Source organism: Nostoc sp. DedVER02 (assembly GCF_034530675.2).
Taxonomy (GTDB): domain Bacteria; phylum Cyanobacteriota; class Cyanobacteriia; order Cyanobacteriales; family Nostocaceae; genus Nostoc.
Genome location: NZ_JAVRCP020000047.1, coordinates 1 through 47,798 on the forward strand (window position 1 = coordinate 1; position 47,798 = coordinate 47,798).

A 47,798-nucleotide genomic window follows, 5' to 3' on the forward strand; every position below is an offset into this window, starting at 1 on the left:
TATCTTCCAAATCTGAAGGAAACTTGTAAGTCCAAGGAACCTCTGTTCCTTCAGTAGCTTGCTCTTTCAAGAAACGTACAAAGAGTGGTAACGCTACAACATCCACTGTTTTTACTGTCTTTGTAGACATAGAGTTTCCTTTAAAGTAAATTGCTTTTTCAAGTAAAAACATATCATTAATTCAATATATTTTCAAGGTCAGTTAAGATAGTTAAGAAGTAATTGTTCTAAGTTAGTTGGGAGTTAGTTAGGAAAGTTAAGAAAGTTAAGAAATTATTGTTTAATAATTATGAAGTTAAGTAATCAAGATCAAACTATAGTAATTTTATTTGATTATTGAACAAGTAGGGGTGGGTTCGCTGAGATCGTCATTAGTAATTAATAATATTTTTAACCCCGCTCCTACTCTTACCTGTTTTATTTGCTGTTAACTTCTTTCATACATAATTATGTTTAATAATAAACCAGATTTCTATTACACACCAGTCATATCATGTCCGCCAAATTACCCATAATAAAAGAACCCCACCCCGCCAAAGCTGTGCTTTGTCTCCCCTCCCGAAAAGTTGAGAGGGTTTGAGGGTGGGGTTCTTCGGGTTTAATAAGTAATCAAGCGGACATAATATCATAAGTCATTAGTGAACAACAAAAATCCAAATTTTTAAAAAATTTGGGGTTCTGAACAAGGACAATTTTTACAAATCAAAATAGAAAACTATTCTTTCATAGGCGAGAATTCAACAAACTAAACAAATTGTCTAACTGCTAAACTCTCAGCCATTTCAATACACTTGATCTCTTGTCATAGCGGTACGTCAAACCATCCCTAGTAGTAATAGAATCTCCTTTGCTTGCCTTACTTCTAATAGTGCTAATGGAATAGTTAGTTAATTCACTTATTTCCTTATGAGAAAGCTTTTCACTTGTAATTGTTTCTGTCAATATTTGAGATTGATTTTGTGACTCATTATTAGGCGTGCTTTGAATATTTATTGCTTTTTGATTTCTATAATCCTGCACAGTCACAAGTTGCCAACTGGAATCTTGTGCAAGTTCCAAAACCCATTGATGATAATCAAACAGGCTTTCCCGATGCCCAACACTGATAAATGTTGTTTTCGTTGATTGTAACTGTTGATATAACCTTCCTTCATTTTTTAAATCTAAAGCACTCGTTGCTTCATCTAATATAGTAAAGCTAGGATGAGTAACTAACAGTCGTGCAAAAGCCAAGCGTTGTTGTTCTCCTATCGATAATATATTCTCCCAAGGAACTTCTGTATCGAAGCCATCGACTCGATCTAGCAAGTTTTGTAGGTTGACTTGTTGCAAAACTTCTTTTAGTTCTGCGTCGGTCATTTGACGACTGGTATTAGGATAGAGCAATTGTTCGCGCAAAGTTCCCAAAATTATATATGGGCGTTGGGGTAAAAATAATACTTCTTTTAGAGGAGGACGCACTAGACGACCAGTTCCCGCATTCCACAAACCAGCGATCGCTCTCAATAAAGAACTTTTACCTCGACCACTAGGGCCGACAATCAATAAACCTTCTCCTGGTTGAACAGACAAAGATAAATCTTCAACGATTACCTGTTCATAGTTAGGCGTTTGTAAGGTGACATTTTCAAAAGCAAGATGATTTTCTTCTATTATTTTAATAGTACTGACATTTTCGGGTTGCTTAGTTACTTCTTTTAAAGCATCTGAAAACTCAGATAAACGCTCAACATAGCTAGAAAATCTTCCCGAAGTTCCAAATTCACTAATTAAATCTGCCATAGCGTTAGCAAACAAACCAGTAGCTAAACTGGCTTGACCAACTTGCCCAAAATCAATTTCACCATTAATATATAATGGCCCAAGTACTAGAAACGGAAATATTTGGATAATAGCCTGATATCCTCTGTTAAAAATTTCCTTACCTCTTTCCCAGTTAATCTTGCGTTCAATATTTTTTAGGAGATTATTGAATCGGCGCTGAATTATATTTGATTCTTGATTTTCTCCCTGAAAAAAAGCTATCGATTCAGCGTGATTACGAACATGAGTTAGGGAATAATTATATTCAGCTTTAAGTTCAAGTTCCTCTTGATTAATCTTATTCAATTCTTGAGTTAAATAAATAGCAATCAAATTTCCTATGATCGTATAAACAAGCATAACAATAGCGATCTGTTGGGAAATTGACCAAACAATTATTAAAAAAGCCGTCATTTCCAGCACTTTTTCTAAAAAAGTAGCTGAAAAAGAGAGAGCATTACTGGTAACGGGTTCAATTTCTTGAGCTATACGTTGATCTGGGTTATCAACATCAGATTTAAAATTTATTCGATAATAAGCACGCTTACTCAAATATTTTGATAATGTGCGATTATTTAGCCATTTGTACCAATCAAGAGCAATTTTTTTTCTGACAAATTTAGAAAATCCTACCAAGAAGGTTACAAAGATCAGACTAACGCCGTAAATTGACAATGTTTGAGTAAATTTAGTAATATCTTTCTCTTCAATAATGACATTGACTAAATAGTTACTAATGAAGGTATTGAAGGCAGCTACGCCCACGAGCGCGATTATTAATAAGATCAAGAGAATGAGCATCCCCCATGCGCGAATCACATCTGAAAATACTCTCTCTCCTGGCTCTGTTGGATACCAATAAGGCCCTGCGATCGCTCTAACATTCTCCCAAAATCGATTAAAAGCGGACAATGGAGAAGTAGTATCTTTTAAGGTTTGATTGCGAAGAACTTGAGCTTGCATATTTTATAATAAGTACGTCGGAAATTTTCTATGACTCTATAACTGAAGTAAAGGCAAATATAGGCGGAAAAATTGACTAAATAAGCTTTTTAGCTATTGCTTTTTTAGAAATCATTCTTACTTATCTAGTTTGCTTTTAGTTAACTAAAAAATAAGAGTTTGAGTAATACATCCTCTCAGAACTTAGAGGATATCTGCGGCGGGTCTAGCCAACGCAACTTCATCAATCACATCAGGTAGTTCATCTTCCACAAATCGTAGGCGAGGGTAGAAGTAGGTAATACAAGTTGCTGAAATAGTCAACATTCCCATGATGACGCACAGAAGTCCCATACCCCTACCTGTGCCGACACCAATAATTTGTCCGATACTACCTGCCAACAAACCATCAGTAGCCATTAAGGGTTCAAACACCTTTTCTACCAAAGGGCCTATCGTAATATAGCCTAGAGGCAAACCTACAGCTTCGATCGCTCCTTTAATAGAAAAAACTCTACCTTGCACTAATGGTTCAACTTTCGACTGAAAAATAGCTTGTGTTGAACTAGCAATTATTGGTCTGATCAAAAAGAATAAGAACATACCGACAATGAAAACATAAATAGAAGCTTGCAAACCGGCAACAAGAAGAAACACACCCGTGAGCAACATACAGCTATATATCGTATTCATATTACGCTCTAGACCTCCCCAGATACCAATCAGTAAACCTCCTGCTAAAATAGCAACGCCAAAGAGTGAAAGAATAGTCCCTAAAACTGTTACGGGAGCAAAAGATAACACCAGAGGTATAGTGATAACCTGAACACATCCTACAAGAAAAAGGCTATAAGCTGAAATGATTAATACTCCTAGTAGTCCTGGTCGAGCCAATAAATAGGTTAATCCATAAGTTGTTTCTTTGAGAAAAGAACTTTCCTCAATTGCAACAGCAGGAGTGCTGGATTTAGGAAACTGAACCAGCAACAAAAGAGTAATACTCAAAAATACGGTAGTTAAATGCAGCACGATAATTCCTTGCAGAGAAATCATCCCTAACAAAATACCTCCTAAAGGTGGTGCGACAAGCCGCGCCGTACCGTTCATGAAACTCAGCATTCCATTCGCACGACCAAGGTGCTGTTTTGGTACTAATAGGGTTATGGAAGCGATGAAAGCGGGTATCTGAAAAGCCATGAAGATAGCACTGAAGGTATTGGCTAAGTAAATGTGCCACACTTCCAATCGACCGATGATAAATAAAGCACCGATCGCCACTGTTGCTAAAGTTGCAAATAAATCGCTGAAAATCATTGTCCATCTACGATCCCACCGATCTACTAATAACCCAGCTAAAGGTGCAAGTAAGATCAAAGGTAAAGTATTAGAAAGGGTAATCAGAGCAAATTGGGTGACAGAACCTGTCTGTTTGTAAACCCAAACATCCAAAGCAAATGCAGTGATGCTGCTACCAATACATGCAATTAGCTGTCCCACCCAAACAATGATAAACAGTTTCATCTCACGGAAAATAGTCAGTGGGGTTTTTTCTATACTTGCTAACACGATGAACTCCTAAATGTATGCATATTCAAACTTTTCATATTGCTTGATATTGCTGCAATAGCTTTTGCGCTTGATGATCCCAATCAAACTTTTCAACTGCTTGTTGCTGTCCAAGTTCTCCCATTGCAATTCTGAGATTGTCATCTAAAAGCAGCCGCAGCATTGCGTCGGCTAAAGCATCCGAATTCCCGCGTTCGACCAATAACCCTGTTTTCCCATCTTCTATCAGTTCAGGGAAAGCACCCCCACGGGTAGCAATAACAGGTAATCTCATTGACATTGCTTCGATAATTGGCATTCCAAATGCCTCGTTCCAAACAGATGGAAAAATAAATATATCTGCTTGCTGATAATATTCAAATAGCTCGAAATGGGGAACTTTGCCTAGAAAAAAAACCGAACTAATTGCGTTAGAAGCAATTCGCTTTTGCAATTGCTCCCGATAGCTACCTTGGTAATAAGGATGAAGATTCTGAATTTGTGGGTCTTTTCTATCAAGTGTGTACCACGGTACTAATGCGGTTTCTGAACCGACAAGTTTTAACTGTACTTGTGGATAATGGGATACTACTTTATTAAAGGCATCAATTAAAACGTGTATACCCTTCTCTGGTGAAATTCTACCCACAAAAAGGATTTGTTGAATATCTTTTTTCTTAGCTTCTTTATTGTGATGATTAGGGACGGCGAAGTGACGAGTATCTGCACCGTTATATAAAGTTTGGCTGTTAACGTGAGGCAAGTATTTCCGAACCTGATTTTTTAGATAATCGCTGCATCCAATTACTAAATCGACTGATTTAAGGTGCTTTTTAACCATTATTGGATCGAACAATGGAAGAAAATCACTATGTATATGTAAAACAATTTTTGCTTGGGGGTTATAGGCACGCATGAGGGGAACAAATTGAAAAACAATGTTCATGTGAATTACATCACATTGCTGTGCTTGGATATCCTTGGCGACTTGTCGATAAAATTCGCAGAAAAATAATTTAGAGGCATAGAAAGGTCGTTGAGGATGAGATATGTTCCAGATATCAAGAAAGTTCAGTGGTTCTAATATTTTATCAACCCATGATTCGGGAATACGGCGATAGGTAATGCCATCTTCGTGATATTCTAATTCTTGATAGTGACCTTTTGAGCCATAGAATAAAACTTCATGTCCCGCACGAGCCAAACGCAGTGCTAATGCATAAGATACTAAGCGGATTCCTCCTGTTTTAGGGGGTTCGGCTAGGGTGACGGGATAATCGAAGAAGGCGATTTTCATAATTAATTAGATGTTTTTTTTGGGTAAAAGCTAAATAAAATAAGTTATTAGTTGGGTGTTTAAAATTAAGAGGATGTTTTAAAAGTCATCTGGTCGGTAGCAAAACGTTTTAGATCCCCCTAAATCCCCCTTAAAAAGGGGGACTTTGATCCCCCCTAACCCCCCTTTTCTAAGGGGGGTTAGGGGGGATCAACAAGTGCCTAAAATTACAGTCAACCACTTTTAAAACATCCTTTAAGATTGTTATCAATAAAAAGCGTAAATAAAATAGCAAAAGGTTTTTGTCTAGTTAATAAAAAAGTTAAATACTTATGTTTTACTGTGCAAAAATATTTGAAGATGAGTAAAGCTACTTTGTAAGTTTTAAATTAAGAAATTGCTGATGAAAACTATTTGTTTACCATCCGGTCGATTGATGCCAGTATTGGGAATGGGGACTGCGGGACTGGGTGAAGCGATCGCGCAGCGTGAAAGTGAGATTGCTGCTTTGCGTCGCGGAATCGATTTAGGGATGACGTTGATTGATACGGCAGAGATTTACGGTGAGGGTAGGGCGGAAACGTTAATTGGTGAAGCGATCGCTAATTGTCGTTCATCAGTCTTTCTGGTTAGTAAGGTTGCACCTCGCAATGCGATTGGGCAAGGGGCGATCGCAGCTTGCGAGAATAGTTTACGGCGCTTGCAGACCGATTTTATCGACCTTTATTTGTTGCATTGGCGGGGGCCTGTACAGTTATCAGAAACTTTGGCAGCATTTGAGACATTGAAACAATCCGGCAAAATTCGAGATTATGGGGTTGGCAATTTTGATATTGAGGATATGGAAGAAGTCAGTGCTTTACCTGGAGGTGAAGCCATTGCGACAAATCAAATCCCCTACAATTTGCAGCATCGCAATAGTGAATGGAAGTTGTTATCCTGGTGTCGGCAAAGAGAAATCCCGATTATGGCACATTCGCCTTTGCTACAAGGTGAACTACTCAAACATCCCAAATTGCAATCAATTGCCCAACAGCGCGGGGTAACAGTTGCACAAGTGGCGATCGCTTGGTTGTTGCATCAAGAGGCGATCGTCTTTCCCAAAGCCAGCAGTATCACCCACGTTGAACAGAATCGTGCTGCCCTCGATTTGCAGTTAACAAAAGAAGAATTGAGTGCTTTGGACGTTGCCTTTCCCCCACCATCTGCACCTATTGCCCTCCTTGAAAATTGGTAATTCCCATTCCCCATTCCCCATTCCCCATTCCCCATTCCCTTTCATTTAGAACCATTAAATCTTTTTGCCAAATCTTCAGTTTTCTGTTTGTAATATTCTTTTGTCAGAATTGGGGGGTATTTAGGAGATTCACCTGTATCTAAGCAATTTTCAATACAGGCAATTTCTGTATCATCGCCAGGGGAGAGAAAGAAAGCTAAGGAGTATCTTTCTGGAAGACTACGGGCATTGGCTGGCATTAGTACCCGATGTTTGGTAGCAGGAAGTTTATCGTTTGTCCATCGTTGCATGACATCTGCAATAAAGACTATCGGTGTGTTAGGAAGTGGGGGTGCAGCAATCCATTCTCCGGCATTGGTGCAAACCTCTAGTCCGCCATTTTCATCCTGAAAGAGTAAGGAAAGACTGCCCCAATCTGTATGTTCCTCGAAGCGGGCTTCTCCGGGTTGGGGAGGTTCGGATACTTCATAGTAGCGATGCAACAGCCCATAGTCGGCTTGTTGAGGATGGCGATCGCTAAAGTAAGATTCTGGTAAGTTTAGGGCAATGGCGATCGCTTTGAGAATACGATTACCAGCATCATGACAAGCTGTGAATAATTGCTGCACAGCATCACGAAAAGCGGGATGCTGTCCCAGATGTTGATGAACCTGTTGCGCCACAGGAGAATCTGTATCGATTTGTTCTGTTAAAACAGCTTCGCCGAACACAAAGGCTTCCCGAAAGTCACCGTTATATTTAGTGTAAAAGTATCCAAGCGCCGCGCCGTCTTTCCAAGCTAGTTGTCTTTTTTCTGCCTCTGGTAGTGCAAAGAAGCTATTAGCATTACCAAAGGCTTGGTCAATTGCATTTTGGGGAACGCAATTTTTCAGGTAAAAGCAGCCAACTTCTTGAATAGCTTGTAAGACTTGATCGGCAGTAAACTGATGGAAATCAAGGATGGGAATTTGTGTGGAAGTGGTAGTTTGTTGTTCGAGTTCTTTAATTAAATTCATACATTAAAAGTCGATAGAGTAAATTGATTAAGTTTGTAGTAAGGACTTTAGTCCTTATATTTAAGCGATAAATCGCTCACTACGAACCTCAAAAATTCAAAAAGAATCATTAGTGGTACGACCATATTTTTTTGCTCGATCGTTGGTTCTTTTGAGGAGATGATCGCCTACAAATGTTGGAGGATATTTAGGAGATTCATCGTTTTTTAAGAAACTTTCTAGACAAGTAACTTCTACTTCGTAATTAGGAATCACAAAAAAGCTAAATGAGTACCTTTCTTTTACTTTCTGGAAATCAGTTGGTACGGAAACGCGATGAGGTGTAGCACAAAATTTATCGTTTGTCCATCGTGACATCATATCTGCCGCCATCACCAAAACGGTATTAGGAACTGATGAGGTGGTAATCCACTCTCCTTTAGGTGTGTATACTTCTAATCCTCCTCCTTGATCCTGAAATAGTAAGGTGATGCTGCCCAAATCAGTATGTTCAAAAAAGCGAGTTTGTCCTACTTTTGGCGCTTGAGAGATGTTGGGATAGTAATTGAAAACTCCGGCGTGGTTTTGCTGAGAATGTAAATCGGTAAAGTAGGAATTTGGTAGTTGCAGGGCGATCGCCAATGCTTCTAGGATATTCAAAGCACATTCTTGGCTAGCTTGAAAGAATTGCTGCAAAACTTGACGAAATTCCGGCGGATTTTCTGGCCATTGATTAGGGACATCCAATGACTCTGTATAATCATCAGCCCCGGATTTGTTGGGGTCAAATTCATTAGCAAAACTAAAAGACTCATGTAATTGTCCTGGTTGATCGCCAATGAACATTTTCTCAAAAGGTATGTAACCCCGACTTCGCCCGGTTACTGCTGAGGCTACTTTCTCTTTTTCTGCTAATGGCAGTGTAAAAAATCTCTCGGCTTGGGTAAAGGCTTGATCGATTAAAGTTTGGGAAACTCCATTTTTTAAATAGAAGCAGCCCATTTCTTCAATAGCACAAGAAATTTGGTTAGCAACTGCTGCTTTGGTATTGCTGTCACCCACAATAAAAGGGTGAAAGTCAATAATGGGTATCTGTGATGCAACAGTTGTTTGCTTTGCTAGTTCATTGATTGAGGTCATAGTTAAAACATTCCTAAAAAACTGATTTTTTCTTGGTAATTGATAGTATTTATCTAAAAATAGAATTCTCTGCCTGATTCATAAATTATTCTTCACGCATTAAATCACAAGTGCTACATAGTGGGATCGAATTAAATTCATATTCATGTATTCTACCAAGATAATCTTTAACAGAACCCACAATACCTGTTCCATTTACATCTATACAACAGGTGTTGATACTTCCATTCCACAAAACCACAACTCGCTTTTTAGTTTCAAAAATGCACGGCTTTTGCTTTTCTATCGTACTAGTTAAACTTCGGCGTGATGTAGTTTTAGAAGTAACTTGTCCAGCCCAATCATGCTTTTCCTGCTGATGAGGATTATAGGTATAGACGATAGACAAAGGAATAGATTTTTCCTGAAACATTTGTTGAATGCGCTCTTTCTGCCCAATCAGATGTTCCGAGAGATAAATATCGTGTATTCCTAATTCAGACAAGCGCCATGCCATTGCCTCATCAAGGAGTATACCGTTGGTGATAAAATTGCACTCAATTCCTTTGGTTTTAGCATAGGTGATAAAGTCTAATAATTCTGGATGAAGTAGAGGTTCTCCAAAATTGTTAAGAAACAAATCTTTTTGTCCACATTGAATTGCTAATTCAACAACATCTACAAATGTAGAAAAAGACATATTTCCTTTCGTTCTACCTTGAGATGGGTGAGGACAGTAAGAACAGGTTAGATTACAAAAATTTGAGATTTCAACTTGATAGATATACATAGTTTTGAACCCATAAAATATTAACAACTATTCAATACAATCATTCACAGGACTTACGCAAAATTATGAAAAAACGAACCGCGAAGGACGCGAAGGGAAGAGGGTTTCAGAGAGTTCTTGCGTAAGTCCTAATTCATTTGTGCGTGGAGTGCATGAGTTTAGTAACATTTGTGGTATACGGCGCGATCGCCACCTGCAACAAAAGTGTCAATGCAGTCTTTCCCACGAGAAACCGCCGTCGGTGCAGAAGTACAGTAACCACCAAGATGCCGCCAATCACTCCAGACTGAACCATCCCAACTCTTGCGGTACATTGCACCATCACAGCCAACAGTAAAGATATCTAGCCGATTTTCCGCCACAGAAGTGGCAGCGACACCATACTGGCAATACCCTCCAAGGCTTTTCCAACCACTCCAGGTTGAGCCATTCCAGTGCTTATGATAAATCGCAGCATCTCCGCCTAAAACGAAGGTATCAATGCAATCCATCCCGTGAGAAACCGCAGCCGGTGCAGAAACACAGTACCCTCCAAGATTATTCCAATCATCCCAGGCTGAACCATTCCAACGTTTGTGGTACATTGCGCCATCAATCCCGATGGCAAAAATATCTAGCAAATTCTCACCACCAGAAGCGGCGGCGATTCCATAGTGGGAATATCCGCCAAGGTTTTCCCAACGACTCCATTTTGAACCATCCCACCATGTCCGGTAGGTGGCGCGATCGCTACCCAAAACAAAGGTGTCAATACGATTCAACCCCCAAGAAACCGCAGCTGGCGAAGAAATACAATATCCTCCAAGTCTTTCCCAATCGCTCCAAGTTGAGCCATCCCACCACTTATGCCATAAAGGGCCAATACTCGCTGTAAGTAAAACATCCAGCCGATTCTCTGACCAAGAAGTGGCTGTAACACCATACTGGCAATATCCATCTAAATATTCCCCATCAGTAGAAAATATTGGCATATCTTCTTTAGAGGCGGGACTCATCGCCGGAAATGGCATACCCCGATCCTGAGAAATCACTGCTGTAGTTGGAAAACTGGTTGTCATTGGCCTCTTCTCTTCCTTTGCGTTCTTTGCGTTCTTGGCGGTTCGTTAAAAAAACTGACTTTGACAAAGAGTTAAGCCTTAACTGACCCTTATTGCATAAAACTTGTGGTAGACTGCGCGATCGCTACCCAACACAAAAGTATCAACACGCTTTGGCGCAGAAGCAACCGCAGCCGGCGCAGCAATAGAGTAACCGCCCAGATTATTCCACCCAACCCAATTAGAACCATCCCAACACTTCTGGTACACAGCACCGTTACGAGCAATGATATAAATATCTAGGCGATTTTCCATTCCCGAAGCAGCCGCCACACCATACTGGGAATAGCCACCAAGTTTTTCCCAACCACTCCAGCTTGAGCCATCCCAATACTTTTGATAGATGGCGCGATCGCTACCCAAGGCAAAGGTGTCAATCCGGTTTAAGCCCCAAGAAACCGCAGCTGGTGTTGAAATACAGTAGCCCCCCAGCCTTTCCCAATCACCCCAGATTGAGCCATCCCAACACTTTTGGTATACGGCTCCATCCCAGTTGACGATAAACAGATCCAGCCGATCTCCCCAAGAAGCAGCCGCGACACCGTACTGAGAATATCCGCCAAGATTTAGCCAATCGCTCCAGGTTGAACCATCCCAGCTTTTATGATACACAGAGCGATCGCCTCCAATCACAAAGGTATCAATCCGATTCTCTCCTCTGGCGATCGCAGATGGTGCAGAAACACAGTAGCCTCCCAGCCTTTCCCAATCACTCCAGACTGAGCCATGCCACTTTTTGTAGTACATAGCGCTATCTTTGCCAATGCTAAAGACATCCAGCCGATTTTCTGCCCCAGAAGTAGCAGCGACACCGTACTGAGAATATCCGCCAAGATTTTCGCCATCCATCGCAAAGGATGGCATATCTCCTAACGAAGCAGCCCCCATCATCGGGTATGGGGTTGGTGGAGGATAGGGCATACGTACAAAAGCGTCTTGAATTTCCATTTCAAGCGGTGGCATCTCGTTAGATATTTCCTCTGTGGTTGTTTGGCTCATTGTCATTTAATTACGAATTACGAATTATCTAAAGTCTTTAAAATTACTTTTGCAGCTAGTTTATGTCCCGCAGGATTCCAATGACCATCGATATCAAAGTAAAGCTTTTCTTGCTGACTATTTTTCCTAAAATCATCAGTTAGATTGACACAAGTTACATTTTGTAATTTTGCAATATCACATAAACGCTGATAGCCAATCTCTTCATTTTTGAGCAAATCTACATTCTCAGGAAATAACTGGACGTAATCGTTGATATAAGCTGATTCTTTTGAAGGTACGAGAAAAACAAAAAGCTTAACTCGATTTGCTTGGGTCAAACGAATGATTCGTGATAATGCCGCTTCTACTTTGATAACTCCATCAGATGTCAAATAATCGCTATCTACACCTACTCCTGACTCAGGTGCTGCCAGCGATAAATTAAATAGAGTCAAACCATTTTTTGCTTCTTTAGAAATAGAATTTCCAGCTTTTACTGGCAAGTTTTTTTTGTTATTTTTCCAGACAAACTGATACAAAAACGTTTTTTCATACCAAGGCGAAAAACTTCTTTCTTTAAGCGTATTATATATCTTTTGACCAATATCCGATGAATAATTAGTTAAATCATTAGCAACTATAGATAAGATGACTGTTTGAGGTTTATATTTGGCGATCCATTCATTAAATAATGTTTCATATTGAGCAAAAGAATAACCGGGAACACCTAAATTAATTGCTGGCTGCTGCAACTCTGATTCTACAAGTCTGGGAAATATGTTTTCTTCACTAACCCATTGACCCCATGTAAATGAATCTCCAATAAAATACAAGTTAGATTTTGTGTAATCTCTCCCTATATTGCGAAATCCATAACTATCTGTATTAGCAACTTCTGTCACTTTTGCTTCTTGCCAAACAGTTTTGAAGTCTTTCAGGTTTGATTTAGGTTTGTAACCTAATTGAGCATCCGGTTGAATAAATTGATAAAAAATTTGCGCCTTGGACTTTTGTGGGGCAGCAACTCCAGTAGTAATGGCAAAAGTTTCGATGATTAACAGCCCAACTATAACTCCAGCCAGCATGAGCAATAAATTTTGTAGCCAAGGCTTTATTTTTCGCATCAATTCCTACTCTTACAATTACGAATTACGAATTACGAATTACGAATTGTTGACACAGTGTTTTAGCAACAATCTCCCCTGCTAACTGATGTCCCAAAGCATTCCAATGTCCTTCACAGCGAAAAGTATTATCAAACCCATGTAAGCAGACATTATTCTGCTCGGCATAAGCCTGAAAAGATTCTCCTAGATTAATAGTAGTAAAACCTTCACGTTCTCCTAATGCTGCAATCCGCTTTTCTGGATAAAACCAATCTGTTAACCCTGACACTTCCTGATGATGACGCACGACAGAATCGGGATTAACTTGCAAGGGAGTTGTTAGCGTTACTACAGCAAAGTTCGCTTTTTTAGTAATTGTTTCATTATGTATTAAACTAATTAGTTTTTCTGTTTGTTGCCATGCTTGTTGCCATTCAGGATCGGTTGCAGTGTTGTATACAAGCCATTCTGTTTGCTTTAAGAAATTCTGCCATTCAGGGTCAGTATAGGGAGAAAGTGTTGCAGGTTGTGTTGCTAACTGGGAGTCTTGTTTTTTCTGATCTTGGTGAGGAAGTGGTAAAGCGTATTTTGCTTGTTTTAAAAGCTGTAAAATCCGTAAATTATCTTGAACTTGGAGATAAGCCTGATGCCACCATGACTTTTGTGAACGATAAATATCCATATTTACAAACGAGTCATCAAGCACCCAATTATCATCTCGATCAAGAAAATAGGGTTTCATCAGGGCGCTATTATCCATAGCAGTCTGACTCACCATTTTTTCGGTGAGACTGCGGGAGTTGTTGATGACATCGTTACCTGGATAAAAATTCAGAAGTACGAGGTCTGGTGAATAGTTCCAGACCTTTTGTTGCAAGGCGATCAGTTCTTGATCGGTTCCATAACCATTTACTCCGAAGTTCATCACTTCTACGTCACGACCTGCTAGGGTGGGACAATTTTTCAGTTCGCGTTCAATGACTGCTGCGATTCCTTGTGGTTGTGGCAGTTGGCGTGCTTCTGTAAAAGAATCTCCCAGCAAGGCAATACGGATAGTATTCTCTGGCTTAACCTGGGAATGTTCTCGATCGCGAAAGCCCTCACTGTTGTATTGGATATAGGCTTCCCCTTCGTCATGCACCCACCCAGCCGCATAAGGTCGTCCTGCCCAACCTCTATGTTCATCGAAGGTATAAAATGTCTTGTATTCAACGCCAGCAATGCGTAAGCCAATTTCTACAACTGCCAGCCCTAAGACAATTCCACCTAGCAATAAAGCTAGAGTCAGCATCACCGCTACCCACCGCTTTAATGATAATGACGATGTTACCACCTCACATTCCTCAAAATAGTGTGTAAATAAATGGTGCAAGTACTGATGACTGGGCGAACACGATCAAGATACCTAAGAGTAATAGTGTGACGATGAGTGGTAGCAAGAAGAATTTGCGGCGTTCTTTCAGCAATCCCCATAAATCTTTCAGCAAGTCTTGTGTTGTTTCAAGCATTAGAATGGTTTCTCCATTTTGTTTATAGGTTTAACTTGATTGATAATGCGATAAGTTTTTACGTCAGCATCTAGCTTTCTGGCCATCGCATCATGATGAAACACGCCTCGCATTACTAGACCAATTGGCGTGATTAAGGTATAGAAAATAATACTGAGAATTATCCGCGTATTAATCCAACCTAAAACCAGTCCAATTCTCATCCAAATTTGGTAAAGACCGTTGAGTGTGGCGGGGGCAATCAGCGCCCAAACCCAAAGTACGGCTGCGATCGCCCAAGGTAAAACAGGTAAAGGTTCATGGTGTATCAAGGGCAACACACTACCGAATAATCCTGCGGCGATCGCACCGCCAAGCAGTCCAAAATCTCGTAGTCCTTTGCGATCGAGTTGTTGTATTTCGTTCATCGGCGTTAATCTAATTCAAATTCTGTTTTCCAAGACTCATCTTTTTGTATCTGGGGTTGGTTCGATTTGGTGAGGAGAAAGTTCTCCAATACCAAGTAATCCATCTCGGTTCTCATAAAACAGCGATAGGCATCTTCTGGGGTACACACAATTGGTTCACCCCGGACATTAAATGATGTGTTTACCAAAACTGCACAGCCCGTTTTTGCCTGAAAATGTCGCAGCAGTTCATAGTATCGAGGATTGGTTTGTTGATGAACCGTTTGAATCCTCGCGGAGTAATCTACATGAGTGATGGCGGGAATTTGCGATCGCTTCACGTTTAACTTATCAATGCCAAACAACTCCTCCTGTTCTGGTGTCATAGAAATCCGCAGTTCGCTGTTGATTGGTGCAACCAAAAGCATATAAGGGCTGGGACGGTCAAGCTCAAAGTAGTTAGAAACCTGTTCTGCTAAAACAGAAGGAGCAAAGGGACGGAAGGATTCACGGTATTTAATTTTCAGGTTCATCACCGATTGCATCTTAGAACTGCGAGGATCGCCGATAATCGAACGACCACCTAACGCCCGTGGCCCAAACTCCATCCTGCCAGAGAACCAACCCACAACATTCCCTTGCTCTAAAATTTCGGCAAGTTCAGGCATGAGTTTGTCATCTTCTAGGTATTGGTAAGGTGCATTCACAGACTGGAGATAGTCTCGAATCTCTGTTTCCCCAAAGCAAGGGCCTAGATAGCCGCCCCGCATGGCATCCCCATCGTGAGGAATGCGCGGCTTTTCATGATACTGATGCCAAATAGCTAATGCTGCCCCAACTGCTCCCCCTGCATCCCCGGCTGCTGGTTGAATCCAAATATCTCGAAAATCTGTTTCTCGCAAAATGCGTCCATTGGCGACGCAATTCAAGGCGACTCCACCGGCTAAACAAAGATAGTCTGTGTTCAGTTCCTTCTTAACCGTTCTTGCCAAACGCAAAACGACTTCCTCGGTAACGTGTTGGATAGAACAAGCTATATCCATTTCTCGCTGGGTGAGTTTTCCCTCGCTTTGGCGTGGCGAACCACCAAACAATTCATGAAATTTCGGGGTAGTCATGGTCAACCCCGTGGCGTAGTTGAAGTAGTCCATATTCAACCGAAATGTGCCATCTTCTTTAAGATCCAAAAGATGGTTGAGGATATGGTCTACATATTTGGGTTCACCGTAGGGCGCTAAACCCATGAGTTTGTATTCCCCAGAGTTGACCTTAAAACCCGTGTAATAGGTGAAGGCAGAATAAAGCAACCCCAAAGAGTGGGGAAAATCAATTTCCCATTGGGGAGTTAGTTGATGATCTTCTCCTAACCAAACCGAGGTAGTTGCCCATTCTCCAACTCCATCAAGGCACAGCACCGCCGCCCGCTCGAAAGGACTGGGGAAAAAAGCAGAAGCGGCGTGTGCTTGGTGATGTTCAGTAAATAAAAGTTGGGGCAATTGTGCTTTTTTGCAATTTCCGAGGGTCGCCAGTTCTTTTTTTAACAGCGTTTTGAGGTAAAGCTTTTCCTTTAACCAAACAGGCATTGCTGCAATAAAGGAACCTAATCCCTTGGGCGCGTAGGCGAGATAGGTTTCTAAGAGTCGCTCAAATTTGACCAATGGCTTATCGTAAAAAACGATTTGGTCTACTTCTGATAGTCTAATACCTGCTTGTTTAAGACAATAGGCGATCGCACCTTTGGGAAATCTCGCATCATGTTTTTTGCGGGAAAAACGCTCCTCTTGTGCGGCGGCAACAATATCACCATCCACAACTAAGGCGGCGGCACTATCGTGATAATAAGCTGAAATTCCCAGAATATACATTTTTTTATATAAAACTCCTATTTTTATTTATTCCCTATTCCCTAACTCTATATCACTCAATTTCCATAGACCCAAACTCTTTTGTGGATAGTCTTTTCTTTCCGTTGTTTCTTCATCAATAATTTCCAGAAAATCGGGAAAATTGTAAGGAGGTAATTGTAAATCGATTGCTCGCCAATCACCCGTCACAATATCTTTATTTTCCGGTATACCCGGATAAATTGTAGTTAAAAGATATGTAGAATTGCTTTTTTTGAAATTTTTAATTACAGCGATCGCATCTTTAAATGAGAGATGTACTAGACAATCTCTACAGAAAATTAAATCGACTTGTGGCAGTGGATCTGTTGCTAAATCGAGATTAATAAATTCTCGGACTTCGTTACCATAACTACCTTGATTTGTAGTAATTAAGTCGGCAACAATATCACATCCAATGTATTTTTGTATATTAAGTTTTGCTTCTTTTAGCCAATAAAAATCCCCACAAGGCGCATCAAGCATTGTTTTGATATTCAGCTTATCCAGAAAAATTGGTAGTTTTTTGATGATTACCGATGTTTGTTGAAGAGTAGAACCTCTTCCAGAAATAGATTCCTGACCATCCCAACGATTACGAAAATATATATCACTAAAAACTTCTTTTCTGCTTTTACCTCTATAAGATAAAAGCATCAATTCATATTGGAGATTAAACGAGAGATATTTGAAGAAAGATTTGATGGGATGTAAAATGGTATTCTTACTCATATTTTTAAGAAGAAAACTGCTAAAGTTAACTAAAACTGAAAGTAGACAAAGGGTTGAGGATTGATTGCTGCAAACCGAAGTATTATTGAAACTAACATTCCATAAAAAACTGCAAAACTCCATTTAGGAATTTTCTGCCACCAGTCCGCGAACCAATCTTTATAAGCTGCCCAGTGCATAATAACTAAAGGAATAAAAACCCATGCAACTTGAATATTTAGGTTTTCTGAACCAGGAGAATTAAAGAATAAAAAGCTTTTTTCAACTTGCACAGCACTGATAATATTGTTACTCCGAAAGAAGATTGCAGACGCACAAAACCAGTAAAACGTGAGGGGGATACCTAAGATATTTCTAAGTGTCTGGAATCGCTTATAAGGAGCAATCCAGGATGACCATTCTTTGTGAACAATTAAAGCAATGCCATTTAATCCCCCCCAAACGACAAAATGCCAAGCTGCACCATGCCAGAATCCAGAGGTAAGCATCAAAATCAGAAGATTTCTAGAACTAAAGATTTTTGTGCGTTCTTCTTTTGGCCGCATTTTCATCAAAGGGCTATAAATATAGTCTCGCAGCCAGGTGAAAAGCGTAATGTGCCAACGTTGCCACAACTGAGTGATATTGGTAGAAAAGTAAGGAAAATTAAAGTTTAGGGGTAGCTTATAGCCAAGTAAACCTGCACAGGCGATCGCCATATCAGAATAGCCAGAAAAGTCGCAGTATATTTGTATAGCGAAAGAAATCACAGCAATCCAGCAACTCAAGGCGGTATACACTTCTGGATTCGTGAAATACTGGTCTACTAAGGGAGAAAGATTATCCGAAATGCAAGCTTTCTTGAAATATCCCACCAGAAAAAGCGTTAAGCATCCCTGAAAATCAACCTTGTTTAAAGTTTTTGGAGTTAGTAGTTGAGGCAAAAAAGTAGATGCGCGGACAATGGGGCCTGCAACTAATTGAGGGAAAAAAGATACAAATAGAGAAAAATCCCAAAAACTTCTAATAGGTTTGACTTTACCTAGATACGCATCAATTGAATAGCTCAGAGTTTGAAATGTGTAAAAACTAATTCCTGCTGGCAGAATAATTTTAAGGGTGTTAATACTAACAGGCAACCCCAAAAAATTTAATAAGTTTGAGGCAGAGTCAGCAAAGAAGTTATAGTACTTAAAAAATCCTAATAAACCTAAATTTACAACTAAACTGAGTGCCAACCATCCTTGGCGCTGCTGCTGATTTATTGGTTTATTCAGCACTGCATCCCAAGAAAATCTGTGTGGTACTGCCTCGCTTGTTTGAATTTCTTGCCCTACTATTGAACTATCAGACTGTGGTCTAGACAGCATCAAACCGACAAAGTAATCAACAACTGTCGAAAGTAAAAGCAAAGAAAGAAAGCGCCAATCCCAAGCACCATAAAAAATATAACTACAGACTAGCAACCATGATTTACGATGATTGTGTTTCTGTAAAGTCCAGTAGACACAGAAAATAATAATAAAGAAAAATAGAAAACGAAATTCTGTAAAAACCATGTTTATTCTCAGGTGTGAATTAACTAAAACAGAGGCTAAAGATTAAAAAATATTCTATTTTCACGTTTGGTTGTGGTATTTTCCTGTGGTTAGCTGACTTCTAGATAGAAGGGATTGATTATATGGATCGTTTGGAGATGAATTCAGATATTTAGAAAACTCTGCTGCCAAAACGCGGGTGAATTCTTGAGCGCCTTCTTGATTTAAATGCCTCGCATCAGCCCGGCGATCGACTTCATATAACGTGGTGAAAGTATTAGGCTTATTAAAAGCAAATAAAGTTGGGATATATCCTACATTGTAAGCTGTTGTAATAGCAGAATTGTTAAAATCAGTATTGAGAACTGGAGGAATAAAGAAAATGGGTTTAACTTTAATTTGACCAGTTTTCTCTTGGCTTTCAACTCTAGAAGCTATATTTTGAATGATTTTAATTATATAGGAATTAAGTGGATATGTAGATATATTTCCTCTAACAAAAACTCCTGATTTTGATTGCTTTAATTGTTGTTCATAACTTTCCAAGTAATTTGATATAAAAATTTCTCTCCGTTTCTCACTATTTTCCAACCAGTCCATTGCATAATATCCAGCTTCTTGTATTAATTTTTCAGCAGATATTCCTTTTGGTAATACTTCAGATTGTTGCTGCCAAAGAGTAGAAAAATAACCAATACCTAGCCATCGATATAGAAAGCTTACTGAATTTGCGTAAAAACCGCTAATCTTCTCTTTTAAAGTAGACGTTGATTCAGAAATTAGTTGAAAATTTTCTATCGTTTTAACAGGAGTATGCCAGTAAACATTTTTAGCCGCAGTCGGTGCTTCCTCCATAAAAAAGTCAACTAAACAGTCTAAAAATATCCATTTTAAATTTGCTGGCTTTAAAGCTAAAATCTTTTGCAAATAAAAATCCATCTCAACTGCATTGGCTGCCATGATTCCAAAGTTGAAAGACTTAATACTCTTACCATTAGATGTCATTGTTTCATCAAAGACTTTGGGGATAACTCCTTGATATGTAGTACTAGGCCCTAAAAAAATCACATCATAATCATTTTTGTGTTCAGCAAAATATTGGAACTTAGTACTGATGTCACCAAGATTTTGAGGAGTAACAGAAGAGGGTAAAACGGTATTAATTAATCCAGAGGTCGAAATCAAACCAAGCAGAAAAATTATGCTATAAAAAAACATAATTACTGGTTTTGGTACTACTTTTTTCAGAATATCTATATTCATTGTCAGTTTTTGAAGAATAAATTATTTTAATTCACGTAAGGCGGAGAGAGAAGGAAGTTTACTTTTTAGAAGAAGTTAAAATTGATGTATTATTATTATTTCTTTGGATGTAAAATTCGCTTGTGAGAATGGGTGGATATTTTGCAGTTTCATTTGCACCTAAACAACTTTCAGGACAGGCGATTTCGGCATCGTTATTAGGAGACGCAAAAAATGCAAATGAGTATCTTGGTTGAATAGATTGGGATGCAAATGGTATTGCAACTTGGTGTTTTGTGGCATAAACTTTATCGTTCGTCCATCGTTGCAAAATTTCTCCTGCCATGACCACAACCGTAACAGGAATCAAAGGAACTGGAACTCGCTCTCCAGTTTTTGTGCAAATTTCTAAACCTTCTACTTCATGCTGAAACACATAAGTAATAGTATTTCCATCTGTATGTTCTCCCAGGCGAATATTTTGGGCTTTTGGAAGTTCAGATGCACTAGGATAGTGATGCAGTCCCATAGCATGATTTTGCTCAGAATGTAACTCGACAAAATAGGACTCTGGCAGTTTCAAAGCAATAGCTAAGGCTTCAAGAACTTTCAGCGTACTTGCGTGACAAGCTGCGAAGAATTGCAACATCGCTTCTTGAAACTCTGTTTGACTTTGTATCCATTGGTTCGGTTGGTGAAAAGGATGATCTAGCTGATCTAATTCCTCTGGATTCATTTCTCTACCAAAGTAAAATTGTTCGCTGAGTATGCTTGACTTCCCCACAGGGATATATCCTCGGTGACAGTTTTCTGTTAAAGCTATCTGTTTCTTCTCTTCTAACGGCAGTGCAAAAAAACGCTTGGCTTGAGCAAATGCTTGAGCAATCAAAGTCGTGGAAATATCGTGATTTTTCAGGTAGAAACATCCCATTTCCTGTAAAGCACTGGCGATTTGATTGGCAATTAATTCTTTAGCAACTCTGTCACCAACTAAAAATAGATGTAAGTCAATAACAGGAATATTTGTTGAAATAATAGGCTCTTTTGAAAGTTCGTTAATTGATAGCATCGTTAAAAATCAGTGAAGTTAATTCAAGTTTGTAGTATGCGCTTTAGCGCTAAAGCGCATACTACAAACAAAAAGGTCTATTTTTTTTCCGATGTATAGCTTCCTGTAGCGACTTGATTGATATATTCATGGGTACGAATTGGTGGATAATTGGGAGTTGCGTTTGCCTTGACGCAATTTTCTAAGCAAGTAATTTCGGCATCGTAATCGGGAGACTCAAAATAGATAATCGAGTACCTGGGATTACTAGGAAATTTGGAAGGTAGAGGAACTCGATGTTTGGTGGCGGGAAACTTATCGTTTGTCCAGCGCTGCATTAAATCTGCAAGGATAACTAGCACTTTTCCAGGGACGAAGGGGGCTGCAATCCATTCTCCAGCATCGTTGCAAACCTCTAGCCCAGCCGTCTCATCTTGAAATATTAAGGTGATACTGCCGTAATCTGTATGTTCAGCAAACCGCGTCTCGCCGGGGGAGGGGGGTTGCTGTAAAGATGGATAGTGATTTATGGAGGTGTTGAAGTTGCGTTCTAGATGGAAATCGGTAAAGTAGGACTCTGGTAGTTTTAAGGCGATCGCCAACGCTTGTAAAATACTAAAAGACGCATCACGACAAGTTGTAAAAAATTCTAATAGCAGTTGACGAAACTCTATTTGGTCTTCAGGCCATTGATTCGGTTCACCAAACTGCTGGGGAGTTACACCTGCTTCTGCTGGCGCAACGTCTAAACCAAAATTGAATGCTTCCAGCAATACCCTCTCTTTACCACGAACAACATAGCCGCGACTAGTTCCTGGAGCAAGTTTGACTTGATTTTTTTGTTCTTGTGGTAAGGCGAAAAAACTTTGCGCTTGAGCAAAAACTTGATCAACTAAGGTCTGAGGTACACAATTTTCGAGGTAAAAACATCCAATTTCTTGAATAGCACACGAGATTTGATTGGCAACTGTTTCTTTAGCCGCAATATCACCAACCATAAATGGATGGAAATCAATTACAGGAATCGTCGTAGAAACAATTAATTCGGGTTCACGTTCTTTGATTGGGTTCATCGGTTAAAAATTCCTCTTTGTAATTCGTAATTTTGAAAGTTAGATTTAATTTGCTTTTCTAAGTACGGCTTTGCGTAAAATCGTAATGTTTTGAAACGCAGAGGGTCGCAAAGTAGCACAGAGGTTTGAAGAATTTGCTCCAAATTTGTTAATTATTGATAGGATTACTTTTCAGTTCATAAATATTCCAAAAGGTTCCTTGTAAAGCAGAGTGTTTTACTCCCTGAATCCGATTTCGTATAGACACCATTGATAAAGAATTCACTAGATAAATAAACGGTAAATATTCCTGGCTCAACCTTTGAGTTTCTGCATAAATTTGTTTTCGTTGTGCTTCATTTGCAGCTGCACCTTGAATGTAGAGATCATCAATCTTTTGTTCCCAATCTGCTACCTGCTGTTTAGTAATCGGTATTTGTCCGGCTTGGGGTTGGCGGTTAAAAAAATGCCAATTTCCTTTAGTAGACCAAATATTTATTGCTTCGTTGGGTTCTACCGTCATTGGGAAACCATCAATAATTTGACAATCCCAATCCAGACGATTTGCTAATTTGTCTACAACTAATCCCACTCCAATCAAATTCAAATCTACCTGAATTCCTATCTGGCTCAAATCGTCTTGAATTAAAGGAGCCATGTTTTGCAACACCTTATTACCAACATTAGCAGTGAGCGTAAACCTGACTCGATTCCCATTGCTATCGAATAACTCACCTTGATTGTTGTATCGAAAACCTGCTTTGAGAAGTAATGCTTTTGCCTTCTCTTGGTTATAGTTGTAGACTGGTAAACCTGCTTGCTGAGAAAGATAGTAAGGACTTTGCACTGCAATAGGTGAATTTTGTAGCGCTCCTACGCCTGCAAATAGGTTGTTAACCATACGCGGACGATTGATGCTATAAGCAACGGCTTGGCGGAATGCTACTGTGTTGAACCAGTGAGATTTAATCGGATTAACTAAAGGCTGACCATTTCTAAGCCCTGTATTTAAATTAAACATCATCGCTGTGGTTCCTGTTTGAGAACCACCGTTATAAATTGTAAATTCTCCCCTTTTTTCTTCTCGTTTCAATAATGAAAAATAGTTAGGATTTACGTCAATAAAATCAAGTCCTCCAGAACGAAATTGAATTAATGCTGTATCGTTATTACTAACTGTATTTAGAACAATGCGATCGATATAGGGTTGAGTATGATTTTGAGAATCTTTACGCCAGTAATAGGGATTTTTGCGAAAAGTTATTCGCTCACCTGAAATGTATGATTCTAATTTATAAGCACCGTTACTAACAATTTGATTGGGTGGAGTATCTGTTCCCCAAGTAGAGAGAAATAGCGGTCTACCTGCGGAATCTTTTGTGGTGATGCTGGAGCGCAGAATGTGAGCAGGTAAAATTTCTAGTTTTGTTGTGCGAAGAAAGGGAGCAAAAGGTTCTGGAAGGGTAAATTCAACGCGCCAATCATTTAATTTCTTCACTGTAGGAAAACTGCGAGTTTTGCCTATTTGCAAAAAATCTTTGGCATAAGAAGGAATAGCAGGATTCGTGTAAATATCTTTGTAAGTAAACACCACATCATCAGCAGTTAGCGGTTTACCATCTGACCATTTCAGTCCTTTTCTCAGTGTAAAAATAATGCGCTTTTGGTCTTCAGAAGTTTCCCACGATCGCGCTAATGCTGGTTTAATTTCTCCTCGACCATTTTCACGAATCAGCCCTTCATAGAGGAAAGTCAAAATTCCTACTCCCTGCTCCATCAACTGAGGGTTAAAGGTGTTGGGTTCGGCAGAACTACTAAGAATGATTTGAGATCCAGCTATTGCTTTGTTGATCAAGCTAGTTTGGACGCAACTAACTAGGACAAACGCCAGGATAAATCCTAGTAGAACTGGCGATTGCCGACGGCGCATAGCAGTAAGTGTGATCAATCTTCGCATAGCTGTACTCTCGGAAACTTCTTTTACCTACCCTACATGGCGCTGTATCCCCCATCCACCATCAAAATTTCCCCCGTCACATAAGAAGCTGCTTCAGACGCGAGAAATATCACTGGCCCAATGAGTTCCTCTGGTTTTCCGCGTCGTTTCATGGGAATCACAGCACTTAAATGTTGCTGATCATCTTGTGGCGATCGCCTAAATGTTTCAGTACCTTCCATAATGTTGTCGATATAGCCAGGAGCAAAAGCATTAACTCGAATCTGGTGATTTGCCCATTCCAGTGCTAGCGATCGCACTAGTAAATTTACCCCTCCTTTCGATGCTGTATAAGCCGCCGAACCACTGATTCCCACTACACCACCAATAGAAGAGTTCATGATAATTGAGCCGCCTGTCCCTTGTTCGATCATTTGTTTAGCTGCAAGTTGAGCGCAGTTGAAATATCCTTTCAAATTGACGTTGATGATGTTATCCCACTCCAACTCCTCTAAGTCAGCCGCCGGTTTGATGATGTCAATGCCGGCATTACACACCATAATGTCGAGTTTGTGGTAATAGTTTACGGTTTGTTCAATTAGGCGCGAACAGTCTTGGCGATTTCTGACATCGGTAGGAATTGCGATCGCTTCGCCTCCAGCCGCTTGAATTATTTGTGCGGTTTTTTCTGCTTCGGTTGCTTTAATATCAGCAACTACAATCTTTGTACCTACAGCTGCTAATCCTTGAGCTATGGATTTGCCGATACCTCTTGCAGATCCGGTGATAATGGCGACTTTTCCTGTTAGGTCAAAAAGGGAAGGTTTCACGGTTTTTTGTGGGAGTGGTATTTTAAAATGGATACGAACCACAGAGGCGCAGAGGGCGCAGAGGGAAGAGATTGAGAGAGGATTAATTATCGATATTCTGTTGGGTTATGTAGTTACTCATTTTCTCTGCGTTCTCTGTGTCTCTGCGGTTCGTTTTATTAAATTTTGGATAGTTTCTGCCTGCTGGACAATGGTAGATTTTTCAAATAGGGAAACTAAGGGTAGCTCTATTTGCCAAGCTTTCTGTAATTTGTATGTAAGTTGTAGAACTAGTGAAGAATGTCCTCCAAGGTCAAAGAAGTTATCTTGTATACTGATATGTTCTAAACCTAAAACTTCTTTCCAAATAGCTAATATGGTTTCTTCAATAGAGTTACTGGGTTCAGTAAATTCATTTGCAGAATTGTGGTTAACTATTGGTAATTTATTATTTTGAATTGGTAAATTTTCACCTTCATTTAAAAAGGGAAGTTCTCTAAGGCGTTGGTCAGGATTAGTAACTATGTATTCAAGTAAGTTTTGAAATACTGTTACCATTCTGGCGATAGTAGCAGGTGTAAACAAATCCGTTCTGTAGACTAAAGCACCTTCAATTCCCTCTGTTGTTTCTTGGAGTGTGAGATTTAAATCAAACTCGGCTGTATCTTTGGTATCTGTGGCAATAAATTCCTCCTTTAAAGTCAAATTTGCCAGTTTTAAATCATCTTCTGGAGTATTTTGGAAAACAAACATCACTTGAGCTAGCAGTGTGTAACTAGAGTCTCTCATCGGTTGCACTTGTTCTACTAGTTTGATGAAGGGCATTTCTTGATGTGCATACACTCCTAAAGACACTTCCCGCACTCGCCGCAATAGTTCGCGGAAGCTGGGATTGCCTTCTAAGTTGGTGCAGAATGGCAGTAAATGGACAAAGAAACCAATCAGTCCTTCTGTTTCGGGACGGGTACGATTGGCAACTGTTGTACTCACAATGATGTCTGGTTGTCCTGTGTAGCAGAAAAGTAATGTTTTGAGTGCTGCTAACAAGGTCATAAATAAAGTTACGCCTTCCTGCTGACTCAAGATTTTGAGTGCTTTGGTTAAGTCTGAAGAAATCACCAAAGGTTGACGCGCACCTGTGAAAGTTCGCAGGGCTGGGCGTGGATAATCGGTTGGTAGTTTTAAGACTGGAGGATGAACACCTAAATGTTGTTTCCAGAATTGCATTTGTGATTCTAAGCTTTGTCCCTGTAATAATTGTCTTTGCCAATGTGCAAAGTCTGCATATTGAATGGGTAACTTGGTTAGTGGGGAGGGTTTACCTTGAGAAAAAGCTTCGTAAAGGGTTGCCATTTCTTGGGTTAACACGCTAAAAGACCAACCATCAGCAACAATATGGTGTGTAGTGACAACAAGTAAATGCTCGGTTTCACTCAAACGCCAAAGCTTACTCCGCAATAACGGCCCCTGCGCCAAATCGAAAGGCTGCTTAATCTCTTTCTCAGCTTGTCGTTTCGCTTCCGATATGTTTTGTACGTCTATGACAACAAAATCAAATACAGGTTCGGCAGAAATTGCATACACTACTTGTCCGTTTTCAACTTTAAAGGTGGTTCGCAAGGTTTCGTGTCGGCGGACAATTTCTCTTAAACTCTCCTCTAACGCTTTCACATCCAGCGAACCTGTAACGCGATAGACTAGCGGCAGATTGTAAACAGGATTACCAGGATAGAATTGCTCGAAAAACCAAAACTCTAGCTGAGTTAAGGAGATTGGCTGTGTTGCATTTGGCGATCGCCTGGCTTCTAATGGTGTAATCTCTTGCTGATTAGCTGCTTCGACTGTTCTAGCTAAAGTTGCGATCGCTGGAAATTCAAATAAACTTCGCAGAGATAATTCTACCTTAAATGCTTTGCGTGTCAGAGAAATAACTTGAGTGGCAAGTAATGAATGTCCTCCTAAATTAAAGAAATTGTCGTAAATTCCAACTTGTTCTAACCCCAAAACATCCCTCCAAATACCTGCCAAAATTTCTTCGGTGGGAGTCCGGGGTGCAACAAAAGTTTGAGCTAATTCTGGTCTGCTGGTCGTCGGTTCGCTCAAAGCGCGACGGTTAACTTTACCATTGGGGGTCAAGGGAAAGGACTCCATCTGCACAAAAGCTGATGGAATCATATATTCTGGCAATTGGTCTTGAATAAAATTACGCAACTCTTCGATGGTGAGAGTCTGTCCTTGAATTGGTACGAAGTAAGCGACTAAATATTTTTCCCTAGCACTTTGCCCAAACACCTTAGCCACTGCTTGGTTGATTTGGGGATGTTTGCTCAAAACCGCTTCAACTTCGCCAAGTTCAACCCGAAAACCCCGAACTTTTACTAAATCGTCTATGCGTCCCAAAAATTCAATGTTGCCATCTGGTAAATATTTAGCTAAGTCCCCAGTTTTGTATAGCCTCCTGCCTCCTGCCTTCTCAAACGGATTTGGAACAAATTTTTGTTCTGTCAAATCTGGGCGGTTGAGGTAGCCACGAGCCAAACCATCACCGCTAACGTAGAGTTCCCCAGGAACGCCAATTGGCACGGGTTGGAGATTGCGGTCTAATAGATAAACTTGCACGTTAACCGCAGGCTTACCAATTGGTGGATAAATTGGCCATTTATCTGGCTCTTGGCTAAAGGTATAAGCTGTAACTAAATCTGCTTCTGTGGGGCCGTATAAATTGTAGAGTCTACAATTCTCCAGACGCTTAAACAGCTTAATCATTGGTTGAGTAATCTGGAGTTGTTCGCCACAGGCGATCGCTTCTCTAATATTCTTAAATAAATGTTCTTCCTCTCCGTATATTTCTGCTAATTGTTGCCATAAGGTGACGGGAAGGAATACCTTGGCGATTGGTTCAAATGCAAGTAACTGAATTAATTTATCTAAATCCTTGCGATCGCTTTCGCCAATCATAAATAGTGTGCCACCTAAACCCCATGCCGCAAACATTTCGTGATAGCTGACATCAAAACTTAGGGAGGCAAACTGAAGAACACCCACACCTGTTGTCATCTTCGCTTGATGGTGTTCTATTAAATTGGTTAGCGATCGATGGGGGACAAGAGTACCTTTAGGAGTTCCTGTAGACCCAGAAGTATAAATTATGTAAGCTAAATTATGCGCTTCTGTATCTGTCTGAAGATTGATATCAGATTCTTTGGCGATCGCATTCCATCCTTCATCTACCAAAATTAAATGATGGTGGAAATCTCGCTCAAGCAATGGCTTTAAACTAGCTTGAGTTAAAACAACGTTTGCACTAGTATCCGCTAGCATAAATGCTAACCGTTCTGGAGGATAGGTGGGGTCAAGGGGAACGCAAGCACCGCCAGCTTTCAGGGTTGCTAATATGGCAACTGCTGCTTCTAAAGAACGTTCTAAACAAATCCCCACAGGTACATCTGGCTTGACACCTAAACGTTGTAGATGATGTGCTAGTTGATTGGCGCGTTGGTTTAACTGTCGGTAGGTCAATTGTTGATTTTCATACACCACCGCCACAGATTCGGGTGTTTTTTCAACGTGCTGCTCAAATAATTGATGGATGCAATCATGGATGGGATTGGCAGCTTGAGTAGCGTTCCATTCGACTAAAAGTAAATTTTGCTCTGCTGGTGTGAGTAGTGGTAATTCGCCTGCACTGCGATGAGGTAATTCAACAATGCCCTGTAATAGGGTGAGTAAATGACCGATCATCCGATCAATGGTATCTGCGTTAAAGCGATCGCGATCGTAGTTGATTTTGATTACCAGTTCATCACTAGGAATTGCCACCACCGTTAAGGGATAATTCGTTTCTCCGAGGGCTTGGCGATCGGCTATTTTTAAATTCCCTGGAAGTGCTTGCAAGGTTAAGTTGACAGGATAGTTCTCAAACACAACAATGCTTTCAAACAAAGGTTGATTCCTCGGAATCTCACTCACGCCTTGAATATCTACTAGTGAAGTGTAAGAATACTGCTCCCGTTCTATATGTTCTTGTTGCAATTGCACTAACCAAGGCAATAAATCACCTGTTTCAGGGATTTTTACCCGTACAGGTAGGGTGTTAATAAATAACCCCACCATCGACTCTACACCAGATAAATTATGAGGACGACCCGACACTGTAGCCCCAAATACTACGTCAGACTCACCACTGTAGCGACTAAGTAACAATGCCCAAGCTGCCTGTATCAAGGTAGAAAGGGTGAGATGATGTTGTTGGGCAAAAGATTTTAAAGTAGCAGTTGCCTCGGTTGATAAATGTTGGTATCGAATATAACTGGTTTGCTGGTGAGCAATCTGCCCTACAGCTTGTTCCACAACCAAAGGGGTAGGAGTAGTAACACCCTCAAGAGTTCGCCGCCAAAATTCCTCTGCACTAGATAAGTCTTGCTGCTGTAACCAATTAATGTAATCTCGGTAAGAACGAGTTGGAGCTAAATATAATGGTTGATTATTGGTAATGGACTTGTAAAAAGCAAAGATTTCTTTGAAGAGAATCGGCCAACTCCAACCATCGAGCAATATATGATGAAAGCTCCAGACAAAATGATAAGTCTCGTCTGCTAACCGAAATAAAACAAACCGCATCAAGGGAGCTTTGTCAAGTTCAAAACTTTGCTCTTTATCTATATTTAAGAAAGAGTTAATTTGTGTTTGCTGTTCCTCAGATGATAGTAAACGCAAGTCTTTGTTATGCCAAGGTAACTTAACTTGTTTACGTACTACTTGGACTGGCTGTTTGCGGTTCTTCCAAACAAAAAGAGTTCGTAAAGCTGCGTGTCTCTGTACTACTTGTTGCCAAGCTTGTTCAAACGCACTCTTGTTTAAATTGCCGTGAATAGTGAAGCGAAACTGCTCAAAGTATATTCTTGATTCTGGTTGATAGAGTGTATGAAATAGCATCCCCTGCTGCATTGGCGAAAGGGGATAGATGGCTTCGATATCTTTTGTTTTATTTTGATTTTGTATAGCTACCATTGCTTTATTTTATATATTAATTATTTTTTTGAACTAACCACAAAAATGCAAACCTATAAAAATGTATATGAATTATGCAAAAAATATTTGAACCTTTTCTTAACTTTGTGTCCTACCCTTCGGGAAGCCACTTCGTGTCTATGCGTCCTTTGCGGTTCGTTTTATTAAAAAGCTCCTGTAGATAACCCGCCATCTACTGCAATAGTTACACCTGTTATATAACTAGCGCATTCTGAACTTAAAAAAGCCACTAAATTAGCAACTTCACTAGAAAGACCACGACGACCTATAGGAATGGTATTATCTATCCCTTGTATAATTGCCTCAATATTTCGGTCTTCCTTTTGGGCGAATACTTCTAAATATTCTCTATGCCTTGGAGTATCAATCAGACCAGGATTGACACAGGTAACTAAAACATTCCACTTAGCAACTTCTGTGGCAACAGTTTTAGTAAAGTTGATTAATGCAGCATTGCACACTCCCGATTTAACAAGACGACTAGAAGGTTCTTTTCCTGATGTGCCAACAATATTGATAATGCGCCCCCATTGCTGATTTTTCATCGTTGGTAGCACCAGATTCGTCATGCGAATATAGCCCATTAACTTGCCTTCAAAAACAGTTGACCAATCTTCGTCAGAGAGATTTTCTACTGCTTCATTAGAAAATGTAGCTCCCTGAGAATTATTGACCAAGATATCAATTTTGCCAAATTGGGTGAGAGCTTCTTGTACTAATTTTTGAGAATCACTTGCATTTTGAACATCAGCAAGAATAGGGATAACTTTTGCTTGAGAACTAACTAAACCTTGATAAGCTTGTTCTAACCGCTCAGAATTTCTTCCACAAATTATTAACTGACAACCTTCTGCTGCCAGCTTTTGGGCAACGCTATAACCAATACCAGCACTTGCTCCTGTCACTAAAGCTATTTTCTGTGTTAATCCTAAATCCATGATGAATATTCCTTTAGGTTGCAGTTAGCGATCGCGCAGTTATTTCACTTAAAGAAACTTCTTTTTCAGATAAATGAGAACTAGGTTGAATCAAAATTTTAATCAAAGATACTGCTTCATCAGAGGAATTATATCCTCCACAAAATACATTAACCGGAGCATAATAAATACTACCATATTCTAGTCGTTGCTGTTCGTCTTCCATAGACATCATCAACTGTCCATTCAGAATTATTCCCATTTGTTCGCTAGTAGATTGTTGCATTGGGATAACTCCTCCTGGCGGAATTTCGGTAATCACAATCTCAAACCAAGATGCAACAATAGATTTACATGGTAAACCAGTAATTTCATCTTTTTTAGGCGATACCTTGAGAAACACTTCGTCAGTTTTTTCTGATGGTAAAGAAGTTACGCTCCGTTTTACATCGAATACTATTGCTGTTTCTGGAAAAATATTTACAGAACCGTGAGGAACATAAGCATTGGCAATATAAGCTTGTTGTAGCGGTTCAATAATTTTTTTGGTTCCGTTGACGTTCATTTCTAAACGGCCAGAAATTATCATCCCCATCTGACTTTCTAGATGTTTGTGTAGGGCAAAATTAGCTCCGGGAGGAAGATACACTAGTTGAACAAGTGTGTCTTGACATTCATAAGCTATTAATTCTACATCTGAAGCAAGTTTTGTAATCTTGGGAGTTGGGAAAAATTTAGACATGACTTTCTGCTAATTTTTTATAAAAAATTGACCAACTCATAGGGATTTTTCCATAAGTGGAAATAAACTCCAAATCATAAGCGTCAACAGCATTTTTATTAGTAATAGCTAGAGTAGCTAAACCCTGTTGTACTTGAATTGCCGCATCGCTAGTAGAAGGAGACAAATCAACCTGAATTTCTGATTGGTCTTGGGAGTCTGGTAAAAGTCTTGACAACAAAGGTAAAGGTGCAGGATGAGTAACAAGTCTAGCTCCTTTAAAAACTACCTCTGTATTTTTCTTCTTAGCTAATCCATAAACTGGAGTAGGATAGATAAAAATGAAGCCTAGATCAAAACTTGGCTCCATATAAAATTCATTAATCATTTGGTAAGCATGAGGAACCAGAGCTAAATCAATCTTGTCTTGTAGCAAAGCTTCTTTGACATCTGGAAAACCATCAAATAACTGAATTTCTCCAGTTAATTCTTCTGACTCTAATTGTTTAATTATATAGCTAGAAGCATAGTCACTACTAGTACCACTAGGCCCCAATGTACCGAGAATCAAACTTTTTGTATGAGGAATAGGAGGTCGAAATTCAATCGAAAACTTTAGCATCGTTTTAATCAAGGTCGTATAGTAGAAAAAATCAAGTTAAAATTACTAATTTTTAAACATGTTCTCCGCCAAATATTAATTTTCGATCTATATATTGAGACTTACTCTGACTCAAAATCAATGCAGTTAGTACCAAAGCCGTACCAATCAAACCGCGTACTCCAAACTTCTCACCGAGTAGCCAAAAGGAAAAAACGGACGTGAGTACCGGATCGAGGGTACACAATAGCGCTGCCTCTGAAGCTGAAATCCATTGCTGACCTATTGTTTCTAACCAGGTAGTACCAGCAGTCCCTACCAGACTGAAATAGAGGACAATGCCATAGTTATTGCTCAGAGTCTCAAATTGCCTGACGCTCAAATCCGGCACTGCCCAGATGGTACTTAACACTGCTACAATCCACAGTTGGATGGCAGTCAAGGATAGGGTTGAGTGGCGTTGTGCCGTTTGCTGAAGTACCAGCATATAAACCCCGTAAATGAAGGTGTCGCCAAACAACAACAAGTCACCCATGCCTAGAGAGCCATTTTCCCAGCACATAATGCCGATGCCTGTGAGGGCAACTCCGGCAGCGAGTACAGTTTTCAGCAGCAAGGGCTGACCGAATAACGCCCCCAGCAGGGGTACGATGATCACATTTAGGCTGAAAATGAATCCTCCCCGGTTGGCATTGGCAGTTTCCAGCCCGATCGCTTGGAAGGCGAAGCAGGCGAAAAGTAGAAGTCCTAAAATTATCCCATCACGTAATATTTGAACGTTTAAAGAGCGTAAGTATGGGGTAAATATTGCTGCTGCAACAGTAAAACGGCTGGCGGTGAGTACAGCTGGTGAAAAGCTAGTGACTGCATCTTTGGTCAGTGGGAAGGTTGTCGCCCATATTAGACTGACGATCACGATCGCAATCATGCCCCGAATGTGGAGGGCGTTTTGCGTGGGTTGAGTGCAGTCATCTAGTTTCATGTTATGTTTACTATTCATTTAGACACGTTGCAATGCCCCAGAACTTCTTAGTTCTGCTAAGGTGGCATTGCCAGTACAAAATAAAGCTGTTTCGAGTTCAGCAATCAGAACTTCGACCAACTCATCAACGGCGGCTTCCGATTTGACGGCTGCTTCTAAAAAAGGTCGGGCTAAACCTGCTAAATCGGCTCCTAAAGCGATCGCCTTTGCTACATCCAATCCGTTAAGTAACCCGCCGGAAGCAATTAAGGGAATTGTCGGCGCGTTCCCCCGGATGGAATTGATGCACTCGGCGGTTGGTAAACCCCAATCAGCAAAAGTTTGTCCCAAACGGCGCTGCTTGTTGTCTTTGGCGCGTTGGCTTTCTACTTTTGACCAGGAAGTTCCACCTGCGCCAGCGACATCAATGGCTGAAACTCCTGCATCAATTAACTTTTGTGCCATCGCCGCAGAAATTCCATTTCCCACTTCTTTGACAACAACTGGAACAGGTAGTTGCTGACAAAGTTGGGCAATTTTACCCAACAGCCCCCGGAAATTTGTATCTCCCCGTGATTGCACACATTCTTGCAGGGGGTTAAGATGCAAAATTAGTGCATCCGCTTCCAGAGAATCTACAAGGCGCAAGCAATCATCAAGTCCACATCCATAGTTTAGTTGTACAGCCCCCAAGTTCGCTAACAACAGAATGTCAGGAGCAAAGGAGCGCACGGCAAAGGTAGGAGCTAAATGAGGTTGTTCAATCACAATTCGTTGAGAACCAACTCCCATTGCTAATTGGTAGCGTTGAGCAACAGTTGCTAAACGTGTATTAACTAGCTGCGCTAATTCAGTTCCTCCTGTCATGGAAGAAATCAGCAGGGGAGCGCCGAGATTTTTACCCAGGAAGGTAGTTTGCAGATTGATGTCGCTGCGGTTAATTTCCGGCAGACAATCATGAATAAACCGATAGCACTCAAATCCACTAGTTACGTGCTGAAATTGGACATCTTCTTCTAAACAGACACGTAAATGGTCAGCTTTGCGAGTCTCAATTTCAGTTACAGCATTGACTGATGGCACAGTGGTAGTCATAATGGTTTCCGTTGACGGCGGGTTATTGGTAGTTTGGTGTAAATAGCCTCCTGAAACTTAGCAACATCAAATTCGGCAATACTAAATACTCCTGTTTTATCAAACAGCCGCGAGGAAACGCTGTCTTGACAGATGTAGTTAACGCGAATGTCCTCATGTAACGATTCCAGAAGCAGTTGAATGTTTGCTAGCCGCGCCTCTTCAATGGCTTTACTGTGAGGATCGTTTGGATCAAGAACATGACCATAACTGCGAACATGAAAACGGCACTCTCTTGGCCCGGCGGGAACTAAGGAAAAAGTTTGGACGTGTTCGGGAAATACGCTCAAAGAAAAAGGCATCGGGATTTCTTCTTGCGCTGACATTGAGCAGAAGGCTGAGTAACACAGCGTTTCGGGCAGAGAATCGTTTTCAGCAGCGAAATCTTGTAATTCCTGTTCGCGTTCCCAAGAATGTCGAGCGATCGCTTTGGCACAATCATAATATTGTCGCTCTATTGGGGTTAAGCTGGGTGAAGCCGGATCGCGCATGGGAATAATCATGCCGTTGATGCCTTCACAATCACTCGACACTCCAAACCGACGAGTTAAACCTTTGTGCATCATGGGAAAGTGATAATCTTCTAAAAAGTTTTCCCACAAAAGTTTGTAATCCACCTCTACATTAATGTCATAGCGACCAACTCCACCAATCGGCTGCATATCTTCAAGTTGATATGGTTCTAATAACCCAGGTGAATACCAACTATCGGCTAATCTTGAGCCTTCCCAACTAAAGCGAATGAAAATAAATCCATAAAAAATGTCAATATCGATGGGTTCTAAACCGTAATTAGGTAAACCAAATTTTGGATAGCTCGCCCGTTGTGTGACATCCTGAAGTTTACCGGCGAATAATTCACCGCTTGCAGTGCGGATGACATAAGCTCTTTCACCGATAATATCTAGCCAAGTGAAGTTACCCGGTTGTGGAACTTCGTTGATATGGCAAACAAATTGCCAAGTTGGTTTAATTAAATGCTCAACTTCAAGAGCAAACAATGCTGCATCACCATAAATCCAGATTGGCAATGCTTGCCTTCTTTCAGATGATTCGGGATATTCTATGTCATCAGCATCAATTTTGGAATACTCAATAGGCTTTCCAATGATTTGCTTTTGATCGTCATTGCTGTAAACTCGTTGCAGCACTTCATCCAGTTCTGGGGTTGACCCATCACTATCAACAGTCAGGATAACGTGTTTGAGTTCCGCCATCAATGACTCTAATATTAATTGGTGGCGATCGCTTCTTCCTTGTGAGGTAATCTCTACAATTAGCTGTTTTATATTCTCTTCTAAATAACCAATTCTCAACCAGAGGCGGATTTGTTCTGGAAGCGTGGCGCTTTCTCCATCTGCATAGCCTGGACTTACAGAATTAAGCAGATTTATAATTTCTACCCCGATCTTTTGATGGCTTTCAGGTTGTGATTCTTGCTTGATATGACTATTTTCTGAAAGCTTGGCAAAAATTCCCTGATTTTCATCAATTTTGACCTCAAACTCCTGCAAACTGTAGTTTGTCAAATCAAAATCAGCACCAAACTCTCCTCTATTTGCACCTGGTGCATTCTTGCAATGACCATCTATACCATAAGCCCATCCATGATAAGGACAAAGAGCCGACTTATCTACATTTACACAACCCTGACCTTCAAAGACCGGTGCTTGGCGATGAGTGCAGACATTGAGGAAAACGCGAATCTTTCCGTCTACTTGGCGTACAGCCACTAACGGTTCCTGAAAAACCTGAACAGTAATAAAATCTCCAGGCTTAGGAATTTCTGCTGCGCGACAAATAAAATACCATTTCTCTAGTTCTGATGGTTCAACAAAGATTGAACGAATAATTTTAGCGGCAAAGTAATTATAAACAGTTTTAATATTAACTTCTGACTGATTTTGTTTGTTATATTCAGCAACACCATTTAATAAATATTTATAAATATCTTCAATATCAGGATTGCCTTTTGCTGATAATAAATTGATGATAAAACTATTCCATTTTACCTCATTATTCTTAGCAAAATTAGTCCCCATAGCAACAAGGGAATATTGATTTTTCCCAACTTCAACAAAAAGTTTACACAGTTCCTTTTCTTTGACTAAAGTCATTTCATTTTTTCCTACTCAATCATCATATTCGGGAGTAATTGTTATGGAATTGTGGCAACAATAGGGAATTGGTGTACCCTAACTCTTCTAATGTAGTCAAAATTTTATTTGCGCTTTGGGAAATACTTTCTTGATTAGTTTTGCATTCAACATCAGGTTCAAGAGGTATTTCATATAAATCATCAATTCCAGTGAAATTTTTGATTTCGCCAGCCCTAGCTTTTTTATATAAACCTTTGACATCTCGCTGTTCGCAAACTTCTAATGGTGCATTAACGTATACTTCAATAAAATCTCCAATCCGTCCTTTGACTTCTTCACGAATTGCTCGATATGGCGAGATGACCGAAACCAGTACAATTACATTATTTCTAGTTAAGAGTTGAGCTACAAAACCAATTCGCCGAATATTTTCGTCTCGATCCTCCTTGCTGAAAGTTAACCCCTTACTTAAGTTTTGGCGCACTACATCGCCGTCTAGTACTTCAATTTTATAACCTTGCGATCGCAGTTCTGTTTCCAAAAAACGGCAGATGGTGGTTTTACCAGCACCACTCAAACCAGTTAACCATATTGTTACACCACGCTGTCCTTCCACCATCCTATTCTTACGCTTTTACTAAACTGCTGGTCTAAAAAAGTGATGTTTTGCGATTTTTAATCTGATTCCTTTTATGCATTTAGTTTCGCTTAATTAATAAGCTGCCAATAACCAATAATAGATGTAAATTAATAACTAACAATTGGTTATTAGCAATACTTAAATTTAATATTAATCTTCTAAAATTGGTTCGGGAATGACTGGTACTGGATGGTCAAGGCGATAAGCATTCCAAGGTTTGCTGAAAGATTCTCGTTTAATTTCGGAAAATCTTCTTAACTGTTTATAAAATAGACTTTCATAAAAGTCTAACTCTTTTTTTATATAATAAGGAGCTTTCTCTCCGTAAACTTTTACAAACATTCTGTATGTATTATAATGTTTAGATGCTACATCTTCTGAGTAAAACATCAAATCGTCTTCAATGTCGTTGACAACTTCTAGAGGCCACATCAATTTCAATTCTTCATTTAACTCTTCTTCTTGGTAATTTAGACCTAACATTTTGAGCAAAGTACAATGCAATACTCGATAGTCAGAAGACCGTAATTCAGCCGCTTTTTTAATCATTTCGTGAGTAACATGAGAACTGGCTAAAATCTGGGTTTCTAATTCAAAGTACTCTCCCAGTTTCTCCATATAAAATTCAACTTTATAATGTTTGAGATCGTACTCTTCTAAAACAGCCAAGATAATTTCTTGTTTGGATTGCCAAGGAGAATGTTGGAGTGTCGCATAGCCTTCACCTTGAATTTTTTCAACTTCATCATCGGTTTGATAAACCAGAGCTTCAATAAAACCTAAGATGGGATAAAACCGAAAAAAATCATTCATTGAGAGATTATAAATTGGAAAATAATAAAGCATAAACTCTCTCAATACTCTGCTAGACCGACGCATACTTTGATAAGAAATGCAAGAAATTTTGGAAGCAAGTTTATTAACCAAAATCCCTGAATTACGCGTGGCTGTGAGTGTTGCTTTCGAGATTGTCATAAACAATGAATAAGGTTGGTGTGGAAAACTAAAAACAATGGATAAAGTGAGAACAAGTCTTTTCTTGACAGATATGAATTGTGAACGACTTCATTCAATTTCTGATAGCAGTTCATCCAACGCTTCTTGACTAAAATTAACTTCAGGAAAATCTGAAGGAGTATAGCCTCCTGCTTCTGAGCATAAGCAGTGGTCAATAATACCCTCTAAAACTTTCATATAATTTTTAGCCAAGTTTTCTACAGTGGTCTGGTGATGGAAAGCCGAGCTATATTTCCACTCCAGTTGCAATCTACCTTCAATGACTAATCCATTCACATTCAACAAATGGCGGCGCTGTCCTTTGGAACTGTGAATAGAACCGCTAGACTCTTGAGCATATTTCCAACCAAGGGGCGCTAGGTGCGTTTGGTCGAATTGACCCAAGTAATTAAAGCTCACCTGAGCTTGAGGAAGTAGCTCAAGTTGCTTGTTTATAGTTGCATCCATGCTCAGATATCGCAGGATGCCATAGCCAATACCTCGGTTAGGGATGCGTCGCAGTTGCTCCTTGACCGACTTGAGAGCCTCTCCAGGATGGTAAAGACTTCCAAGTTTTAAGCAAACGGGGAATAAACTGGTAAACCAGCCTACAGTACGGGACAAGTCTATATCCTCAAACAAGTCCTCCCGCCCGTGACCTTCTAATTCAATCAGTAGGGAGTCATAGCCTGTCCATCCAGCAAAACTTTGCACTAATGCGGTCAAGAGTACATCGTTAATTTGGGTGTTATAGGCGACCGGGACATCTTGCAACAGGGTGCGAGTCTGTTCTACGCTCAGGGATATAGAGACAATCTGACTTGAGCCGACAGTGTTTGCTGAGGCAACAGCAGAGTAATCTAACGGTAAAGGAGCAACTGCGAATGAACTTGAGTGCAGCCAGTAATCTAGCTCTGAGTGCAGCCCTTGAGTATCTGCATAATCCTGCAATCGGATTGCCCAATCTTTGAAGGAAGTTGTTTTTGCAGGGAGTTCGATGTTGTTCCCACTATCTAACTGTTTGTATGCCCCAGCTAAATCTTCCAGCAAAATCCGCCAGGAAATCCCATCGACAGCTAAATGATGGATGACGATGAGCATCCGTCCGGAGGAAGATTTGCCTAAGTTAAATAGTACAACCCGCAGCAACGGCCCATCCGCTAAATTTAGCGATCGCTGTATTTCATCTGCCTTTAACTCAATGGCTTGTGATTGTTCTGCTTGAGTCAGGTTGGATAAATCAGCGATCGCTAAAGATATTGCATCGCACACATCACTGTTGTACTGTTGCCATTGCGCTGCTTGCTGCATAAACCGCAGTCGTAAAGCATCGTGATGGTACACCAGCTTTTGTAATGCTTGCTCTAGTAATTCCGGTTGGATATTTGGCGGAACTTCTAGCAGAACAGATTGGTTAAAATGATGGGGTTCGGGTAAATTCCGCTCAAAGAACCAATGCTGAATCGGTGTTAAGGGAACAATGCCCTTAACTAAGCCCTGTTCTGCCTCCTTGGAGGTAGTTGTCACAGCTACAGCAGCTAACTCAGCAATGGTTTGGTGCTGAAATAGCTGTTTTGGAGTTAGTTTTAATCCAGCTTGATTTGCTTTGGCGATAATTTGGATTCCAATGATGGAATCGCCGCCCAATTCAAAAAAGTTGTCGTGAATACAAACTTGTTTTAATCGTAAAGCATCTTGCCAAATTTTTACCAAGATTTTTTCAACGTCGGTGCGGGGAGAGACAAAGTTAGTTTTGTCATTAAACTCGAATTCTGGTACTGGTAAGGCACGGCGGTCTACCTTGCCATTGGGCGTAATCGGCAATACCTCCAGAACTGTGAAGGATGCAGGAATCATATAGTCGGGAAGCTTTTCTTTAAGGAACGATCGCAACTCGCTACTAATTGGCTGTTTTCCTTCGGGGATCAAGTATGCTGCCAAGTTTTTAATCCCAGGCTGATCTTCTCTAGCAATCACAACGGCATCCCGTACTTGAGGGTGTTGAGTTAAAATTACCTCAATTTCTGCAAGCTCAATTCGGAAACCACGGATTTTTACTTGGTTATCAATGCGACCAATAAACTCAATATTTCCATCAGGTAAGTAACGCGCTAAGTCTCCTGTTCTGTACAACTTTTTGCTAGAAGTTAATTGTGCTTCAGCAATGGGATTTGAGATAAACTTTTCTTCGGTTAAATCTGGGCGATTGAGATAACCTCTGGCTAAACCATCACCTCCAATACATAGTTCGCCAGGAACGCCAATCGGTACAGGTTGGAGATGACGATCCAGAATATAGATTTGCGTATTAGCAATTGGTTTCCCAATTGGCAAATTTGTTGCGCCTTCTGGTACTTCCTTGACTAAATACCAGGAAGAGAAAGTAGTATTTTCTGTTGGACCGTAAACGTGAAGCAGTCGTTTTGGAGGCTGATTTTGCAGTACTGTCCGCACCCCGTTTGGCTCAACTGCTTCTCCACCAAATAGAACAGTTTCTAGAGTTTTAAAGATTCCTGGTACTTGACTTACCAACTGGTTGAATAAAGCTGTTGTAATGAACAAAAAGTCAATCTGCTGATTTTGCAGTTGTGTAGCTAGTTGTGGCGGCGAAAGCAGGACTTCTTTACTAATACCTACTAGCCTAGCTCCATTCAGTAAAGCTCCCCAAATTTCAAAGGTAGCAGCATCAAAAGCTGCATTCGAGGCTTGAGCAACTCGGTGATTAGCTGTTAATTTCACGTAGTTAGTGTTACAAACTAACCGATTCACGGCTTGATGAGTAACAGTTATACCTTTCGGTTTTCCTGTAGAACCAGAGGTATAAATTACATAAGCTAGGTTATGATTCGATGCTTTGGTGGTTGTTGGATTTTCCTGGCTATACTTGCTAATTACCTCTTTCCAGTCAGTATCTAAAAATACAACTTGAGCGTTGGTTTTTGGTATCTGCGCTGCTAACTGTTCTTGAGTCAGTAGTATTGATAGCTGAGAATCATTCAGCATATAAGCCAAGCGTTCTTCAGGATAACTGGAGTCTAAAGGAACATAAGCACCACCCGCTTTGAGAATTGCCAGCATTCCGATAATCATCTGTGGCGATCGCTCAACACAAATCCCTACCAGTACCTCTGTTCCGACTCCCAAGCTTTGTAGATAATGCGCTAATTGATTGGCGCGATCGTTCAATTCTCGATATGTCAGGGACTCATCCTCATACACCACTGCTACTGCATCTGGTGTTTGTTCTACCTGCTCCTCAAACACTTGATGGATACATTTAGTATCGGGATATGGTATGTAAGTATCATTCCATTCCACTAGCAATTGATGACGTTCACGCTCAGTTAGCAATGGCAATGTACCCACTGATGCTTGAGGATTCGCCACAATTCCCGCTAATAATGTCTGGAAATGACCAGTCATGCGAGCGATTCTGTCTTCATCGAATAAATCGGTGTTGTATTGCCAGAACCCTTGTAAGCAGTTATCTTGTTCCCACATTTGTAATGTGAGGTCAAACTTGGCATTGACGTTATCTAGATGTAGAGGAGTAACAGCTAATTCAGGCGTTTCTAATTGCTCCATTGGAGCATTCTGCAATGCAAACATCACCTGAAATAGGGGACTGTGGCTGAGACTGCGCTCTATTTGCAAAGCTTCGACAATCTGTTCAAAGGGTACGTCTTGGTTGGCGTAGGCATCCATGCAAGTAGAACGTACTTGCGTTAGTAGTTTTGAGAAACTCGGATTATCTTCTAGTCGAGTTCGCATTACCAAGGTATTGACAAAAAAGCCAATTAGCCCTTCTATCTCTTGATGATTGCGGCTAGCGATCGGGGTTCCTAGCAGAATATCTTGCTGACCACTGTAACGGAATAGTAGAGCCGCATAAGCCGCCATCAAGGTCATAAATAAGGTAGTTCCTGACTTGTGGCTGAGTTCTTTCAGCGATGCCGTCACTTTTGCATCTAGCTGGAAGGAAAAACACCAACCTCGGAAAGTTTGTACAGAGGAACGAGGTCTATCTGTAGGTAGTTCCAACAGAGGTGGTGCGTCTGCTAATTGTTGCGTCCAGTAATTGATTGAGGTTTGTAGTGCTTTTCCTTGCAACCATTGGCGTTGCCAAATCGTAAAATCTGCGTATTGAATCGGTAGTTGTGGGAGGGAAGAAGAATCGCCAACCAAGAAACCTTGATATAAACTCGACAATTCTTTGATGAATACTCCCATTGACCAGCCATCACCGATGATGTGGTGCATGGTCAATAACAAAGCATAAGACTCTGACTTGAGTTGTACTAAGGTGACTCGCAGCAACAGCCCTTTGGTGAGATCAAAGGGTTGCAATTGATCTTGGGTTGCTAAAAGTTGCAATTGTTCTGACTGTTCGCGTCCTGACAAGTATTGCAAGTTTACAACCGAGAGTTTCATAGTTGCGTGAGGAGCAATTATTTGTACAGGCGTTCCCTCAACTGCACTAAAAGTAGTCCGTAGAATTTCGTGCCGGCGGATAATCTCGTTGAGGCTACGTTCTAAAACTTCTATATCTATACGCCCGTTAAGACGAACAGCCTTAAACATATTGTAGAAAGGGTTGTCCGGCTCCAATTGCGCCAAAACCCATAGGCGTTGCTGGGCGAAAGAAACAGGGAAAGTCTGAGATTCTGTTTGATTTCCCCGACGAACTTTCTCAATAGCACGGTTATTTCTTTTACTATCTATTCCCTGTTCCCTATTCCCTATTCCCTGTTTTTGATATCCCAAAGACTCTGCTACTTGCCAAGCTACATCACTTAAGAAGTCAGTGCTGTAATACTGCTTCCAACTATCTGCGGTGCTAGCATTAATACTCTGATGTTCATGGAATTTCACATCCCCCACCATTCTAGACTGGGCATAAATCCCATCGGTCATGCGCTGCTTTTTCTCTTTGTATGGTTGCAGCATATCAGGATGGAATTCTAACCCTAAAAATTGACATAAGCCTTCAACACTAGTCTGTGGTTGGCTAACTATGTCTTCAAATTTGACTTGATACTGGCGTTCTTGGGGAACTTGTTGCAAGAATTCGAGAATATTTTGATGGCTAATTAACCAAACGAGTTCAGCGAGTTCTCGCCTATTGAAGGGATGTTGATATGGAAATGTTTGCTCTACTCTAGCTTCTTCATAAGAGCGCATCGTTGCATAAGGATGACGCACAAGGTGTATGTAGAGTGGGTTTTGGAAGTTTATTTCCGCCCGTTTGAGTGTCTCTAAATCTATAGAGTAGGAGGGGGTCTTATCTACCAAGATTTTATCGCCCAGCCATTGCTGTATAAGTTGGTAGAACTGCTTGGTGGTGATATTTTTCGCTTCTAATTCTTCCATAAGTGCGATCGCTTCTTCTGGACTGCACCCACGGATTTGCATAATTGTCCGAATTGTCCCTTCCATCCAAAAGCTGTAACGTCCAGAAAATGCTGCTTTTCGTTCCCCAAGTGTATTGAAAGTCAGCAGTTCTAATTCTGGAGGCGCGAACAACTGCGGATTTCCCCCCAGGATGACGCGCAGTAAGGTAGAACCGCTACGATGAGGCGAGAGGATAAAGATAGCTGGTGGGTTTTTGATTGCGTCGTCATCTATTGGGGGAGCAATGGAAGGAATAAGCGATGTCTGGGGACAAGCTGCTATGCATCTACGCATTTGCAAAACTTTAGCTTCATCAATGCGCTCTTGTGGTATGTCACTAATTGAAGTTATTTCCTTACCCAAGAGTTTTGCTGCTGTTTGTGGGTAGTGTTCTTCTATGTAACTTGCTAGTTGAGCAACTGTCTTAGTATCAAATAGGACAACAAAATGAATAATCTCGTTTAGTTGTGCTTGCAGTTTGTTAATTAGAATCGCTCCTCGAATCGAGTCGCCACCTAGTTCAAAGAAGTTATCATCAATACCCACTCTGTCTAGTTTGAGGGCTTCTGCGAATAAATGTGCGATCGCCTTCTCTATAGGAGTACGAGGAGCAACAAATTCTATATCTAACTGAGGACGTTGGCGCTGTTGTCGTGATGCAATCTCTTTGAGGATGAGTTCGGGACTGTAGAGATTCCGAGCAATGCGCTCAAAGAAGTCTGCAAAGGAGGCTCTTTTTACCGAGCTATCAGATTTTGGTTCTCGATCAAAATTTATATCTACGGTAAATCCGTCGGATACGAGTACTTTATTGGATTTGGACGAGGCTACTTTTACAGCTTCTCTAACTACGTTATCTTTATCGGATATAAGTACTTTATTGGATTTGGACGAGGCTGTTTCTCTTATACTTCCATTAGACTCTTTAACTACGGTATCTGTATCGGATATATGTAATAAATTGGTTTCGGATGCGGTTTGAGATGGAAACTCGAATAACCAACCACCATCTTTCTCCTGCTGAAATTGTCTACCAACACTAACCAGAAAATCCCAAGCTGGTTGATTCTTCTTTGTAGGTGTATAGAAAAGCTCAACTCGTTCCAATCCTCTTTCTTGAGCAAGAGTTCCCAAATAGGCAAGCATTTTATGCTCCACACCCCGACCAAGCACCCGACAACTAAGCAAAAATGTGTCTACAGATAGTGCATTTTCTTGAGATTCAAACAAGAACAGACCGACTAAGCCATAATCTCCAAAGCGGTCTTTTACCTTGACTACCCGACACTCTAACCTTTCTAAATTACAAAGTTGTTGAATCTCAGCCTCAGACCGTCGGATTGTTGTGAGGTTAAACTGATTGGTGCGTTGGGTAAGTTGAGCAACCCGTGAAAGTTGCTCGTTTTGCATTGGGGAAATCTCAATTTCTAAGTTCAGTTGGGCGAGGAAATCGCTAAAGGAGAGAGAATCCTGTTGCAAACGCTGGCGCTGGACATTCTGTTGATAGAGATTAGTCCTTTGTTGATCTTCTTGGGTGGTTTGGAGTTGGTCGAAAGCCCAAATATGCTCTAAAAATTGCGGGATGCGATCGCACTCTTGAGGAAGTTGTAATGTCAGGACTTCTGGACAGTTTGCCTTAACTTCAGCACACTCAACTGGATTGTCATCAATGAAAATAAAGCTATCTAAACTCAGTTGTAGTTCGGTAGCTAAAGATTTCAGATTCTCCGATTTCGATTCCCAGTTAATGCGCCAATTAACGAGATGATGGCGTTTAAGCACCATATCTTGATGTTGGTCAAAAACTGCAAATACATCCTCTTCTTGATTCTTACTACACAAACAGATCAACTTTCCTGCTGCTTGCTGTGCAACGATAAATTCTTGTAGCGATCGAAATGGCGGATCAATTTTCACTCCAGCAACTCCATCCTCCCCACAAACACCACTCCATAGGGTGTAGTCGCAGTCAAGGGCAATCACCTTGTAAGGATAGCTCTGCAAAGCAAAGATTTTCCGCGCCAGCATCGTTCCCAAGGCACAGAAAAAGGTCGGTGTGTAAGGAATATGCCCTAGTTCGTCACCGTAGGGGTCATAGTACTCTTTTACTGGGTAAGTACTGGTCAATTCTTGATTTTTTATCAAGTATGCACCACTGACATTCTTGAGTTCAGCTGCTAATAATTCTTGCATCTTCTCATGGAAGACGTTACTTGCTGCCTCATTAGTTGGAGAGGGAGGACAGATACAGATTAAGTAAGGAATTGGCGATGATCGCGTTGTTGCAGTTTTCAAAGCACTGCCAAAATCCTTAACGGTTTGCTCTAGTTGGGCTAAGTCTTTTCCAAATTGCTGTGATCCTGGGTTGTGGTTCTGGTTGAGGCGAGTAGCGTAAATATTAAAGAGTCCTGAACCGTGCAGCAGAGACTCTTCATCTACAACAAAATTAAAGCCTTTGTCTTCAAGCAAGCGCATGACCTGTTTAAGCGTACTGCCTTCTTGGTCATGCACCTCCATAACTATTTGTTTAATCAGTGGCCAGTGATTGTCTTGAATACCTTGGAGAATTGCTAACTCGCTTTTTTCAGCATCTAGCTTCAGCAAATCAATCTTTTCAATCTTATATTCTTCGATAATTTCTGAAAGAGTTCGCAGTTGAGCCTGATAAGTTTCTCGCTCTAGTCTATCCTTGAGAAATTCATCAGCTAAACGTTCTAACGAATTTTCATCCAGAGAATTATCGCGTTGCAGCATATTAATAATGACTGAGCGAATAGCTTTTTCATCTTGCTCTGTATCAGCTGCAAAACTTGAGAAAACTGAGGAGCGAGGGTAGAAAGTGAAGGTTTCTTCTCTGGATTCGCCACCTAATCCACAGTTAAAAAGATGAGTATTTTGACAGTAGAGCTTTGCATTAGTCTGTAATTTGTCAAAGGCATGGGGCGCAGGTTCAAAAGCATAAATAGTCCCTTTTGGGGATTTTTGTTGGGCAAATAAGGTAAATAGACCAATATTTGCTCCGACATCGATTATACAGTCGTCTTCATTGAAGACAATTCCATGCTTTAAATAGACGCGATCGCCAAAAATTTCTTGATGCAAATACTCGGTTTCGTACTGGTTAAGGTGAGCTATTTCTAAGTGATTCGGTAAGGTGTGGCGTAAGCGATCGCCAAAAATTTGTTCTTTTAAATAATCGTCAACTCTTAATTGCAGACGATTCTTAGTTCCTTCCCAATCCTCAAACCTAACCAGAACTACATTGACTCCATTTTGATTGTTAGTCAGAAGGCTAGCTGGATTGAGAAGTTCTTGAAATACCTGATTGTAAGGAGTAAACTCTATTGAATAAGTAATTCCTATCTCTTGAAACCAATATGACAGGGAATCCTCAGCTATTTCACTTGTAAACGTAGCCGTAATAACAATTTTCTGCTCATATATGTGTTTTAATAAATCTTGTTTAGCCATAAAATTTATTCTTAATTACTTAATAATTATATGAATGAAGAAAATATGCGGTAATAAAAGCATCTCAATCAGTCTTCAAATAAGGTAATAAATTAAAAAAATTGATTTAAATTTTGTAGTTATAAATACAATAAACAGATAATCCCAGTTTTTTAAATAAAACGCAATACCAGTTAAGACATTTAAGAAGACATTTAAGAAGACATTTAAGCAACTTAAGAAAGTTAGGAAAGTTAAGAAACTTAAGCAGATATAGCTATCTTGCGGGGGGACAAAATGGTTTAGAATGCTTATATTGCAAAGAGTGTAGCAATTTGTGGTAAAAGAAAAAGAGCCTTAATTCGCAACAAGCTCTGTTTAATGATAATATTACCAGAATTCTACGAGACAAACCTCAAGCGAGAATTGGGACGTGCAGAATATTTATTACTAAGGGACTTCCAGAAAATAAAATATACAGATTATAAGAATGATAATCATTCGGAGTGGGGAAGGGAGAGGCTGCCTGCGGCAGCCTCTCCCTTCCCCAAATTGTAGTAAATTCAAGGATGATTCGATTTTTCGGTAGAAAAAGGTGTCTATACAATTAACCGATTCACTAAAACACTTGTTGAAGGAAACGGCACAGCTTCTTAAAGGGGCAGCCAAACGTAAATTTATTGCACAAACAGTTATGGCATTAGGATACGGAGGACACTCTCTAGCACAGCGAGAGTTGGGATGGAATCGGGTAACTATTAGTAAAGGAATTAAAGAATTAAATAGTGCTATCACTTGTATAGATAACTATCGAGGTCGAGGACGTTATAAAGCAGAATCACATCTACCAAATCTTTTATCAGATATCAAAAAG

General features: G+C 40.3%; 31 protein-coding genes and 1 pseudogene. 2 read left to right on the forward strand and 30 right to left on the reverse strand.

The features are described from left to right. Nucleotides 1-765: 765 nt before the first annotated feature. From RMZ41_RS28220 to RMZ41_RS28230, 3 genes are all read right to left on the reverse strand, one after another. Nucleotides 766-2,766, reverse strand: coding sequence for an ABC transporter ATP-binding protein/permease (locus RMZ41_RS28220; RefSeq protein ID WP_322640817.1), 2,001 nt, complete (start codon nucleotides 2,764-2,766; stop codon nucleotides 766-768). Between the two features lie 183 nt (nucleotides 2,767-2,949). Further along, nucleotides 2,950-4,311, reverse strand: a complete 1,362-nt coding sequence (locus RMZ41_RS28225) for an MFS transporter (protein WP_322640818.1) — start codon at nucleotides 4,309-4,311, stop codon at nucleotides 2,950-2,952. A 34-nt stretch (nucleotides 4,312-4,345) separates the two neighbouring features. After that, on the reverse strand, nucleotides 4,346-5,587 hold the full coding sequence (locus RMZ41_RS28230) for a glycosyltransferase family 4 protein (RefSeq protein ID WP_322640819.1): 1,242 nt from the start codon (nucleotides 5,585-5,587) through the stop codon (nucleotides 4,346-4,348). Between the two features lie 382 nt (nucleotides 5,588-5,969). Here RMZ41_RS28230 and RMZ41_RS28235 point away from each other — a divergent pair, with 382 nt between their 5' ends. Further along, entirely contained in the window at nucleotides 5,970-6,803 is an 834-nt protein-coding gene (locus tag RMZ41_RS28235; protein WP_322640820.1) for an aldo/keto reductase, read from the forward strand. 41 nt (nucleotides 6,804-6,844) lie between these two features. On the opposite strand, the gene RMZ41_RS28240 is transcribed toward RMZ41_RS28235, so the two are convergent. From RMZ41_RS28240 to RMZ41_RS28370, 27 genes are all read right to left on the reverse strand, one after another. Next, nucleotides 6,845-7,798 (reverse strand): isopenicillin N synthase family dioxygenase, encoded by a 954-nt coding sequence (locus RMZ41_RS28240; protein WP_322640821.1) that lies wholly within the window; start codon nucleotides 7,796-7,798, stop codon nucleotides 6,845-6,847. 96 nt (nucleotides 7,799-7,894) lie between these two features. Then, nucleotides 7,895-8,917 carry an isopenicillin N synthase family dioxygenase gene (locus RMZ41_RS28245; RefSeq protein ID WP_322640822.1) on the reverse strand — a complete coding sequence of 341 codons (1,023 nt, stop codon included), beginning with the start codon at nucleotides 8,915-8,917 and terminating at the stop codon, nucleotides 7,895-7,897. 85 nt (nucleotides 8,918-9,002) lie between these two features. Then, on the reverse strand, nucleotides 9,003-9,686 hold the full coding sequence (locus tag RMZ41_RS28250; protein WP_322640823.1) for a radical SAM protein: 684 nt from the start codon (nucleotides 9,684-9,686) through the stop codon (nucleotides 9,003-9,005). 158 nt (nucleotides 9,687-9,844) lie between these two features. Then, nucleotides 9,845-10,744 (reverse strand): hypothetical protein, encoded by a 900-nt coding sequence (locus RMZ41_RS28255; RefSeq protein ID WP_322640824.1) that lies wholly within the window; start codon nucleotides 10,742-10,744, stop codon nucleotides 9,845-9,847. Between the two features lie 78 nt (nucleotides 10,745-10,822). Continuing rightward, on the reverse strand, nucleotides 10,823-11,782 hold the full coding sequence (locus RMZ41_RS28260) for a hypothetical protein (protein WP_322640825.1): 960 nt from the start codon (nucleotides 11,780-11,782) through the stop codon (nucleotides 10,823-10,825). 17 nt (nucleotides 11,783-11,799) lie between these two features. Then, complete coding sequence (locus tag RMZ41_RS28265) at nucleotides 11,800-12,888, reverse strand: SGNH/GDSL hydrolase family protein (RefSeq protein WP_322640826.1); 1,089 nt, start codon at nucleotides 12,886-12,888, stop codon at nucleotides 11,800-11,802. 25 nt (nucleotides 12,889-12,913) lie between these two features. Further along, a complete protein-coding gene (locus tag RMZ41_RS28270) occupies nucleotides 12,914-14,203 on the reverse strand; it encodes an SGNH/GDSL hydrolase family protein (RefSeq protein ID WP_322640827.1) in 1,290 nt (429 codons plus the stop codon). A gap of 10 nt (nucleotides 14,204-14,213) precedes the next feature. After that, complete coding sequence (locus RMZ41_RS28275; RefSeq protein WP_190233927.1) at nucleotides 14,214-14,378, reverse strand: DUF5989 family protein; 165 nt, start codon at nucleotides 14,376-14,378, stop codon at nucleotides 14,214-14,216. Beyond that, a complete protein-coding gene (locus RMZ41_RS28280; protein ID WP_322640828.1) occupies nucleotides 14,378-14,785 on the reverse strand; it encodes an SxtJ family membrane protein in 408 nt (135 codons plus the stop codon). Before RMZ41_RS28280 ends, RMZ41_RS28275 begins: the two co-directional genes overlap by 1 nt. Nucleotides 14,786-14,790: 5 nt before the next feature. Beyond that, the gene (locus RMZ41_RS28285) at nucleotides 14,791-16,629 is read right to left on the reverse strand and encodes a carbamoyltransferase (protein WP_322640829.1); all 1,839 of its coding nucleotides are present in this window, start codon (nucleotides 16,627-16,629) and stop codon (nucleotides 14,791-14,793) included. Between the two features lie 27 nt (nucleotides 16,630-16,656). Next, nucleotides 16,657-17,379: a class I SAM-dependent methyltransferase gene (locus tag RMZ41_RS28290; RefSeq protein ID WP_322640830.1), complete on the reverse strand. Its 723-nt coding sequence runs from the start codon at nucleotides 17,377-17,379 to the stop codon at nucleotides 16,657-16,659. Nucleotides 17,380-17,408: 29 nt separating this feature from the next. Then, nucleotides 17,409-18,917, reverse strand: a complete 1,509-nt coding sequence (locus RMZ41_RS28295; protein ID WP_322640831.1) for an MBOAT family O-acyltransferase — start codon at nucleotides 18,915-18,917, stop codon at nucleotides 17,409-17,411. Nucleotides 18,918-18,977: 60 nt separating this feature from the next. Continuing rightward, nucleotides 18,978-20,159 (reverse strand): hypothetical protein, encoded by a 1,182-nt coding sequence (locus tag RMZ41_RS28300; protein ID WP_322640832.1) that lies wholly within the window; start codon nucleotides 20,157-20,159, stop codon nucleotides 18,978-18,980. 58 nt (nucleotides 20,160-20,217) lie between these two features. Next, nucleotides 20,218-21,207, reverse strand: a complete 990-nt coding sequence (locus RMZ41_RS28305; RefSeq protein WP_322640833.1) for an isopenicillin N synthase family dioxygenase — start codon at nucleotides 21,205-21,207, stop codon at nucleotides 20,218-20,220. Between the two features lie 77 nt (nucleotides 21,208-21,284). After that, the gene (locus RMZ41_RS28310; protein WP_322640834.1) at nucleotides 21,285-22,259 is read right to left on the reverse strand and encodes an isopenicillin N synthase family dioxygenase; all 975 of its coding nucleotides are present in this window, start codon (nucleotides 22,257-22,259) and stop codon (nucleotides 21,285-21,287) included. A gap of 148 nt (nucleotides 22,260-22,407) precedes the next feature. After that, nucleotides 22,408-24,195: an ABC transporter substrate-binding protein gene (locus RMZ41_RS28315; protein WP_322640836.1), complete on the reverse strand. Its 1,788-nt coding sequence runs from the start codon at nucleotides 24,193-24,195 to the stop codon at nucleotides 22,408-22,410. A gap of 32 nt (nucleotides 24,196-24,227) precedes the next feature. Next, nucleotides 24,228-25,004: an SDR family NAD(P)-dependent oxidoreductase gene (locus RMZ41_RS28320; RefSeq protein ID WP_322640837.1), complete on the reverse strand. Its 777-nt coding sequence runs from the start codon at nucleotides 25,002-25,004 to the stop codon at nucleotides 24,228-24,230. Between the two features lie 117 nt (nucleotides 25,005-25,121). After that, a complete protein-coding gene (locus RMZ41_RS28325; protein WP_322640838.1) occupies nucleotides 25,122-29,993 on the reverse strand; it encodes a non-ribosomal peptide synthetase in 4,872 nt (1,623 codons plus the stop codon). Nucleotides 29,994-30,157: 164 nt separating this feature from the next. Continuing rightward, nucleotides 30,158-30,952 (reverse strand): SDR family oxidoreductase, encoded by a 795-nt coding sequence (locus RMZ41_RS28330; protein ID WP_322640839.1) that lies wholly within the window; start codon nucleotides 30,950-30,952, stop codon nucleotides 30,158-30,160. 13 nt (nucleotides 30,953-30,965) lie between these two features. Then, nucleotides 30,966-31,673, reverse strand: a complete 708-nt coding sequence (locus RMZ41_RS28335; protein WP_322640840.1) for a cupin domain-containing protein — start codon at nucleotides 31,671-31,673, stop codon at nucleotides 30,966-30,968. Beyond that, nucleotides 31,666-32,274, reverse strand: a complete 609-nt coding sequence (locus RMZ41_RS28340; protein WP_322640841.1) for a LysR family transcriptional regulator — start codon at nucleotides 32,272-32,274, stop codon at nucleotides 31,666-31,668. The genes RMZ41_RS28335 and RMZ41_RS28340 overlap by 8 nt, the downstream gene beginning before the upstream one ends. A gap of 52 nt (nucleotides 32,275-32,326) precedes the next feature. Continuing rightward, nucleotides 32,327-33,253, reverse strand: coding sequence for a DMT family transporter (locus tag RMZ41_RS28345; protein WP_322734333.1), 927 nt, complete (start codon nucleotides 33,251-33,253; stop codon nucleotides 32,327-32,329). Next, nucleotides 33,254-34,309: a type 2 isopentenyl-diphosphate Delta-isomerase gene (gene fni, locus RMZ41_RS28350; protein WP_322640843.1), complete on the reverse strand. Its 1,056-nt coding sequence runs from the start codon at nucleotides 34,307-34,309 to the stop codon at nucleotides 33,254-33,256. It abuts the gene before it with no gap. Further along, on the reverse strand, nucleotides 34,306-36,465 hold the full coding sequence (locus tag RMZ41_RS28355) for a Rieske 2Fe-2S domain-containing protein (protein ID WP_322640844.1): 2,160 nt from the start codon (nucleotides 36,463-36,465) through the stop codon (nucleotides 34,306-34,308). Before RMZ41_RS28355 ends, fni begins: the two co-directional genes overlap by 4 nt. 22 nt (nucleotides 36,466-36,487) lie before the next feature. After that, nucleotides 36,488-37,066, reverse strand: a complete 579-nt coding sequence (cysC, locus tag RMZ41_RS28360; RefSeq protein ID WP_322640845.1) for an adenylyl-sulfate kinase — start codon at nucleotides 37,064-37,066, stop codon at nucleotides 36,488-36,490. 171 nt (nucleotides 37,067-37,237) lie between these two features. Beyond that, nucleotides 37,238-37,900, reverse strand: a complete 663-nt coding sequence (locus tag RMZ41_RS28365; protein WP_322640846.1) for a hypothetical protein — start codon at nucleotides 37,898-37,900, stop codon at nucleotides 37,238-37,240. A gap of 252 nt (nucleotides 37,901-38,152) precedes the next feature. After that, nucleotides 38,153-46,945, reverse strand: a complete 8,793-nt coding sequence (locus tag RMZ41_RS28370) for a non-ribosomal peptide synthetase (protein WP_322640847.1) — start codon at nucleotides 46,943-46,945, stop codon at nucleotides 38,153-38,155. A 580-nt stretch (nucleotides 46,946-47,525) separates the two neighbouring features. Here RMZ41_RS28370 and RMZ41_RS28375 point away from each other — a divergent pair. Next, nucleotides 47,526-47,798 (forward strand): annotated as a pseudogene (locus tag RMZ41_RS28375) (ISAzo13 family transposase); the annotation flags it as partial.

Coding starts and splice junctions, on each gene's coding strand:
- RMZ41_RS28220 (WP_322640817.1), bottom strand. CDS start 2,766: ATGCAAGCTCAAGTTCTTCGCAATCAAACCTTAAAAGATACTACTTCT.
- RMZ41_RS28230 (WP_322640819.1), bottom strand. CDS start 5,587: ATGAAAATCGCCTTCTTCGATTATCCCGTCACCCTAGCCGAACCCCCT.
- RMZ41_RS28235 (WP_322640820.1), top strand. CDS start 5,970: ATGAAAACTATTTGTTTACCATCCGGTCGATTGATGCCAGTATTGGGA.
- RMZ41_RS28240 (WP_322640821.1), bottom strand. CDS start 7,798: ATGAATTTAATTAAAGAACTCGAACAACAAACTACCACTTCCACACAA.
- RMZ41_RS28245 (WP_322640822.1), bottom strand. CDS start 8,917: ATGACCTCAATCAATGAACTAGCAAAGCAAACAACTGTTGCATCACAG.
- RMZ41_RS28250 (WP_322640823.1), bottom strand. CDS start 9,686: ATGTATATCTATCAAGTTGAAATCTCAAATTTTTGTAATCTAACCTGT.
- RMZ41_RS28255 (WP_322640824.1), bottom strand. CDS start 10,744: ATGACAACCAGTTTTCCAACTACAGCAGTGATTTCTCAGGATCGGGGT.
- RMZ41_RS28260 (WP_322640825.1), bottom strand. CDS start 11,782: ATGAGCCAAACAACCACAGAGGAAATATCTAACGAGATGCCACCGCTT.
- RMZ41_RS28265 (WP_322640826.1), bottom strand. CDS start 12,888: ATGCGAAAAATAAAGCCTTGGCTACAAAATTTATTGCTCATGCTGGCT.
- RMZ41_RS28275 (WP_190233927.1), bottom strand. CDS start 14,378: ATGCTTGAAACAACACAAGACTTGCTGAAAGATTTATGGGGATTGCTG.
- RMZ41_RS28280 (WP_322640828.1), bottom strand. CDS start 14,785: ATGAACGAAATACAACAACTCGATCGCAAAGGACTACGAGATTTTGGA.
- RMZ41_RS28285 (WP_322640829.1), bottom strand. CDS start 16,629: ATGTATATTCTGGGAATTTCAGCTTATTATCACGATAGTGCCGCCGCC.
- RMZ41_RS28290 (WP_322640830.1), bottom strand. CDS start 17,379: ATGAGTAAGAATACCATTTTACATCCCATCAAATCTTTCTTCAAATAT.
- RMZ41_RS28295 (WP_322640831.1), bottom strand. CDS start 18,917: ATGGTTTTTACAGAATTTCGTTTTCTATTTTTCTTTATTATTATTTTC.
- RMZ41_RS28300 (WP_322640832.1), bottom strand. CDS start 20,159: ATGAATATAGATATTCTGAAAAAAGTAGTACCAAAACCAGTAATTATG.
- RMZ41_RS28305 (WP_322640833.1), bottom strand. CDS start 21,207: ATGCTATCAATTAACGAACTTTCAAAAGAGCCTATTATTTCAACAAAT.
- RMZ41_RS28310 (WP_322640834.1), bottom strand. CDS start 22,259: ATGAACCCAATCAAAGAACGTGAACCCGAATTAATTGTTTCTACGACG.
- RMZ41_RS28315 (WP_322640836.1), bottom strand. CDS start 24,195: ATGCGAAGATTGATCACACTTACTGCTATGCGCCGTCGGCAATCGCCA.
- RMZ41_RS28325 (WP_322640838.1), bottom strand. CDS start 29,993: ATGGTAGCTATACAAAATCAAAATAAAACAAAAGATATCGAAGCCATC.
- RMZ41_RS28330 (WP_322640839.1), bottom strand. CDS start 30,952: ATGGATTTAGGATTAACACAGAAAATAGCTTTAGTGACAGGAGCAAGT.
- RMZ41_RS28335 (WP_322640840.1), bottom strand. CDS start 31,673: ATGTCTAAATTTTTCCCAACTCCCAAGATTACAAAACTTGCTTCAGAT.
- RMZ41_RS28340 (WP_322640841.1), bottom strand. CDS start 32,274: ATGCTAAAGTTTTCGATTGAATTTCGACCTCCTATTCCTCATACAAAA.
- RMZ41_RS28345 (WP_322734333.1), bottom strand. CDS start 33,253: ATGAATAGTAAACATAACATGAAACTAGATGACTGCACTCAACCCACG.
- fni (WP_322640843.1), bottom strand. CDS start 34,309: ATGACTACCACTGTGCCATCAGTCAATGCTGTAACTGAAATTGAGACT.
- RMZ41_RS28355 (WP_322640844.1), bottom strand. CDS start 36,465: ATGACTTTAGTCAAAGAAAAGGAACTGTGTAAACTTTTTGTTGAAGTT.
- cysC (WP_322640845.1), bottom strand. CDS start 37,066: ATGGTGGAAGGACAGCGTGGTGTAACAATATGGTTAACTGGTTTGAGT.
- RMZ41_RS28365 (WP_322640846.1), bottom strand. CDS start 37,900: ATGAATGATTTTTTTCGGTTTTATCCCATCTTAGGTTTTATTGAAGCT.
- RMZ41_RS28370 (WP_322640847.1), bottom strand. CDS start 46,945: ATGGCTAAACAAGATTTATTAAAACACATATATGAGCAGAAAATTGTT.